The following is a 57671-nucleotide window of genomic DNA, read 5'->3' on the forward strand; positions in this document are numbered from 1 at the left end:
AAAATCGTTGAAGGTTACAGAAGTATCAATTCTCGTAACAACTAATAATCCAGTGCACTTTTAAAAAAATCTGTTTAGCAGATTTTTTTATTTACTTTCGCATTTGTTTTTATAAATTATTCACTTTTATATAATATAAAAATATGAAGAGCAATTTAAACCAAAATTCAGTAATTTATATCTCTATGATTGGTGTTGTACTATCATTAATAGCAATGTTATTGATAGTTTTAATCATTTTATTCACACGTAATAATAACTTAAAAAATTACAAAAGAGAAATTAGTGAATTGTATGATAAAATGACCAAACAGTATAATTACACAAAAGTACGAACAATAAGATTTAAGGATTTATCGAATATCAATAGAGTATATCGTGATAAATATGAGAAACTTAAGGAACTATGAAATAAGAAAATCTACATTTTATACCATGAATTTGAAGAAAAGAATAGTCTTATACTTAAACACATTGAAAAACGTGACATAAAGAAAGCTAAGGCACTTAATTCAGAAATGTATAGCATTCACAAAAAATTTGAAAAGGCTTTCCTTAAAGTTCAATTAGAAACAGAACTCGATAATGTAAGATTCGAAGTAAATGAATTCTTGCTAACCAATGCCCAATCTTTTATTAAGGTTTTAAGAAAAATAATTAATAGTAATAAGAAAAAACTCGTTCGCTCGTATGATACACTGTCCAAGGAATTAGAAAACTTTAGAATTATTTTTAGCAATATTGAGAAAAATAAAGATAGAACAACACTGGATGAGATTAGTGATGCCTTAAGTCAGTATGACCCTAAATTAAGAATGTTTGGTCTTAAAGTTTCCCATGCATTAGTATTGGAAAAGTTGATTTTCAGCACTATTGTCAATATGTTAAAAAAATTATTACCGAATAATCAAAAAAGCGAAGATGTTTCTAATTTAGCGGCTTTATTAGTTAAAATACAGCGCAACTATTTAAATGAACCATTTCAAGACACAAACGATGAAGTTAAAAAATTACTGAATAAATACTATTATTTAAAAAATAAAAATAATATAGAAAATCAAATTGACGATTATATTGGTAATAATACCGTTAAAATACAGTCAATAATTGATAATGTAGAGCAAAAAATTAGTAATTTTGGTGTAATTAAAAGCGAACACAGACAGAAAAAAATTGCTGAACTTTCAGCACGATTTATTAACATAAAAAAAGATTTTGAATGTATTTTATCTCAAAAAAACGACAATAAAAATAACACAGTTTTTCTCGATTTTGACTCACTAGTCGATATCTCGATTAACTGAATAAATGAATTTAATAAATTGTCGAGATACGAGCAAAATGAATCGCTTAAACATGAGTATTTCAAATCTTATTGAACAACTCTTGAAGAGTGATATTATAGTCTTTTAACTAAACGCGAATTTTTAGAAAATACGACTGAAAATGATTTAATTTTTAGTGACTTAATTCGTTTTCATGAAGAAATCTTAAAAAATAAAACCACCTCAGCAAATGAGATGAACCTGTTTATTGAAAAATTACGAAATTTATATAAGGTTATTCAAAAAGCAAAAACATATAAATACATGACAACTGCACTAATGGATAAAATCAATAAATATTCAATAAACAACGAAAAAATAGCATTGAGATTACAAAATATTTCACACAAACTCGCAAATAAAGAATTTTCAAAAGCTTACGCAGATACAATACAGTTAATTAGGAAGGAAAAAATTAATGTACTCTAAAATTTTAATTAGATATGGTGAATTAACGCTTAAAGGAAAAAATAGACAAAATTTCATTGATGTTTTGGCGCGTAATGTTAAAAACATTACCGGTGAACGTCCTGATGCTAAATTCGACAGAATGTATTTAAGTTTTTCAGAAAAAAATCTTGAAAAATTACAATATGTTTTCGGAATTAGTTCATACTCACCAGTAATGGAGGTCGAAAATGACTTGAATAAAATTTTCGATTCTGCTAAATCATTAATAAAAATGGACACTAAAACATTTAAGGTTGCTGCCCGTAGATCAAATAAAAACTTTGAATTATCATCGCATGAAATCAATATGCAACTAGGTGCATTTATTTTAAAATCTTTCCCTAATATTAGTGTGGATGTTCATAACCCTGATCAAACTATTTATGTCGAAGTTAGAAATAAGTCTACTTACGTGTTCGAAAACTCATTTCAAGGTTTAGGAGGCTTACCAGTTGGCATTTCTGGTAGAGTTCTTCATTTAATGAGCGGCGGTATTGACTCACCTGTTGCTGCATTTGAATTAATGAAAAGGGGATTGGAAGTTTCATTTCTTTCATTTATTTCACCACCCCAAACTGACCAAAGAACTATCGATAAAATGAAGCAATTGATTGAAAAATTAAATAATTTTCAACCAAAAAGTATGTTTTATTTAATTGATTATTCGCAAATATTAAACTATATTTCATTAGTTTCAAATCCTGCTTTTAAAATAACTTTATTAAGACGAAGTTTTTACCGTTTAGCATCGACTCTGGCCGATAATTTACATTATATTGCACTATCAAATGGTGAAAATTTAGGACAAGTAGCATCGCAAACACTAGAATCTTTATCAGTAATTAATGCGTCAAGCTCAAAATTAGTATTACGTCCTTTACTGACAAAAGATAAAGTTGAAACAATAAACATTGCTAAAAAAATTGGAACTTATGATATCAGTATTGTTTCGGCAAATGAAACATGTGAAATGTTTGCACCCAAAGAACCTGTTACCAAACCTCGTTTGGAAGATGTTTTAAGTTTAGAAAATGAACTATTTGATTTAGAAAAATACGAAAGTAATATAATTAAAAACAACATAGAAGTATTAAAAATAGAAAAAAAAGGAGAATAATATGTCAAAAATAACAGATATTTACGCAAGAGAAATTCTTGATTCAAGAGGTAATCCTACAATCGCTGTTAAAGTAACAACCGAACTAGGTTACGAAGGTGTGGCTATGGTGCCTTCAGGAGCTTCAACCGGTACAAGAGAAGCATGTGAATTAAGAGATAAAGAATTTCCAGAATTTAAAGACAATTGATTTGGTGGTAAAGGTGTAATGAAAGCCGTTACAAACGTAAACCAAATCATCGCTCCGGAATTATTTGGACTTGAAGTTAGTCAACAAAGATTAATTGACATGACAATGGTTAAGCTAGATGGTACTAAAAATAAAACAAACTTAGGTGCCAACGCAATACTTGGTGTTTCACTAGCTGTTGCTAGAGCAGCTGCTGCAGAAGCACAATTACCACTTTACAGATACATCGGTGGAACAAACGCTAGAACATTACCAGTTCCAATGCTTAATGTTATGAACGGTGGTGCTCACTCATCTAACACCGTAGATATGCAAGAATTTATGATTATGCCTGTTGGTGCTAAAACCTTTAGAGAAGCTCTACAAATGGCTAACAAAGTTTTTCACAATTTAGGTAAATTATTAAAAAAAGAACACGGAACAACAGTTGGTGATGAAGGTGGATACGCACCTAACTTAAAATCACACGAAGAAGTTCTTGACTACATGATTGAAGCAATTAAAATTTCAGGTCTAGTTCCAGCCACAAGTGGTGAAAAAGCTGTTGCGATTGCAATGGACCCAGCTTCAAGTGAATTTTATGATGAAAGTTCAAAAAAATATGTATTCAAAAAATTAAAACAAGCAATCGAAGAAAAACGTCCAGGTTTTGATCATTTACAAGACGTAAAATTAGAATACACAACTGAAGAAATGGTTGATTACTACGAACAACTAGTAAATAAATATCCTATCATTTCAATCGAAGATGGTTTAGCTGAAAGCGATTGAGAAGGTTTCAAATTAATGAAACAACGTCTAGGTGACAGATTACAAATTGTAGGAGATGACCTAACTGTAACAAATCAAGAAATTTTACGTGAAGCAATTAAAAAAGATGTTATGAATTCAATTTTGATTAAATTAAATCAAATTGGTTCATTATCTGAAACACTTGACACAATGGAATTAGCTCACAAAGCAGGATTTACATGTGTTGTATCACACCGTTCAGGTGAAACTGAAGACACAACTATTGCTGATCTAGCGGTAGCTCTAAATACAGGTCAAATTAAAACAGGTTCGCTATCTAGAACAGATCGTATTGCTAAATACAACCGTCTACTTGAAATCGAAGATGAATTGGGTGAAACTTCTAAATTCGATGGTGATAAAACATACTTCAACTTAAAAAGACACGTTTAATTAAAAATAATAATTGGTATCAATTTTCCTTGATACCAATTTTTTTTATCTTCGCAATCAATTTATTGAAAAATTACAAAAAAAACACCAACAAACCATAAAGGATTGTTGATGTTTAATCACAAATCAAGTTAGGAAACTAAATTATGTTGATTTTGATTATTTGATGGATTAACTTTTTGATTAGCATCAGTGTTACTATCTTGATCGCTATTTTTATCAATTTTCTCTTTTTGCTCTCTAAAATATTCAGTAAATAAAGAAATTATTAGATAACCAATTAATATTAAAATCGAGATAATAATTAGCAGGTCAGCTACATTAAAAGTACCTAAATCACGTTTGGTTACTTTTTCAAAGTAAGGTAGATATAAAATGTCTTTTACATTTCCATCTCATAAAAACCTATCGGTCATATTACCCGCCGTGCCGGCCATAAGTAAAGCAATAATAGTTACTCATAAAAATGAGTCTAAAAAGAAAATAGATATAGTGAAAGTTAATAAAACTAGAACACTTATTATTTGAACAATGATAATAACAGCATCAGTTTTAAAGGGAATAATAGTCACACCATGATGGGGCACCAGACGAATTCCGAGGAAAGCACCTTGATAAACATAGGTTATATTTCCATCTTCATATGCTTGATATTGAGCTTCACCAGGGTAAAAATGAAATTTAGTGAATTGGTCTATGAAGTAAGCTGCAAAAGCAATCAATAAAAAGACTGCATATTTTATAAGTATTTTCTTTTTATTTTCTTTTCATCTTTTTACTGTGTAATTTTTGACACTAGTAAATAAGTCTTTAATGACCTGTTTGCGTTCTTTTCATGTTTTTTTAGGTTTTACTTTTGTACCGTCAACTTCTTTACTCATTTTTACCTCTGATATTCATTACTCTTGTACATAATGAACATAGACCATCAACTACATGATTTGGAATAAAGTGATTTCAACAACGCTCACATTTTACAGAGTCAAATGTTTCAATTTTCAATTCTTCGCCAAACTCAACAATACCAACCATTAATAATTGTTTTAAATCAAGTGACTCAATGAATTTTGATTTTGGTTTTAAGGTTAACTTAACTTCATTACTTCTTTTAATTAAACCTGATTTAACAGCACTTTCAATGGCTAAATTAACTTCATCTCTAAGCTCAAAAAACTCATTTCATTGTTCAATAATTTCAACATCAACTTCTTTTTCTCTTTGTAATTTTTCAAGATGTACAGAAATTTGTTTATTTTCTTTATTGAAATTATCATATGCATCTTCAGTTGTTGTCGGTAAAATAGGGGCCAAAATAGTGATTAGAAATTCAACAATCTCATAAAAATTAGTTAGGGTCATTTTACGGTTAATTGAATCAACTTCTTCAATATATAAGATGTCTTTTGTAAAGTTTAAATAAAAGCTAGATAACTCAATTACATAATTATTAATTAATTTTATTCCATTGATAAATTTGAACTCGTCAAAAGATTTTAAAACATTGGCTCTAATTTGCTCTAATTGCTCTTTGATGAATAAATGCACGCCTTTTCTCGGTAAATTAGGGTCATATTGGAATCCATCCAAATTCCCTAGCATAAATTTAATTGTGTTTCTTATTTTTCTGTATAAATCAGAATTTTGTGTCAAGATTGAATCAGAAATTGTAATGTCATTAGTGTATTCGCTATTAGCTACTCAGAAACGTAAAATATCTGCACCGTGTTTAGCAATAACTTTTAATGGGTCGACAGTGTTACCTTTTGACTTAGACATTTTTTCGCCTTTACCGTCTAAAACAAAACCATGTGACATTAAGTTTTTATATGGTGGAACAGAGCGAAAAGCAACAGAGTTTATTAACGATGAATTGAATCAACCACGATATTGGTCACTACCTTCAAGGTATAAATCATATGGTGGTTCAACATTTTCGTCGATTTCAACAGCCAGCGAAGTAGATCCAGAATCAAATCAAACATCCATGATATCCATTTCTTTAGTATATCCTTTGCCTCTAAATTCTTCTGGTAGCAATTTATCCGCTTCTTTTTCTCATCAAATATCAGCACCGTTATTTTCTATTAAATCAATAATATGATCAAAAATTTGTGCATTAAATACTGGTTTTTGGTCTTGATCATAGAAAATAATCAACGGAACACCTCATGTTCTTTGACGTGAAATAGTTCAATCATGGTTATTTTGAATCATGTTTGTTAAACGTTTTTTAGCTCATTCAGGGTAAGTATTAACTTTATTTAATTGAGCCAAAATTTCATCTCTAATTTTGTCAATAGAAACAAATCATTGTGGAGTACCTCTGAATAAGATTGGTTTATGAGTTCTTCAATCGTGTGGATACGAGTGATTGATTGTTGTTGCGTGGATCAATAATTTTTGTTCTTCTAAATATTCAGTTATTGATTTATCAGCTTTTGAATAAAATTGATTTTCGTATTTGCCGCCTTCAGAATTAATTTTTCCATCATCAGCAATATGCATAATCATATTTAATGAGTTTTTTTGCCCAATTAAAAAGTCATCCTCACCGAATAAAGGAGCAATATGAACTAAACCTGTACCAGATTCAAGAATAACATGGTGTCCAATAACTACTGGAGCTTCATTAGAATTAATTGGACTGGTATAAATAGTGCCGACTAAATCTTTTGATTTTAAAACTTCAATTGTTTTGTATTGTTTTCAGTCAAAAATCTGAGTTACTTTATCAACCAATTCTGTCGCAATAACATATCTTTGCCCTTCAAATTCAACAAGTGAATAATCAAAATTTTCCCCAATAGCAACACCGGCGTTTGCAATTAAAGTTCATGGTGTTGTTGTTCAAATAATTAATTTATCTCCTGGTTTTAATTTATCATTGACCGGTTTAGTGATTTCAAATGCAACAAAGATAGAAGGACTATCAATATCTTTATACTCAACCTCGGCTTCAGCAAGTGCAGATTGTGACGATGGAGATCAAAATACAGGTTTTAAACCTTTATAAACAAGTCCATCCAGAACCATTTTTTTAAATAAACGAAGTTGTTGCGCTACAAATTTTGGATCAAGTGTAACATAATACTTATTGAAATCAGTAAGAAGTTGCATTTGTTTAAATTGTTCCATTTGAATATTAACTTGACTCAAAGCATACTCTTTGGCTTTTTTACGTAAATCAAGTGGCGATAATTCATTTTTACTTAAATGAGCATCCTGCAACATTTTGTGTTCAATTGGTAAACCGTGAGTATCTCATCCAGGAACATATGGAGAATAAAAACCATTCATCGATTTGTAACGGACAATAATATCTTTTAAAATTTTATTCAGTGCATGACCTATATGTAAATTACCATTTGCATACGGAGGCCCATCATGCAGTATAAATTTTTCGTTACCTTTATTTTGTTCTAATACTTTTTGATATAGCTCATTTTGTAATCATTTTTCACGATACTCAGGTTCTTTTTTAACTAAATTAGCCCTCATTTCGAAATTTGTTTTCGGCATATTAAGTGTATCTTTGTAATTTTTTTCTGACATATGACTCCTTATTGTTAATTAATATCTAAAATTATATTAAAAATTAATATTAATATAAACATTAAAATAAAAACAACAAGTTTTAACTTGCTGTTTGATTATTTATTATTAGCATTTGTCTCAAGAATATTCAATGTTTCGCTCGGAATTGTTTCACAATAGCCAAACATATTGACAACGCCGGCAAATGAATTTTCTGGTATTGCCAATTGAGCTAACTGTTCTTTTTTAACAGTTAATTCAATCTTTTCAATCTCATTTTGCTCAATTTTTTGGACAAATTCAGGATCAGCTACAAACACTGAACTCAAACCAACTAAATCACTATATTTGAAAGCTTCAAGACATTTATCAGGAGTATTTATCCCGCCACTAGATATAACAGGAATACGACCATTAACATGTTCGTATATCACTTTATTAACTAATTCACCTTTGTGTTTTGATTCTGAACGAACTTTATTCAAATATATGTCGTGTCCTCAACTAGCAATTGCTAGGTAAGAAATTTTTCCTTTTTCAATTATAGAATCAATTAATTGGTTAAATTCATCTATTGTATAACCTAACTCGCCACCATATGTTTCTTCAGGAGTTGCTCTGAAACCGAAAATAAAATCTTTAGGTGCGTATTTGTCAATAACATCACGTATTGAACTCACTATTTCTAGCGCCAATCTTGAACGGTTTTCAAAATTTTCAGCCGAATAAATATCTTTACGTTTATTGACAATTTTACTGAAAAATGTTTGAATCAGTAGTCTTTGTGCCATTGAGATTTCAATACCATTGAAACCAGCTTTAATGGCACGTTTTGCGGCATCAGAATAAGCTTTAACCACGTTTTTAATTTGGTCAATACTCATTTCGTATACATCATGTTTAAAAGGTCAATTATTGTGTTCTTCTGAAGGTCCGTAGGTGTAGCCGAATTTTTTTAACGCAATTTTCGCAAATTTACCAGCGTGAGCTAATTGTAAAATAACTCTATTTTCTTTAGTTTTCATAGCGTTAGCTAATTGTGTTAATGATTCAATATCATCATCAGTTTTTGCACTATATCCGAATTCAAATAATTGTCCAAAATCATCAAAATACGCACCGCCAGTAACTTGAAGAGGTGCTGAATAAGCACGACGTTTAGCATAGGCAATTTCTTCTGGTGTCATTTTACCGTCAATAGTTGTTAAATTCAATGTCATTGGCGAAAGAACAAATCTATTTTTTAACTCAAAACCATTAATTGTCAGTGGTTTAAAAAGTTCAGTATATTTACTCATTATTCAACCTCATCTAAAATAATATCAACAATCTCATTAACGTTTAATTCATTGAAGAAATATGATTGAAAATCTGCTTTTTCAAACGCCTTCACCAATTCTTCACGAATCATTTTAACACCCAATAAATTATTCTCTAAAATTGAAAGATCTTTTTTAGTGAAAAAGTCACCTGAAATTTTAATTTTCTCAATTTTGCTTTTCTCAACATCTATTGAAAAATTCACAGTACCAATCGACAATCTTGCGTCCCGGTTATAAGAATAACGTGGGCTTAATCCAAATGTTCAATCTCAATTTTTGTATCTTGTATTTACTAAATTATCAATCTCAGATCAATCTTTTTCACTCAATTCATATCTTTTTACTTTAGATAAATCATCTGTATTAAATAATCTTTTTATAAAAATGTCTTTAAACTCAAAAATATCTAAGTTTTTAAATTCATCATCTAAATACTCGCTTAGTGCAGCGACTCTTTGTCTCACAGATTTGATGCCTTTTGACTCGATTTTTTTTCGGTTTGGATTCAAAATGTCAATCATTGCATCATAATCAACGTTATAAAGCAATGTGTTGCCGCCATAAATTACATCATTAACCAGCATCATTGCTGCTCCAGAAACTTTTCGCCCGTCAATAGTTAAATCATTTTTGCCAGTTTGGGTAACATTTTTTGCTCCCATATCTTTTAAAATTTTAATTGTTGGGTCGTAAAATTTTTGAAAGTTGCCAATGATTGACTCATTGTCTTTAAATGGTATAAGATAGCAAACATTGCATGAATTTGAATCAATATAAATAGCTCCGCCGCCTGTATTTCTACGGACTATGTCAATCTTTTTATCGTGTAGATATTTAAAATTAACTTCGACTTCAGGATTTTGAAAATATCCGATTTGTACGTGTGGATCAACGATACCAGGAAAAACAATTGTATCATCCAATTTTAGGTTATTCATTGCTCAAACTTGAATAGCTAATCAATAAGCACCATCTTTAATATATTTACCATTTCTAATTGGTTCTACTAGAATCATTTTGTTCCTTTACTAAGTAATCTATAACTTCTCTTATATCAGTGTTAACAACAATTGTTCGATCTTTTATTTCTTTAGGGATACGGTAACTACGATTATTCATTGCAATATATAAAGAATTTTTGTATTGTTGAGTCATATCTCAAAATGGATGTTTAATTAACATTGGTGTTGAATAACCAACACCAATTTCTCAAAATAATATTTTTTTGTTTTTGTGTTTATCAATGAAATCTAGATAACGTTTCTTTTCGGCAAAAAATTGTTCGTCTTCTACCATGCCTTTTTCTTTTAATCTTTTATTGACTTCTAAAAAATCACCACACATCGGACAGCGGGGAATAATATCTAAAGGAACCTTCATATTTTTTTGTTTAATAATCATCTCCTTTACCGCATCATCCATTGAGTATCTTTTATTGTGACACATTGATTTGCATTGCAATAAATTGTATTTACCTTGGATGTAGAATATTTTTTGATCGTCAAAATTCGCCGCTTCTAAAGCGTTGTCTGAATTAGTGGTGATAATAAAAAAGTTTTTGTTATCTAAAAATTTTTTTAAATTTATAAAACTGTGGCTAGCAGGCTGATTAAAGTAATTTAATTCCATAAATCTGCTGTGAAATGCTCAGTAATTTTGTATATCATCAAAATGATAAACACTCGCCTGCAACATGTCTAAAAATTTGAATTCTTCAATAAAATCACTGAAGTTTTGCTCAAATCTTGTACCAGTATAACCAATTCCGTCAGCACTTGTCATACCTGAACCAATACCTAAAACAATTGCATCTGCTTCGTTTATCAATTTTAGTAATTCACTATTATTTTTAATATCGTTATTTCACATAATTAAAAGTCTTCTAAAGCTTCAAAAACATCTTTTTCAATATCTGAAAGTTTCATGATTCAATTTAATTTATCATCTGCTGAGCTAATTAATTTTGGATCAGTTTTGGCAGCTTCGTTTCATTCAACAACCTTAGCATCTAGCGGCATTTTCAATGTTAAGACTGCTTTAGATGCTTCAAGTGATGCAAATTCATCATTTGCTTTTAATTCTGCTTTATCAGTGTTTTTGAATTGTAAAAATCCAATTGTACCGATATCATCTTGCATTTCAGGAGTCATTCTTAAGTAATATAAATTTGATTCTACTTTTTCAATAATTAGATATTTTGCTATTTTTTTCATCTTTTCTCCGTTTCTTTATAAAAATCTGCAACATATTTTAATGCTAATTTTCTATCTTGTTGTTTCGACATAGTTGGTAAAAGTAACAAGTGATTTGCATTAATTTTTTTGCAAAATTCATCTAGGCCTTTAACATCAGCAACTGAGTTAATTACAAATATATTTCTATAAAATCTTTGAAAATCAGTATCATTGACGTATTTTTCTTCGTTTAAATCAGCAAACTCAGGATAGTATTCGAATTCGTTTCAATTGTTAGAGCCTTTTCTAAAAGCGGCAAGAGTTTTTCTGTTTTGCTCGGCTTCAATTTCGTTAGAACCACTAACAACATTGACACAAACTCCGATATTAGTAGGCTTTGTTCCTCATTTTTTTTCGTAAGTTTTTATATATGCATCAATAACAATTTGAGAATATATTATTGATGGATTTAAGAATCAGCCGTAAATAATGTCAAATTTATTTTCAGCAGCAAAAATTGCACTTTGTTCTGAGGTAATTAACAATACAGGTGTAGTCGCTTTGTCATTTTTCGGATTTACTTTAATAGTTTCATTGTTTTTGTTATTGAGAAAATGGACTACTTTTTCAATCTTTTTATTGTAACTTTCACTATTTTGTGAGTTAAACAATGTTTGAACCTCGTTAGTGCCCGGATTGCTACCAAAACCAAAAATAAATCGGTTGGGGTTTAGGATATTCAATGTGCTAATTTGCTCAGCAATTGAATATGGCTGATAATTTTTTAACATTATTCCCCCACAACCGATTTTGATTTTGCTAGTGTGATTGGCCAAATGATTTAGAAGTATAAGTGGATAAGAAATAATCAATGCATTAACATTGTGTTGCTCACTAACTCAAAAAGAATCATAATTTAATTCTTCAGCGTATTTGCACAAATCAATAATTTCTTGATATGTTTTTTTATAGTTTTTTTCTTTGGTTAATAACCCATGTTCTAATACACCTAACTTCATAATATGAATTATAAACCTCACGGGAAAATATGAAAAAAAACACTATTTAATTATTTAAAAATAGTGTTTTTAGGAATATTTATTTCAATAAAAATGCAAAGTATTCTTTTGCTCGCTTAAAGTCATCATCATTGCTTTCTTGTTGCGAATTTATAAAGAAAGGACGTAGGAATGAATGAACAATTATTTGACACTCATGTTTAGATAATGATGTTCATTGAAAGTCTATCATTTCAATTTGACGCTTGTTATCATTTGTTATAAGTAGTAAAGCATAATATGATGTGTCTTCAATAATTATATTGACGCTATAGACTCCTGGACGCATAGGAACTAAATCTTGATCAAATTCAATATTTAGGACATCGCTTTGCTTATAAACTCGAGCATTAAAACCGTATTTGTAAAGGTTTAATAAATTCACTAAATCAATATCGCCAGCAATTAATGCCTCTTTTATAAATGAAGTAGAAACTTTTTGTTCATTATTCAATTTCATAATATCAATTGAATGAATTTTATTTTTAAATCTCGCTTTTAGAGTTTTAACATCGCCGCTACCATTAATTCCGTATTTAAAATCCGCTCCGATAACAATATCAAAATCGTCTTGTTTATCAATGATTAAATCTATAAAATCATCTGGACTTAATCCACGAATAAGCTTATAGTCTAATTTCAATGCGTGTTTAAACCCAAGATGAGCAAATGAATTCAATCTAAACATGTGGTCAGTAAATTTCTTGCCGGCATTTTTAGGCATTTGTTCAACATCGCTAAAATAAACAATAACTATATCACGAGGATTGCTTATGTCTGAATTAATTTCTTTTGCTTTTTCATACAATAAATTATGACCTGCATGAAATGACTCAAAAGAACCAATCATAAAGATTGGTTTATTGAGTTTAGGTAAATTTTTTAAGTTATATATATATAAAGACATAGATATATTATAAATTAATTAATTAGTTCTAATTCTTTTAATTTTAAATATGCACCATCAACTTTTACACTTTTAGCAATATCATTTGCTAATTTTTTCAATGATTCATCAGCTTCTTCCATAACAACACCTCAAGCAGCATTTGAAACCATTTCAACATCGTTTGAACTGTCTCCAAAAGCAATAACATTGTGTGTATTACTCAACTTTAAATGATTTGCTAATCAGTCAATAGTGTGTGATTTAGTAACACCTTTTGGGCAAATAAACAAACCACGATGTCATGTTGAATTAATTTCAACATCTAGATTATTTTCTTCAATAATTGCTCTAATCTCTTTAACGACAATGTCGGTTTCTTCTTGATTATTTGTTTGAATTGTGATTATATGTAAGTGTTCTTTGTCGATAGCTTCAAAGTCCATAGGACGCATTTTAGCGTGGTGTGGTCTCAAAAATCAAGTATCTAAGTTCATGCCAGGTGTGTGATAACATCAATCTAAATCAGTAATAGTTAGTCCCCTTGACTGAGGAATTGTTTTTAAAGCCTCGTAAATTATACGTAGATCATGCAATGATATTGTTCTTTCGTAAATTATTGTTTCTTTTTTAAGATCGTAAACAAACATACCATTAGCACCAATAAAATAGTCTAAGTCGGGTGTTTTATTCATTAATTCTCCGATGGTAATGAACTCTCTGGCGGTGGCCAAAACGCTGTAAATACCACTATTTTTTAATGCCTTAAACATTTTTGTCACATTATCGCTAAATTCTAGTTGTTCATATGGCAATAAAGTTCCATCAATATCAAATGCAGCCAATTTAATGTTAGCTTTTAGTTTGGTTTTAGTCATCTTAACTCCTTACAAACGATTACCGAAAAGTTTTTTTACTTTTAAATAATTGTTTTTGATTTCAACAATGCCTAGAGCCAATTTTGATTGCGATTTATTGTAAAGCACATATTCACCATCATTAGCAATATAAGTAATTATTTTTCCTTTACTTAAATTGTCTAATTGCTCTGAATTTACTTCCAATGAATCAATACTCAAAAAAGGAAGGATATTAATTATAGCAATATAATTTTGATTTGCTAAAATATTTTTCTCAAGACCACTAATTTCAACTCTTTCTAGTTCCGCCATAAATGAATAAGTATTGAAAGCTAAACCTAGATCATTTGCTAATGATCTAATATAGGTTCCATTGCTTACTCTTAATTTAACTTTTAACTGTTGTTTTGCAAAATCAAAGTCAATAAATTCAACATCGCTTACTTCAATTTTTTGTGGCTTTAATTCTACATCAATATTTTTGCGGGCTAAATCATAACTACGCACGCCATTGACTTTTTTAGCACTGAAAACCGGTGGAATTTGTGATGTTTGTTCTTTGAGTCATTGCAGAGCTTTTTCAATGTTTTTTTCAGTAAAAAGATTGCTTGATCTATTCGTTATTTCCCCCTCAGCATCATAGGTAGAAGTGGAGTTGCCAAATTGTATAGTAGTGATGTATGTTTTATGTTTATCTGCGACATAAGGCAGTAACTTTGTGTCTTCGTCAGTAGCAATTAACAACAAACCTGACGCTAGCGGGTCTAAAGTACCACTATGACCACATTTTTTTATTTTTAGTTCGTGTTGAAAATTTTTAATATGTTTAAACGATGATATACCTTTGGGTTTATTTAATAAAAAAAACATTTTTAGTCTCCTTAAAATAATAAATATCGCCGAAGCGATATTGAAAATAATTAAGCAATAAAGTCATTGATGCCCGGGAATGTTTGTTCATCGACACCTGGCAATACTCAATATTTATTTTTGAAACGTTTTTTAATTCCTGCTTGGCGTTTAATTTCAAGTATGTTTCAAATGTACATTGTAACGAACATTGAAGATGCTAAGCTAGAAAATGCTCCAAAAATTAATGTAATTGTGAATGAATAATCTATTGGATAAATGAATAAAGCAACAACACCAGCAATAAGTACAACTGCTAAGAACGAGTAAATACTACGTTTCATATTGCTGCGAACTGCTTTATTAGCCACTTCGTCTACACCTTCTTTTTCAACAAAATCAGTATGGAAACTCAATGACATTAATTCTTTAATTTTGCTAATAAGTACAATTTTATCGTTTATTGAAACAATTAGGATTGCAGCAAAAGCAACGATAGTTAATGTATTTAGTTCAATTCTTGTCAATGCAACAAAGGCAATACCTAAAATAATATCGAAAATCAATGCAACTAATACACCAAGTGCATAAGTTCATTTAAATCTAATTAAGACATAAATAAATATGATTCCTAAAGCTGCTAGAGTAGCGTAAAGAGTTTTTAGCACGAAATCAATTGCTGATTGTGAGTTAAAACCATACGAAAGAATATCGACACCAGCAATAGCTTGAACACCGTTTCTAATAGCACTAATTTGTTCTGGAGTAATTGATTGTGTTGTTTTAATCACAACACTATATGCACTATTTTGTGAGTCTAATGCACTTAGATTTATTACTTCATTGACATCATTAATACCTAAGCCCACAGCATTATTAATCAAGTAATTTTTAATCTGTGTTGCTTGCTCAATATTGATAGTTGTGTTTAAATCTTGTCTACCTTGAATTGTAATATTAGTTCCGCCTTGAAATTCCAGTGCGCGATTAAATCCACCAGCAACATTATGGTTAATGTAAGCAAATACACCAAAAACAATTGCGGCAATGAAAACAAAAATCAGGACAGCAATTAAATATCATTTTGAATAAGAAATAAAATCTAATTTAGCGAGTCTGCTTTGATTATTTAAGACTAATTTTTTAGTTCTAATACCTAGTAATTGTGGTTTTTTGGTAAATAATTGAGTATTCACGATCATACTTGCTACAAATCTAGTTAGCAATATAGTAGAGGTGGCAACACCAATAATTGAGAATACCAAACTTATGCTAAATGTTCTAATACCTTGTGCTCCAAAATAAAATAACATAAACGAAATTAGAATAATTACGATATTAGAATCGAAGAGAGTAGGAAGAGTTGAACGCATTGTTGTGGCTAGTGCCTTGTGCATTTTTTCTCCTCGGTATATCTCTTGTTTTAAACGAGAATAAGTAACAACAACTGAATTGAAGAAAATTAATAACCCAATCATAATTGATGCAAGAGATATCGGTGAGTATTCACCCCGAAGAGCTGTAAACATCAACATTGTGATAAATATGTATAGCGACATTGAGATTGTACTTAAAGCACCTAATAGGCCGTAATTAACTATCAACACAACTGCTATTAGAACAAAAATTACTCCAATGGCTATTAATGATAACATGTATGCATTATTGGTTTCGGCCGGACTAATGAAATTACTTGAAACAACTTTTAGGTTGTATTTAGCAATACCAAAATTAATATTTTCGGCAAGTTTTTTTGATGATGAATCAGAAAGTCTTTCACCTCTAGCACTCGAAGGTATACTGAAACTATCGCCTCTAAGTGGTGAACTAACACCGACTTTATTGATTAAATAATTATCAGCGTTTATCGAATATGTTTTTAAAACTCCTGGTTTCTCATTTTGACCGGGGTTTTCATTAACATAAACAAAATTATATGGATTCTTATTTGCTTTTATTCATTCACTAGAAAATTCACTACGTGCAATATTTATTAAATCGTCAATATTTAATCATGTTAACAATAAATTTTGACCTGGTTGTTTTTCCGAAAGGTAACGAGTAGCTTTAGTTCATTCAATTTCAGAGCTTTTATTGCTTAGTGTAACATCAACAACAAAATTATTATTGTTGCCGAACGAATTAAAGTTTTGACGTGCTCCTTTAATTGGTGGAACGAATGATTTTAGTATTTCTTCATTATTAACGACATCATCTCAAACAATTTTGTTACTATCATTTGGCTCAACAAACACTCCATTTCTGAAAAGTGGTTGGCCTGAAACATCAGTAAAAATTAATGTAGATTTAGTTGTTAGAAGATTTTCAAAAGTTTGACGTTCCTTTACACTCAAATCACCGGTTTTCGATATTTTAAGTTTGTCATCACTCTCTACATCGACTCTAACATCGTTAAAGCTATTACTATCGCCAATTCTATTTTCGATTGAACGTGCAACCTCGCTAGCAGGGGTTTTTGAATCACCTTCATTTTCAATTGAAACTAAGAACTCTTGACCACCACCATACTTAATAGATTTTTTAACATTTTTCGAAGTATATAGAGTTGTTCCGAGTGCAACTGTTGTAACTGAAGCAGTCACAATGAAAAAAGAAAGAAATCACCTTTTTCAATTGTTAAGGGTGAAAATTTTTTTTCAATTAGTAGCAGAAAATATATTTTTAAAAAATTGCACTATTTTTTTCATAATTATTTAAATTATATATTAAGTATTAATTTTAAATAATTAATAATTCAATTTCAATAAACTAAGATATTTAACACTATTTTTCAATAAAATTACTGAAAAAAGACTGAATAAATAAAGAAAAGACGTTTTTTCTTTGAAAAACGTCTTAATAATATCTATAATTTTTAACTAAATATTCGACACCTTCTTTGGTAATTTTTCTCCCACGTGGACTTTTCTCTATTAAGTGATAGTAAAGCAATAACGGCTCAATATCATATATGATGTTGTCACGTTGAAAATTCAATATTCCAATAAGAGAGTCCAAAGATGCACTTTTCTCATCGAAAGTATCGTTCAATAATTTTAAGTATTCTAGGTGTTCTCTACCTAAACCAAATTCATATAATTCAAGATATTTAAAAGTCTCATTCACGGTTCTAACACTAACTTGATTTTCATTGTTTTTAATTGAAAAATCAATAACTCTTTTCAATAAATGTATTGCGACACGTGGAGTTGCCTTTGAGTGTTTTGATATCAATTCAAGAACATTTTTTTCGGCACGAACTCCTGTGGAGTGATAAACATTTTGAATGATCTTCAATATATCATTGACACTATAAGGATTTAACCTTCCTTGAAAACCAAAGCGATCTTTTAAAGGTTGAGAGAGTAAATTTATTTTAGTTGTTGCTCCTACTAGCGTAAAAGGTTTTAAATTCATTCTCATAACTTTAGAATCACCTTCAGGCCCAATTATAATATCTATTTTGAAATCTTCCATTGCTGAATAAATTAACTCTTCAACATTTTTATTGATACTATGAATTTCATCAATAAATATTATATCCCCTTCGTTCGCCTGGGCAAAAACACTTAAAATATCCGCTTTCTTTTCAAGCAAGGAACCTTGAAGATAATGAATCTTAACTTGCATTTCCTCAGCTAAAATACCTGCCAATGTAGTTTTTCCCGTCCCTGGCGGGCCGTAAAAAAGTATATGATCTAATATTTCTTTGCGAAATTTTGAACCGCTAATCATCGTTTTTAATGTAGTTATTAATTTTTCCTGACCAACGAAATTCGCAAATTTTTTAGGTCGCAAGATTTGGTTTTTCATTTTTTAATTCTTTTCCGGTCATAACAAACATAGCCTGTTGAATAATTTCTTCGACATCGCTAGATTGCGGAATTTCATTAAGTGCTGAATCAATTTCATTTGTCTTAAATCCTAATGTTTTTAATGTATCCCGAGCTTGTTCAAATATGTTTGATTTGTACAAATCTTGAGATGCTTTTTTAGGATTAATCATTTTTGCTCATTTTTCACTTAATTCTGCAATTGCTAGTCTGGCAACTTTAGGATTTAAATACGGTGTTTTTAATAAACCGTCAAAATCAGCTATTGAAAGCATGCTTGCAATTTTTTCTCAACCTTGATTTAGCATATTAAATGCAACTTTAGGCCCTACTCCGCTTAAAGAAATTAAATCAATAAATAATAATCTCTCTTTGAAATCCTTAAATGCGTATGTCGCTTGATAATAATCATTTTTAACATCAAAAAGATACAATTTTAATTTAGTTTTAGCGTTAACTCTTTGATGGTCTGGCATTATCAAGCTGTATCCAACACCGCCAGATTCAAAAATTAGGTTTGAATTATTTTTATAAATAACTTCACCTATTCTATATAGAATCATTTTTTCTCCTTATTTAAATTTGTAGTATTTTGAAATATTTTTTAGCGAAACTATAAATAAGTCTAGCTGTAACAAAAAAGACATAATTTTTTTATCCATATTCTCCCTTTCTTTTTTCTTACACTTTAATGCTAATGGATTAAAATTGCTTTTTTTAATAACTTTTTACTTTGTTGAATTTTGTGAATAAGTTTGATTTTTATCTCAAAAACTACCTGTATTGTTCATTTATTACCTAATTATTGATTTTTTAGCAATATTTTTATTGTGGAAAAGATCCGGTATTTAAAAAAAGTAAAATAAAAAACTGCCAATTAAGCAGCTTTGGTGTATTTAAACAAATGGTGCGCAAGGAGGGACTCGAACCCTCACGCCGCAAAGCACTAGAGCCTAAATCTAGCGTGTCTGCCAATTTCACCACTCGCGCATAATGGTGCCGGCTATAGGACTCGAACCTACGACCTACTGATTACAAGTCAGTTGCTCTACCAACTGAGCTAAGCCGGCATATATAATTGCTTGATAATTATATAATAAAAATTTAATTTTTTAAAAAAATAATTTAATTTTTTATTAATAATTTTTTGTTAGTTTTTCTAATTACAAATTTGACTATTTTTGATTAATTTAAAATGTCTACCATTGGATTGTTAGGAAAAAATAAAAACTAGCCAGGCTAGTTCGATGTAGTTAAACAAATGGTGGAGAATAAGGGGCTCGAACCCATGACCTACGCCTTGTAAGGGCGCCGCTCTCCCAACTGAGCTAATTCTCCAAAATGGCAGTCTGTACGGGGATCGAACCCGTGAATGCATGGATGAAAACCATGTGTGTTAACCGCTTCACCAACAGACCATAATGGCGCCGATTGCGGGGATCGAACCTGCGACCAACTGGTTAACAGCCAGCTGCTCTACCGCTGAGCTAAATCGGCATTGCGAAATATGCTCCATTATTATATAATGATTTATAAAATAAAGAAATATTTTTTATTTTATTTTTTCATATTTCGCTTTTTTTAAATAGGTATAACCTACTCGGTGATTTACAAATGGAGGAAACGAGGGGAATCGAACCCCCATTACTAGCATGGCAAGCTAGAATTTTGCCATTAAATTACGTTTCCATTTGCAATAAAATAATATTACATTTTTTAAAAAATCAAAATATTTTTTTATTTTTTTATCTTCTATATTTAATATTTGTTTTTAAAAAAGAAAATAAAAAAAATCCTAACGGATTTTGGTGCTTTTAAACAAATGGCGCGCCCGGCAGGAGTCGAACCCACAACCCCTTGGGCCGTAACCAAGTACTCTGTCCAGTTGAGCTACGGGCGCATATGGAGGCACCAACCGGATTCGAACCGGCGATCAAAGTTTTGCAGACTAATGCCTTACCGCTTGGCTATGGTGCCGCAAGCGAAAACATTATACAACATTATTTGATTAGTGCTAATTAATTATACATATTTTATGATTTTTGATAAATAATTATTTTCAATAAAAATCTAATAATTTATCTTTATTTTTATTATTTAATAAAACATCAATAATACTTTTTAAAAAAGGTATGTCTAAGTCGGCTAACAATACCTGCATATTATTTAATATAACGGCTGTATTATAACCTTCGACAGTTTTCTTATTTAATTTTAATGATTCAGAAACACCGTGTTCACCGACAATTAGGCCAAAACTGTAATTTCTGCTCGTGGTGTTTAAACAAGTTAAGACAATATCGCCAACGGCAGCTAATTCATAACCGGTAGTGTCTTTAGTTTGGGGGAACATTTTTTTAGCAACGGAATGAATTTCCATTAAACCTTGCGAAATTAATGCTGGAGCTAGATTTTTAGGAGCATGCATATAAGAAGCAATACCTATACCAATTGCTAAGACATTTTTTAGGGCTGAAAATACTTCACTTCCCTGTTCATCGGTATTAATTTTCAATTTAAAGGTGTCGTTATTGAATAATTTTTCGATTTCACGTAAAAAATCAATGTTAGTACCAACGACATTAATCATTGTTAAATGATTCTGAAAAACCTCAGTAGCAAATGATGGTCCTATTAAAGATGCAACATTGTTTAAATTATTGCCAAATTCATCCCTAATTAAATTGGAAATAAATTTTTTAGAATTAAAATCAATCCCCTTTGAAACATTAATAACATCCACTTTGCGATCACCCAATATTTGCTTAATTTTTAAAACAACCGTTGCAATAGCTGGAGTAGGAATAGCTAAAATAATCAAGTCACTATCTTTTAAAGCATAGTTTAAATCATCGGTTGCTATTATATTTTGTGGATTATTGAACTTAAGATTGCCAAAATATTTTGTATTGAAACCACGGTTAATGTCTTCTATTTCCGAATTATCAATACCTCACATTATAAATTTGTGATTATTTTTGCTCAAAACAGTGGCTAAACCAGAAGCCCATGCGCCTGTCCCAATAAAAGTAATTTTTCTCATTCGCCCCCCTTATTTGATAATTTTAAACTATTTAATTAATTTTTTTATTATATGTTCAGTCGAATTTAAATATTTTGTAGATTTTATAAGCCTTTATTGCTGCCGTTTTGTCGTCTTTTTTAATTAATTTAATGGTTTTGATAAAAGCGATCAAAGCGAACAAGAGTGTAAATGAATAAATGTAAACAGCAACTAATGCTATGGTTATCGTTGCTAAGATTGAAATATTAACGGTTTTCGAATAACCAAAAGAATTAATAAAAAAATATATCGCTGCAACACCAATAAATAGGAGCAATGAAACTAGAAATCAAAACTCAACCATTTTCTTTTTGGCTTTAATTTCTCCATCAACAATTTCAGGAGTTTCTTTTGTTTTTTTAACCTCATCGGCAAAGTCAAATTCTAATAACGTCATTATTTCTCCAATTCTCTGTAAAGTTTGACGATTTCTTCAACACTCAACTCTTGAATACGTGTCAATTCTTTTAATCCCAAAATTTTGTATACAGCATTAATTTTGTCAATTGAATATTTAGTTTTTAGTGATCAAGATAACTTTTTGCGACGTGAATAAAAACATAATTTAAAAAAATTCATTAAATCATTAAAATCGCTGTCAATATTTTGTTTAAATTTGATTGAAATTATTGAAGAATCAACCTTTGGCACAGGTGTGAATAATTGTTTATCAACAAATAATTCTTTTTTTACGTCGGCAATATATTGCAATGTTACAGACAATTTTGAATATTGAGGAGTATTAATTTTTGCAACGATTCTTTCTGCAACTTCGTCTTGCACCATTAATACCGCTCTATTAAATAAATGTCTATTTTCAATAATCTTAAAAATTATTTCACTCGTGATGTAATAAGGTATATTCCCAACAACCTCGAAGTTGTTGAATTTTTCGAGATTAGCTTGTAAAAAGTCGCCTTTTACAATTTGGTCATCTTTAACAATATTTTTTGTAGTTAAAAAACTAATCATGTCTTCGTCGATTTCGAATGTGACAAGTTCATTTGCTTGTTTAACTAAATGTTGGGTTAAAGCTCCCATACCGGGACCTATCTCAATAATTTTTTTATCTTGTGGATCAATAATTTCAATGATTTTGTCAATGATTTTATTGTCATTTAAGAAATTTTGACCATATTTCTTTTTTGCATTGATTTGCTTATTTTTTTGCATTTATATTAAATAACTCCTTGGCGTTTCGATAAACTTGCTTTACAAATTTTTCTGGTGGCATTTTTTTGATACCAGCGATAAATGTAGCTATATAAACTACGTTTTCTGATACATTTTGTTCTCCTCTTTTGTGAGCAGGAGAAAGATATGGCGCATCAGTTTCAGTCAATATTCTTTCAACTGGCAATCAATCAATAACTTCAATTAAATTAGTTGAAGATTTGTATGTTGCAGTGCCTGAAAAACTAAAATAAGTGTTTAGTTGAGCGAATTTTTTTGCTCAAAATAAATCTCCGCTATAAGTGTGAATCATAAATTTCACATCTTTATATTGTGAAAGAACATCGTACAATATTTCGTATGAATCACGCATGTGAATGACTACTGGTAGTGAATACTTTTGGGCAATCTGAATTTGAGAGTGAAGCGATTCGATTTGAACTTGAGGCGAAACACTTTCTCAGTGAAAATCTAGACCGATTTCACCTATTGCTTTAATGCTTGAATCAATTTGTTTTTCAACCAACTCGCCATCAATTTTGCCCTTTGCATTATTGGGATGTACGCCAATAACTGGATAAGTAAAGGGGTATTTTTGACAAATATTTTTCACTTCTTCATTTTCAGCAATCGAACAACCAGTAACCATCATAATTGAAACGCCATTTTGGTGCGCATTATCAATAATTTGGTCTGTATTGGGGTAATATTCCTTTAAAGGATGCGTGTGAGCATCCACGAATTTCATAGCCATATTTCCTACTTTCCAAGACAAAAGTTTTTAAACATATCATCTAATAATTGTTCATTATCTGCTCTACCTGTTATATCAACCAAATTTCTTCAAGCCTCTGTTATATCAATAATTACTAAATCAGAATAAACACCATTATTGAGTGCATTTATTGCATTTTGTATTGAAATATTAGCTTTTTTTATTAATGATAACTGACGGGCATTACTTACAAATTCTTCATTATCAAGCTCAATGTTTTTAAATTTTTCTACTAGTGCTTTTTGTAACTCTTCTATACTGCCATTTTGTGCACTAATACTTAGTGAGTTGGCCGGGGCTGGTAGAACATCATTTTTATTTCATAAGGTTATGATATTTTTATTGAATTGAGTAGCAATTTCAATAACACGATTATCAAATTCATCATTTTGTTGAGTTGTATCCAAAACATGAATGACAATATCAGCTTTTTTTATTTGGTCAAAACTTTTTTCGATACCAATTTTTTCTGCTTTTGTTGTTGTTTCTCTAATTCCGGCAGTATCAATAAGTTTAAACAGAAAACCTTCATATTGTCAGGTTGCTTCAACTAAGTCACGGGTCGTACCTGCTTCATCAGTAACAATGGCTTTTTCTTCATCTAACAAGCGGTTTAATATCGAACTTTTACCGACATTGGGCTTACCGATTATAGCAACTTTGATACCATCAAAAAGCAATCGTGAATTTTCACTTTGTTTGACTAATTTACTCATTTTTGAGTCAATTTGGATTAATTCGCTCAATAAACCTTTATCTAAAATTTTCTCAACATCATCATACTCAGGATAATCAATATTGACTTCAATACGACCAATCAAATTCATTAATCAATCACGCAAATTATCAATCATTTTAGAAGTCTTACCGTCAAATTTCTTTACAGCAATTTCCGTTTGAATTAAAGATTGTGCGTGTATTAAATCATTAATAGCTTCCGCTTTAACTAGGTCCATTTTACCGTTTAAAAATGCACGACGGCTAAATTCGCCTGGCGTAGCCAGTCTAGCACCATTTTGTAAAATTAACTCAAGAATACGATTCGAAATTACAACACCACCATGGCAATTAATTTCAACAGTATCTTCGCCTGTAAAAGTATTTTTACCAATAAATCACATAACCAAAACTTCATCAATTACTTTGTTATCATTAAAGTTATCGACAATGTATCCATAAGTAATACGGTGATTTGAACCGACTTTGCCATTAAATATTTTTTTAACAATATTGACGCTGTCTTGACCGCTCACTCTAATAATTGATATTGCTTGGTTAATTTTGCCACCAGATGAGATAGCTGCTATAGTATCATTAATCATATTATTTATTTTACCTTAATATTCTTTCCTACAAATTAATATAAAAAAGCAGTTTCCTGCTTTTGGCGTATTTAAACAAATGGAGGGGATGACGGGAATCGAACCCGCATAATCAGCTTGGAAGGCTGGAGTTCTACCATTGAACTACATCCCCATTTATTAATTGCTTTATAATGATAATACATTCTGATATTTTTCAAAGAAAAAAAATATTTTTTGTTATTTTATTTAATTACATCGATATTATAATTAGGTTTATGAAAATTATCAATCTTGTTAATGGTGCCATGCAGATTGTTCTTAGTGCGGCACCGCAAAATTATTCAGTCAATGAATTTAATAAAATTAAGGACGAAATAATTCGAATTTTTAATCAAAAAATAGGCATCAATTCCCAAATCGAAGATAAATTAAACTCAATAAAATATAGTTCAAATAAAAACGATGATATCATGGCGTTGACTTTACAAGTTAAATATGAACTTGAAGATAGATTTCAAGATATCTATTTTGAGCAAAATGATATTCGCATCAGTGAAGAACAAAGAAAAAATGTCAATGTCTTAATTCAACAAATTACGATAATGCCTACTAGTAATTTAGGTCAAAAAATTCAATACATTTTAAATTATTTAGGCGATGAGTGGATAGGCAATAAGCAAAATTACACTTATGAAGAATTAAACAAATCATTAGCACGTACAAAATATGTTATAGCAAGAGAAAATCGTCACAAATTTGATGCATATATCGAAAGAATTTATAAAGTTTTTAGCGGATTTTATGTCGATGAATTTTCCAGTGGTGATATTGATTGATATTTAAATTCAACAGATGAATTGAATAACAATCAAATAAAAAACATCTATTTATCTAAAGTAATTTTGCCAAAATTTGAACTACTACATGAAAATAAACAATTAAAAATCGATGAACAAACAAAAGCAACAATATTGAGTAAAATTGATCTTGATAATATTAACTCGTTGCAAGTGGCTATTAATGAATTTGCCAAAATTTATCACAACGAATTTATTGACTATGACAACACACGAAATTATACCTTCAATGAAGTTTGAAAAACGAATATACCGTTTGTGTATTTAAACAACAATTCAAATGACTCATTTTTAAGCAATGATCTACTGAACAAAATTAAAAATATGTATATCAATGAATATAATAGTTTCTCTAATTCGCCAATAGATATTTCAAAAATTGAACATTGGAACGAACCTTTCGATCAAAACAACATTAAAAAAACAGAATCAGAAAAAAGAATAATGTTCAATATTACAAAGCCATTAATTGAACATTTTAAAAATGATGTTCTAACGAAAATTCGCAATAAATATTCTTTAACTAATGAAGAAATGACAGAATTTTATTCTATGTATTCATTGCCCGAAGGCGACAAAATCGACAGGGAAAATTTAATATTAGTTTATGACATTAACAAAGCCAGTCAAATTAAAACTCACACAACTTTTCCGATCGTGTCGATTCTAAATTTTAAAAAAATTACACAAAATATATTCAATACAATTGGCAACAAATATATTAATAAACAAAATTATGATCACGATAGTTTGAATTGATATCAATACACAATTGATGATTTGTTAGATAATGAATCTATAGATAATGAAGATAAAAATAAAAATTCAAACACAGATAATTATATAAATTCACAGAATACTAATACACAAAATAATCAAGAAAGTGATAATCAAAATAGCCAAAACAACAACGGTGATAGTGATAAAAAAAATATAGACAATGATAGCAGTACCATAAAAAATGATGAGTCTAGTGATTCAACCGGTCCCATTGCACCAGATGATAACAACAATTCATCACAGGATAATACTGAGGATTCAACAGGAGAAAACACACAAGATAATCATAATCCCGATTTTAGCGAAGCTGGAAATTCTACTGATAATTCAACACAAGCAGATAACAAAGATGATGCCAATTCAAATTCAGGCAATGATGATAATTCAACGTATTCAGATATCAATGATGATACCAATTCAAATTCAACTAATATTGATAACTCTACTGATGTTTCAATTCAAAACGGTATAAACAACCATGAGTCTAATAATAGCGATGAAAATCAAAAAAATGTGAACAATATTAATTCAAAAAATAAGATCGCTTCTAATTCTAAAATTTATATTGTTATAGGTGTTATTTCCTTTCTAATAATTTCATTTACTACAGGTTTGCTTACTTTCTTTAAATATAAAAAGAAAAAATAATTAAAAAATATCAAGATTTTTCTTGATATTTTTTAATTAATAAGTTATTTAATTATTTAAATTCTACTGTAGCACCAGCTTCAACAAGTTTAGCTTTTAATTCTTCAGCTTCGTTCATTGAAACATTTTCTTTAACTACTGCTGGAAGTGCTGAAACTAATTTGTTAGCATCCATTAATGCTAATCCTAAAAGTTCTTTAACTACTTTAACGATTGGTAATTTTTTACCGTTGTCTGAAGTAATAACAACATTAACTGATGATTTTTCTTCAGCAGCATCACCTGCAGCAGGTGCAGCAGCAACAGCAACAGCTGAAGGGTCAATTCCGAACTCTTCTTTCATTGCTTCTACTAATTCCATAACTTCTTTAATTGTCATTTCTTTTAAAGCAGAAATGAATGTTTCTTTTTCTAATTTAGCCATTATAATTTTCCTTTCAAAATAATTGTATTTAGTTTATTATTCGCTTTCTTTTTCAGTATATAGTTTTAAAGAAAGAGATAGTTGTTGTAAAGGTGAGATAAGTGAACGAGCAAGTATGCCAAGTGCTTCTTCGTAATTTGGCAATGTAGCAACTTCAGCAACTCCTTTAGCGTCGATAACTTTACCTTCAAAAATACCAGCTTTAAGTACTAATAATTTATTTGTTTTAGCAAATTTACTTAAAACTTTAGCGGCCGATAATTCGTCTTCATTACTGAAAGCGTAAATGTTAGGACCAATTAAGTGGTCTGCTAATTCAACATATCCAGCAGTTTCAAGAGCGTATTTAACAATACGGTTTTTGTAAACTTTTAATTCAACACCAGCGTTTTTAGCTTCAACACGCAATTGTGTTAATTCTTGAACTGTTAATCCACGGTATTCAGCAACAATTAATGATTTAGCATCTGTAATTTTTTGAGAAATTTCTTTTGCTAATTCTTTTTTCATCAATTTAAATTTTGATTCTTTTGCATTCATGGAGTTTTCTCCTTTCTTTTATTATTATGCAATACTATTATTAAGAGACAAGATTGAATATACATTCGGTAACAAATTAAGATAAAACAGTTACTGTCTTTATGTATTGCTTAGCAATTATATACATTTTTTTATTTATTAATAATAAAATATTAAAATATTAAATGACCCAGCAAAAATAAATTTTGGTAATTGATAAAAATTATAAAATTAATACAAAACGAGGTAAAAATGAAAAAAACATTCACAGTACCACATGGTTTTTCAATTAATCATGTTGCTGAATTTATTCTAAACAATTTAACAAAATCAAAAATAATTATGCTTAACGGTGATCTGGGAGCTGGCAAAACCGCTTTGGTAAAAGAATTGGCGAAATTAATTGGAATTGAAGACAAAATAACATCGCCAACATTCAATTACATGAAAGATTATCCGGGTTTAATCCATATTGATGCATATCATTTAAACGATGATTTGAGCGAATTTGAAGACTATTACCAAGATAATTTAATCGCAATTGAATGGTCAGACAATATAACTCATTCATATAAAAACTATCTGGATGTAAGAATTAGTTTAGACAAGGAAAATAATCATATTTTTGTCATAAGTGAGGTGAAATAATGAAAATGTTTATTGACACAACTGGCGATAGTTTTGTTCTTGGGCTCTTTGACGACAATAATTATTGTATTGATTCTATACTAATCGAAAATGTTCCTAAAAAAGTTGATCTATTGACTAGTAGTACTGAAAAAATACTGAAAAATAACAATATTGATATTAATCAAATTAGCGATTTTTACCTTAACCTTGGTCCAGGATATTTTACAGGAGTAAGAATTTCATTAGTTTATGTTAGAACAATTGCTTTAATTACTGGTGGCAACATACACACAACAAGCTCAATGCAATTATTGCAAAAACAATTGCCTACAAAACCTGAATTTATAATTAATGCCTCTGGTTCAAAAGTCTATTTATATAAAAATATAAATAAAACATTTGACCCTAAAAATATTGAAATTTTAGACAACGATGAATTGAATTTTGATGTTATTAATTACACTGATATTATCAATAATTTCAATAAATATATTGAATTATTTACCGAAAATGATAATTTAATTGATATTGAACCTTACTACATCAAAAAACCACAAATTGGAGGCAAATAATGCGTATTCTAGGTATTGAAACAAGTCATGATGATACTTCTATAGCGCTTTTAGAAAATGGCAAAGTTTTAGAAATGAAAACGATTAGCCAAATAGATATTTTTAAAGAATTTGGCGGTACTATTCCAGAGATAAGTTCGAGAATGCATGTTAAAAACATAAACATAATTCAATCATTTTTTCAAAAAAAATATGATTTGCAGTCTATCGACTACATCGCCTATACACAAAAACCAGGCTTAATTGGCACATTGCAAATTGGGTATTTATTCGCAAGTGCATTGGCTTTATCATTAAGCAAAAAATTAATTCCAATCAATCATTTAGAAGGACATTTTTACTCAAACGCTATTGAACAAAACATAGAATATCCTGCACTATGTTTATTAGTTTCGGGCGGACACACACAATTAATGTATGTTAAAAATCCTTTTGATATACAAGTGATTGGCGAAACATTAGATGACGCTGTTGGAGAAGCTTTTGATAAAGTTAGTTCAAAATTAGGTTTGGGTTTTCCAGGAGGACCTATAATTGATAAAATTTACCAGTCATATCGTGGAGAATATATTAAATTTACAAAACCGCATACAGCAAATAAATATGATTTTAGTTTTAGTGGACTAAAATCTCAAATTTTAAACTACTATAATACACATACAATGCGTGGCGAAACAATTGACAAGGAAAAACTTGCCGCTAGTTTCGAGCATACAGCAATTGAATATCTAATTTCGAAAACCAAAATTGCTTTAGATAATTTTGAAGTAAACTCGTTAGTTTTAGCCGGTGGTGTGAGTGCGAACACAAAATTAAGAAGTGAATTTCTAAAATTAAGCGAAAAGGCAATTGTACCAAATTTAAAATATGCTACTGATAATGGAGCAATGATTGCAATGTGTGCGTATGAACAAATTAAATTTAAAAAGAATAATTCATAACAGTATCAATATTAAATTCTTTATTAATTTTAATATTAATTTATAATTAAAATATTATTAATAACTAAACTAAATTTAAGGAGAGAATAATGGCATTTAAGAAATCACAAATAACCAACAATATTGTTCGTAAAATCGGTAAAATAGGTGGCTTAACAAGTAGTGGCTATACAAAAGAATTAAATCTTGTTTCTTGAAATAACGGAGAACCAAAATACGATATTCGTGATTGAAGCGAAGACTACGCACGTTCAAGCAAGGGTATTACACTATCAGTAGAAGAATTAAAAACTCTAAAAGCTATTCTAGACGAAGAAGTTAAAAATCTTTAATTTTATATTGCTATAATCAAAAATTTAACCTTTACCAAGGTTCTTTTTGTTTTAATTGAGTAACATTTATGATAATAAAAGCACAGAAAAAAGATATCAAAGAAATTAAAGATTTTTTAAATATTGATTCTGACAAAAATTTCTTTTTTATTGGCGATATTGACGCCTATGGAATTGAGTCAAAAGTACACAAAACACTGATAAAAGTTGAACAAAATAAGATTATTGCTGTTTTGTTAATCTTCAATCAAACATTGTTATTTTTTGACCCATATTCAAAATTACAATGAGAAGAAATCAATGAAATTATTGTTGAAAATAATTTGAAAAACATCAATATTTCAGACACAATGTTTGACAAAATAGCTTTTAATTTAACAAACAAAAACAAATATACAATTCACAAACAAATGATAGCGAAACTAGAACACAAAACAAACATAGACACATCCGGAGTAATTAAGGCCGAGTTTGTTGATGTCCCTCAAATTGTAGAATCTCGAATGAAAATTAAAGAATTCGGCGATTTCACTAACAATCATCAACAAGAATTGGAATTATACATAGAGTCGTTTAAGGCAGGTATTTCAAACCCTTTTATTATCAAAGATAATAATATGGTTGTGAGTTGTGCTTTAATTTCTATCAATGCAGACAATAAAAGTTTTATCGGTGGAGTCTATACACTAAACGAATATCGGAATCAAGGTTTAGGATCAAAAGTGGTTGCAAAACTATCAAATTGAATAATTGATCAAGGTAAAATTCCTATGCTTTTTTATCATAATCCAAGTGCTGGCAAAATATATCGTTCATTAGGCTTTAAAGAAATTGGCAGTTTATACACAGTTGTAATAAATAATTAAGGAGTACAATGTTTAATTTTTTAGAAAATAGAATTCAAAAATCAATTCAGAAAATGAATAAAAAAACAATAGTTAACGAAGAGGATATTTTAGAAGTAACTAGAGACATTAAAATGGCTTTACTAGAGGCCGACGTTAACTTAAAAGTTGTTAAAGAATTTATCAAGAACGTTAAAGAAAAAGCATTGGAATCGAGATTAGTCGGTTCATTGAATGCTTCACAACAAATGATTAAAATTGTTCATGCCGAATTGCAAGAAATTTTAGGTGGTGACGTCAAAGAAATTAAAATCGACAAAAAACCTTTCATTATCATGATGACGGGTTTGCAAGGTTCTGGTAAAACAACAGCAGCTGCTAAAATTGCTTATTTTTTAAGAAAGAAAAATTATATTAATAAACCTTTGTTAGTTGCTGCTGATATTTATAGACCTGCTGCCGTGCAACAATTAGTAACTTTAGCAAAAAGTATTCAAGTTGATTATTTTGAAAAAGGAACTCAAATTAGTGCACAAGATATTGTTTCACAAGCTATTGAGCACGCTGATAAAAATAAAAATGACTTAATAATCATCGATACCGCCGGTCGTCTTTCAATCGATGAGGAATTAATGAATGAGCTTGTTGATTTAAAGGCTATTGCAAAACCTAGCGAAATTTTCTTTGTTGCTGATGCCTTGAGTGGTCAAGACATTATTAATGTTGCTACCACATTCGACGAAAAATTAAAATTGAGCGGATGCATTATTACCAAATTAGACTCTGATGCCCGTGGTGGTGCGGCCTTGAGTTTAACAAAAGTGTTGAACTTACCAATAAGATTTATTGGTACAGGTGAAAAAATTTCAAATTTAGACTTATTCTATCCAGATAGAATGGCAGATCGTATTTTAGGAATGGGTGATGTCTTAAGTTTAATTGAAAAAGCAGAAGAAGTTTATGATCCAAAAGATGCCAATAATATGGTGGCGAAATTACTAAAAGGCAATTTCACACTTGATGATTTAATGAATAACCTAGCACAGATGAAAAAACTAGGTAAAATGAAATCAATTTTAAAAATGATACCTGGTTTGGCAAACAAAATCAGTGAAGAAAAAATTGAAGAAGCAGAGGTTAAAATGCGCTCGTATGAAATCCTTATTTCTTCAATGACTAAAAAAGAACGTCAAAATCCAAAGTTACTGAAACAAGCTTCACGCAAAGCCAGAATTATTTCAGGTAGCGGTAGAAGTGCCTTTGAATATAACCGTTTAATTAATGATTTCGAATCTATGTCAAAAAATATGGGCGAAATGGCTAAAAAAATTAAAAGCGGAAATCTATCAGATTTATCAAAACTAGGCTTTGGTGGAGGCTTTGGTGGCTTTTAAAATACCTGAATTCTTTCGCTGACAAGGTGATAATAAATCATTTTACTTCGAAGGAATATCGTTAATCATATTCAACGTACTCTTTGCCTTAACTGTTTTATCAATGATATTGCTATGGTTATTTAAAAAGCCAATATCACGTTGATTTAACAATAAAAATAAACATTTGATTATTTTATCAAAAGTTCAATTATTCAGATTAATCGGATCAATAACACTCGTTTTTATGTTTCTGCGTTCTGTATTGCTCATAATTTCCCATTTCCCAACACAATGAGAAGCACTGCCGTTCCATCTATGTAGATTCATGTTATTGTTGAGTGCTTTATGCCTTGTATTTAACAAAGTAGATTATGTTAAATATTTCGGACACGTGGCAATAATTGGTGCTTTAATCGCATTGTCTAAACCTGATCTTAATTTTGAAAACGGAATAGTTCCGTTTCGCACTGGTTTAGACTCATATTATTTTTATGATTACATCCTTATACACTCGTTTTTAATACTATTAACCTCAGCTTTATATATAGTTTCCAATCCAAGATTTAAGGCTAAAGATATTTTATATGCTGTAATTTTCTTCTTTTCTACAACAATCATAATTTTTTCAATAAATTGATTGACCAGTGTTTATGCAAATGATTCGTGAAAAACAAATTATTTCTATTTAGGAAAAGACGAAATAAACTCACAAAAAGATATATTTGGACCATTATCAAAATGGCCTTACAATTTATTTAGCTGATCAATTTTAGGTACAATTGTTGCTACAATTTCAATATCATTTTGATTTTGACAAGATAGCTTTTATTTGGATAAAATCAATAAAAAATGAGTATTTGTTAAACAAAAATCAATACGTTGAATTGAATTTAAAAACTCATTCAAAAGATAGTTAACACATCCTTACTGGATGTTTTTATATTAAAAATAAAAAAATTGAAAAGAGGGAAAATGAATGAAAAATTCAAAATTTATATAGATTTCGAAGCAATTACTTATAACTATCTTGTAAGAGTTATAAGAAACATACCTAGATATCAAGAACTTCCATATATTTTCACTTTAGGGCTATACAAAGACAACCGTTTTATAACTATTACCAATAAAATTGACTTATCTTTAATAACAGATGACAAAAGCCTTAATTTCGCAATAAATATTAATTTAAAAGAATTAATAATTGAGGCAGTACAAAAATTAACAAAAATAAAAGATTTGGAAATTAACGATGATACTGTTGAATTTATTGCGTGAGGTGTCAGCTTGGAAAACAAAATATTAACTCAATTATTTGGCATGAGAGCAACAAATTTACAGGGTAATTACGAATTTTCGCTCGATCACTTTATACCAACTGGTGTTTTTTGCGACAGTGAATTTGACTATATTAATTTCCCTGGATATTCACAGTATTTTTACGAAAATAAAAAATTAAAAATAAAACCTGATTTTGCTAAAGGTGCTTTGGCTTCAATTATTGGTGCTCTTGTTTTAGCCTCATCATCACAAAGCAATATTGTGAATACTAGATTAAAATTTCCCCTACCTGAAAAATTAATTAGCATAGCCTTAAACTCAATTTATGAGTACAATAAACAAGATGTTTTAAAAATGTTTTTCATTTTGCAAAACAGCGAAAAAAGCAATAACATTCACACAAAAATAATCAAATACAATAAAGAGAAAAATAAAATCAATTCAGAAATTAATACTCTCGAAAAAATTATCAAATTATTAAGTAAAACAATAGAAGGTCCTGATATCTTTGATGTAGGAAACATTCGAGATGATTTCAAAACAATTAAATATTTAATCAACACGAATAATATAAAAATCAATGAAAACTCTCAGTTATTTATTGAAAAAATCAATAAGTTAGAATCAATACTTGATTTTGATTTTAGGGGTGTAGAAACAATAATAAATGAGTTAAAAACCATTGCGAATAAGCTAGAAAAAAAATTCAACCACCTAAAGCATTATGTAATACCTGGGTTGGCTGATAATGAATATAAATAGGACGTTTAGTCCTTATTTTTTATCGAATATTAAAATAGGAAATAAAGCTAGCAAGCTAATTAATAAAATAATGAAAATAGAGATGGCAACAGCAGCAAAAATACGTTTTAAACGCGCTTTACCCACTTGTTGTGAGTATTGATCAGTAATTTTTTTTGCTTTTTGCAACACGTTGTGGCGGCTAAAATCATCCATTTTAGAAATTTCTTCATTGTTGATGTTATTTTTGACATTTAACTCAAGTGTTGTAGACATTAAATTTGTGTCTTCCTGTGTATCTATTTTTTTATCATTCATACATTTATTGTATTACAAGCATTTTATAATCAAAATAAATTAAACGTACAAATCAACAAAATATTTTAAAAATATAATTAATATATTAAAATAAAAATAATTATTTAATTTAAAATTAATTTTCTATTAATAATTCATTAAAAATTATGGAGGTGATATGAACAATGTCAATATATTCGCTTTAGGTGGATTAGATGAAAATGGTAAAAATTGTTATATTTTTGAGTACAACAATAAAATATACGTAATCAATGCGGGTACAAAAGTTCCAATCAATTCAAAAAATGGGGTCGACACCTTAATCCCTAATTTTTCATATTTAGAAAAAAACAAAGATAGAATTGCCGGTGTATTTATAAGCGATGTTAAAAACGAAACATTTTCCGCCTTGCCTTGACTTTTAATGCATATTCCTGATTTGAATATCTACACTTCTTCATTCAATAAGATCATGATCACTGAGCGACTTTCAAAATACAAAATAATGAACAAAAACTTCAAAATTCACACTATTTCGAAAATGACAAAATTTAATGACATTTTTGTTCAACCTATCGAGCTGGCAGGTTCAATGCCTGGCCACATCGGTTTTGATTTTATTACTCCAAGTGGTGACTATTTATTCATGTTTAACTTTGTTGAAGGCGATCTTGGAATTTACGGAAAATTGAATTTTGATACATTGCAAAACGCTTTCAAAAAAAGACAGTTAGTTGCTTTAGTTGTTGATTCAGGTAGAGCAAATTACTCTGGTAAAGCTGTTGAGAAAATAAATTTACCTGATTCGCTTCGTGATGTGTTTATGGCTGCAAATCCTAACGAAAGAATAATTATTGGAGCATACGATGAGGAAATGGTAGCTATTCACCAAATTCTTGACATGGCTTATGAGACAAAAAGACCAATCGTTACTTACGGAAAAACATATTGACAGTTATTCAACTTAATGAAAAAAGAGCATCCAGAATTGCCTTTACCTGAATTAATTGATTATAAATCAGTCAATAAAGTTGATAATGCAGTTGTATTAGTTACTGGTGCTATTGAACGTCTATACTCAAGATTCTTAAGAATAACTGATAATAATGATGTTTTCTTGAGTCTTAAACACACTGATAATGTTATTATGATTGCTCCTCCTGTTGCCGGATTGGAAAGTATTGCCGCAGTCGCTTTAGATGATATTGCACGTATTACACCTAAAATTTCTGATGTTACAGGAAAAGAATTTTACAGACATCGTCCTGCTCGTCAAGATTTAGTAGATTTAGCTAAAAAATTAAAACCAAAATATGTAATACCTGTTCAAGGTTTATATCGTTATTTATCTGAAGCTGCAAAGTCAATTAGCACTGAGGCAAAAATAAAACCACAAAATTGTTTATTATTGCAAAATGGAAAAGTTGCTCATTTTATCGACGGTAAACTTTCAAGCACTAAAGGTAAAATAAAAGGCGTAGGTGATGTTATTATCGATGGATTTGGAATTGGCGATATCAGTACTGAAGTTATAGCTGAACGTGAGATTTTAGGTCGTGACGGGGCTATAATTATCACTTCAACATTCAATCCAACAACCAAAAAATTAACTGGTAAATTACAAATAAATATGATTGGTTCAATATCAAAAGACGATAAAAAAGACGCAGAACAATTGATAATTTTAACACTAGCAAACCTAATTGATACTGAAGAATTCGATGGCTTAAAAGATTTCCAAAATCGTTCAAGACACGTCATAAGAAAAAAAATATTTAAAACATTCAATAAAGAGCCAATGATTATTGTTTCACTTAACCAAAACTAATTATTAGTATATAATTACTATAGACATTTATTTAACTTAATCTTATAAAAGTTATAGGAGATTTATGAAGACACTAAAGATATCAACAGTAATTTCATGACTTATTACTGTTGGACTTGTTATAGGTATCATCGTGGTTATTAACTACTATCAAAATTTATACGCAGGTGTAAATGAAAGTGGTGAAGCACAAAAAGAAGCATATAAAATGTTGAGTGCAGGTTCAAACTATTTTGGTTACACATTACTATCCCTAATAGTTGTGTTTACAATAATTAGTTCAGTACTATCAAACATTTGATACAAAAACAAAGACAGAAAACTTTCTCACGATATTAACCGTGATGTGACTGAAGTTTCAAAATTATTTGACTTCTCAAAATCAAAATTTTAATCAAAAAAATACTCAATTAATTTGAGTATTTTTTAATTTAAATTTCAACAGAAATTAATTTTTGAGAGAGTTTCTAAATTTTTTGGGTAAACAATTGTCTTTTTTAATGATATCAACATAATAATGAATCAACTTGGGGTTAAAAAAATATTTTTTCTCATTTTTCTTTTCAATTGCTTGCTCTAAACCAGCATAAATTAATTTTTTTAAGCTATCAGGATAGTTAAAATCAATTGCGTTTTGTTTGAATTCTTCTCTATCAACCACAAGCAATTCTCTACGAGGATAACACTTAATATCTAAGTCAAAATCAATAAATTTGATTGTGTTGTCTTCGTAAATTGGTTTTGAAGCGAGATTCACATAAATATAGTTGCTATTTTTTTCTAGCATAACAAGAGCGTTATAATTCTCTTTTTTGGGTAAGAACCAAATTACAGGAACATTGTAAACTCATGAATTTTTGTATTTTTCACCGACTTTAGTTCGATAAAGAAATAGGACAAAATGATCTTCTGTATTTCGAATCACTTTAGCACCATTTCATTGTCGATATAAAGTACCATCATATTTGTATGCCTGCACATTAACGATTGCCCCTAAAAGTGGAAAAACTATCTCCCTTTTTTTTATTATAGGCATAATACTCCTCAATTATTAGTGCAGCAATTCTGCTCATTATTGAACGTTAGCAAAAAGCTATCTTCAATATTCAAATTATAAATTAATTTGCTTATATGTGGCCAAAATTATGCTTGATATTAGCAAAAAATATAAAAACGTATCCAAAAATAAGCAAAAAAGTTAATACTTTTATTGAAAAAAGTATTTATTTCAATAAAAAAATATAATTATCCATAGATTTTGCTTTTTTACATTAAAATTTAAATACTATGGGATTTTTTAAATTTTTAAAAGAAAAAATTTTCGGTCGTAAAAAAGATAAAGTTGCCGAAAAAGAACAACAAATTGAACAACAAGAACAACAGCAATTACTTGAATCCAAAAAACTAGAAAAATATTCAACTGGTTTAGCTAGTGCTTCGAGTCTCGGACGTAAAATATTTAATTTACAAAATAAATACAAAAAAATTAATGAAGAGTTTTTTGACGAATTAGAAGAAATATTGATTATGTCAGACATTAGTGCTCAACTTGTTTATGCAATTATAACTCACCTAAAAAATGAGGTTAGGGTTCGTAATTTAACAGATTCAAAAGAAATTGGTGAATTAACTGCCGATCAAATGTTTGTTATTTACACAAACAAAAGTATTATTGACACAACACTAAATTACGAGGATGATAGATTAAATATTTTTGTCTTTGTTGGGGTTAACGGCTCAGGTAAAACAACATCAGTGGCTAAAATTGCTCATAAATACATAAAAATGGGTAAAAAAGTATTGATAGCTGCTGCTGATACATTTAGAGCAGGGGCTGTTAGTCAACTAGAGGTATGAGCTGGTAGAGTTGGTGCCGATATAGTGAAACCGGCCAAAGAAGGAGCTGATCCAGCATCTGTTGTTTTTGATGCATTAAAAAAAGCCAAAGAAGAAAATTATGATTTATTATTGATCGACACAGCCGGTAGATTACAAAATAAAATCAATTTAATGCGTGAACTTGAAAAGATATACACAATTATTGCAAAATTCCAAGAGAACGCTCCTCATGAATGTTTGCTAGTTTTAGATGCTACAACAGGACAAAACGGCGTGAGTCAAGCACGTCACTTCAAAGAAGTGACAAACCCAACTGGCATTATTTTGACAAAAATGGATGGTACTAGCAAGGGTGGTATTGTTCTTTCAATTAAAGATGAGTTTGATTTAAATGTTAAATTTATAGGTTTAGGTGAAGGTTTAGATGATTTAGAAGAATTCGACCTAGATAAATTCATTTACACGATGACTAAAGAATTAGTGGAGGCAAGTGAAATTGAAAATAAATAACATTGAAGAAAGAGAACATTATATTGGTTTATACGAAAAGTACCAAAACCTGTTAACTCAAACACAAAAACAAGCATTTAGATTGTATTTTTACGAAAATTTAAGTTATCAAGAGATTGCAGATATTACAGCAACTACACGCACAGCTGCTTATGATAGTGTCAAAAAAGCACTTAAAAAATTAACAAAAATTGGCGAAAGTGTTGCTTAAATTAAATTAATTATTGAAAATAATGGGTGTTTTTATAGAAATTTTGAATTTTTAAACATAAAAACGCATATTTAATAAAAAAATACTTATTAAAATCTCTTTTATATATATAATTAAAAAAGATTTTATACTATGATATAGTAATTAGACGTAAGTCTATTTCAAACACATATAAGTGTGCAATAAATTTATAGGAGAAAAAATGGCAAGAGAAGGATTTATTTTTCAATGTACTGTATGTAAAATGGAAAATTACATCAGCAAAAAAAACAAAAAAAATCACCCTGAAAAAGTGGAATTAAATAAATTTTGTGGCAAATGTGGTAAACATTCATTACACAAAGAGAAAAAATAATAATTAATTCAGTGTTAACTGAATTTTTTTATTAATTTTGCATAAAAAAACAGTCTTTTATGACTGTTAAATTATCTAAATCATGGTTGATATAAGATGAAACATAGAGCAACATTCCCTAAAATTAAGGAGAACATTGGGGCTTTTTTTGTGTATAAATACAGAGAGACTACAATACCTAATGGTATGTAGATATACGAAACAATTTGTCTTCATCCTTTAAATAAAAATTTATAAACACCACTATTGTAATTTAAAGCTGCGTAATTTTTAACTGATTTGTTGAAAACTACTTGTGGTGCTATCAGACCAATAAATAATTGAATTGCTAAGGCAACAATGATTGCCGTAACAACAGGGTTCATAACTTTCAGTAATTGTTTAAAGTATGTTGATTTATCAAATTTATCTGAATATTTAAGTGCAAGTTTCATCATTAAAATGGCAGGAACTGTAAAAGCTAGAAATGTTAAAAACATCGCAACTATTCCAACTCAAATATTGTCTGTTACTAAGTAACCAGTTATTGCTGCAAATTTAGGACTTAAAATCCCTGGTGTTGAGTTTGAAATAGCAAATATATTACTCATTTGTTCTGACGTTATATTGACATTGAATCAACTGCTAAGTGAGTTTCACAATCATGTAAAAATTGGCATAAATATTTGACCGCCACCAAAAACTGATAGTGAAATCAAAGCGATCAAAGGAATTGAAACTAATAATGGAATAAACATTATTTAGCACCATCCTTTCCTTTTTTCTTGTTAGTAATATTTTTGCGTTTTTTTATAAAAAATACAGTAGTGAATATTGCAATTATCAATACCATTATTGCCACTGGCACATTTCATGGTGTTGGGATAAATAGTGAAAATGCAAATGTTGAAATGAATAAAATCAATCATAAACTTATACGTGATTCTTTTATTCCTTTGCGAAAGTAATTTCATGCAAAACCGATTAAACTACCAACTATCGCAACTAAAACACCGGTTTGAATAATCATTAAATAACGCTTATCTAATTTATTAACTAAAAATATTAAACAAACGGCTAAAACAACATGAGGAATTGAGGCTAAAACAACCACAATAGTTCCTTTTCAAAAGCCAAGCGCTTTAATAGCAACATAAGACAAAGCCTGAATTGCCATAGGTCCTGGCAACATGTTTGTTATTACAACATTTTTATCAAACTCTTCATTATCCAATCATTCATATTTGTCAACTACATATCTTTTAATTACCGGCATGAGTGCATTACCACCACCAAAGCCGATAAAAGTAACCATGAGAATTAATACGAACACATTCCAAAATGTCGGTTTTTTCTTTTTATTTTTTATCATTTTTACCTCTAAAATAATCTTATTTGATCAGTGTCATCTAAAGTTCCAAAAACACCTAACTCTTTCATTTTTTCTGTTAATGTTTTATTCACTTTTGCTCGATTTGTAAAATCTTGAACTGATGTATATGGTTTTTCATTACGAGCCGTAATAATTGAATCAGCGACAGCTTTACCAAGACCATCTAATGCACTAAACGGTGGGATTAAGCAATTATTTTCTTCATCTATCAATCATTCTTGTGATAGTGATTTTTCAATGTCAATATTGGAAATATATAATCCTCTGGCATATAATTCTCTCGTTATTTCAAGAATAGGCATAATAATTTTTTCTTTATTTTCTAATTCATTTTTATTTTTTGCTTCCAAAGCAGTTAATTTATTGTGGGCCTTTTTACCGTGTTTAACATCTATCATTCCCTCAATATCTAACGCATTAGCATGCGTTGCGTAATATGCCGCATAAAACGCTAGTGGTTTATTGATTTTAAACCACGCTATTCATCATGCCATCAACACATACGCAACAGCGTGTGCTTTAGGGAACATGTACTTAATCTTTTTCATACTTTCTATTTGTCACGTTGGCACTTTGTACTCAATCAATTTATTTTCTTCTTCTTCGGTTAAACCTTTACCTTTACGTACTTTTTCCATAATATTGAAAGCATACCGGTTAGGAACACCTTCTTTCCTTAAAGTTGCTAATATATCATCACGACATGAAAAAATATCTGGTAAAGTAAAGCCCTGCGACATAATTAAATCTTGGTTATTGCCCAATCACACGCTTTCACCGTGACTTAGACCCGAAATAGAAACAAGATCAGCAAACGACTTCGGCTGAGCCTGTGCCAACATTTGCCGTACGAATTTGGTACCAAATTCTGGCAGTCCAATTGCTCCAGTTTCTTCATAACCTATATCACTAGGCTCAATGCCTAATGGTTTGGTTGATGTGAAAACTTCAATTAATTTTTCATCTTTTTTCGGCAGTGATGAAATCTTAATTCCTGTGTATTTTTCTAACATTTTAATAATAGTAGGATTATCGTGTCCAAGTAGATCTAATTTTAAAACGTTATCGTGGATTGCCTTATATTCAAAGTGCGTTGTCAATCAAGTTGAATCTGTATCATCGGCTGGATAATTGACTGGAGTAAAATCAAAAACATCATACTCAGTCGGAATAATTATTATACCACCTGGATGCTGCCCAGTTGTTCTTTTAACACCTTCGATTTTTTGTGCTAAAAAGGAAGCAAACGAATCAGAATATTTTTTTTCAGTTTCTTCAAGAAAACTCTTTACATAGCCATAACCGGTTTTAAAAGCAATTGTTGAAATAGTACCAGCTCTTAATGTGTGCGTTTCACCAAATAATCTTTTTGTTTCATTGTGAACTTCACCTTGAAATTCACCCGAAAAGTTTAAGTCAATATCTGGAACCTTATCAGCTTCGAAACCTAAAAATGTTTCGAAAGCAATCGAATGCCCGTCTTTGTTCATATTCACATTGCATTTAGGACATAATCTATCCGGTAAATCATAGCAAGAAGTAATTGAGTCAATATTGGCTAATTCAAAATGTTTACACTGGTCACAAACATAATGCGGATCTAGTGGGTTAACTTCCGAAATATCACTTAAAGTCGCCACTAGCGAAGAACCAACCGACCCACGACTACCAACAACGTAGCCTTCATCAAGCGATTTTTTTACCAATCTGTGTGAAATTCAGTATATAACGTCAAAACCATATTTGATGATTGGTGTCAATTCAGCTTCAATTCTCTCTTTAATTAAAGATGGTAAATTTTCGCCGTATTTTTTATGAGCATTCTCATAAACAAGATTACGCAATTTCGTTTTAGAATCATCAAAATTCGGCGTGTATAGTTTGTCTTTAATTACTTGTACATCTTCAATCATATTTGCAATTTTTTGAGTATTTTTGACGACTACTTCATTGATTAAGTCTTGATCATCTAAAAACGAAAACTGCTCTATCATTTCATCAGTTGTTAAAAAATGTTGATTAGGAATAGTCAATGTTTTATCTCTTGCTCTTGAATAATTGTATAGATAGTGTCTTGAGCCGCCAATTCCTTTGGCATAAACTAGAATTTCAAATGCTTTTTTATCCATTAAATCTAGATATCTAACATCTCCAGTTGCTACAGGAATTTTGCCAAATTCTTTAGCCGTGATAATAATTTCTTTTAAAGAAAAATGAAGTTGTTCTTTTGTAATGAAATCCATATCAATTCAGTGTTGAAAACACTGTGGTGGCGGTATTTCAATATAATCGTAACGCAATATTTCATTCAAAAATTCTTCATTATTTGAGTAAAAATAATCATCAAGCAACTTAGATCTTAAAGTTCCCGAGCCAATCAATAAATCATTATCTTTTTTAATATCTTCAAAGTAGGTTTTTGGTCCGTAACTATAATTTGTTGTTAAACAATCACTTACCATTTTGAATTGCTTTTTCAATCCTTGTTGATTCTTAACTAAAGTACTGATTGTATAAGGAAAACGATCCCTAAATTTTTGTTCAGGTTCATAATTGTATAAATCTTCAAAAGTGAAAACACCATTAACACCCATTCTGTGCATCATTTCGACTCAAACATCTGCCAAAACTTTAGCATCATAGTCTGCACGGTGGGCTACGTTAGGGTTATAATCAACACCTAAATTATTCGCTAAATCACCTAATGAGTGTTTTTTACGTTCAGGAAATATCAATCTAGAAACTATCAATGTGTCAATAACAGTAACATTAGGGAATGGCATATTATGGATTCTAAATTGTTCTTTAATAAAATTAAAGTCAAATTTTGCGTTGTGAGCAAGTGCAATTTTGCCGTCTAAATCATTGTAAATTCTTTGCAACGCTTCGCGATAGTCAATAGCTTTCGTGTCAATATCACGCTGTGTAATCCCTGTCAACGATGTAGTAAAAGGCTTGATTTTTTCTTTAGGTTTAATTAAAAATTGCGTTGGTTTAGGGTCAGTTTTTTCAATAGCTATTGAGTATGAACCATACTCAATTAACTCATGAAAACGAGGGCTTAAACCAGTTGTTTCAATATCAAACGAAATAAAAACTTGGTCATTGATTTTACCCTTAGGCACTGAACCTAAAAATATTTTAGGTCTTTTAAAATATGTTGAATAAGAGGCTCCGTATATCGCCTTAACATTGGATTTTTTAGCTGCTTGATAAAAACGTGGATATCCTTGCACCGCATCTAAATCAGAAATAGCGACTGCTGGCATTTCAAATTTTTGAGCTCTTTTGATAATTTCGTCGGGCTCAATTATTCCATCCATCGTATTTAATTTTGAAGAAACATGTAACTCAACACGTTTTTCATTTTTATCAGATTCATCTTTACTAATTGAATAAGAAGGTTGAGTTAGTTCATAATTATCAATATAAATGAATCACTCAGGCTTACCATATGCTTGAATAGCAGTTGTACCCCTAATTGCTATTCATTTGCCTTTAACAAAATCATTACTTATTATTGACTCATCTAACGGTTCATTTCTAAATCATTTGGCACTAATGGCGTCGTTATAATCACATATTGACAGAGAATAGATAAATTTTCCGTTTTTGGTTTCTAATAATTCGTATTCAAAAATTTCCCCGACTATTTCAACATCACTTTTTTCAGGAAAAATGTTTATTTCATTAATTTTAGTTTGCTGGTATTTTTTTTGCGATCAACGTTTGGTAAATTTAGATTTAGAACTGCCCGAAGAGTGTGAATTATTTGTTTTTTTATTGATTTCAATTTGTTTAATCATACGATTGAATTCTTCAATCTCTTCTTTTTTATATTCAACATTAGCCCTAAATTCGTATTCATGGGCGCTAACCGGAACATACTTTATATCGATTTCTAGTAATTTATATCCGTAAAGTTTCAATTGTTCAACAAAATGCATTAATTTTGGTTTTAGATGATTAAATTCATTTTCATCATTAACAATAAATTCAAACTTATTGTTATCTTTATTTAACATTAATTTGTGAAATTTAGATTTTTTCAAATCTGAGTATTTTGGCGATTTATTCAATAAATATTCAATAAAATTAACAATATTTTCTTGTTTATATTGCAAAATATCAAATTGATAATGTGGCATTATACGATAATGTGCATTATTTAATATTGATTTATGAAATTCGAAAAATTCATCAGTTACTATTTCATCATTAAAATTAAACCAAATTTCCAAAACATCACTTGTTTGGTCGTGTACATATCTTTCCACTTCGGTTTTTTGTAAACTTTGTGAAATTTGTAAATTCAATGAATTACACAATTTAATAAATCGTTTGTTATTTGTTGAACTCATAAACGCCTCCGTTGTAAACAATAAATTAACTAAAATACTGTTCTTTTAAAGTAAAAAGCCACATTAGTGGCTAGTTGTCGTAATTTGAAAAATAGTAAAAAATAAATTCATCAACCATTTCTTTACGACGTTTATAAAATGTTGTTTTAGAGCATAACGCTTCTCATCATTTTTTATCTTCGTTAGGAATTAAAAATAATTGTATTATTAACTCCTTATTTAACTTTGAAACACAAGTTAATACTCTTTGCATATTTTCACTAAAATAATTGAATAGTGAATCTTTTTTCTCATCCGATAAACGTGAAGGCCTCTTGATTGCATTGAGAGCGGCAAACTTTTTAGCTTTTGCATGTCCAAGTTCTAACTGAGCAATTTGCGAAACGACATTATAACGTTGCAAATTTGTTAAACCTTCGCTCATATCCAGACCTTGAATAAGTTTTTGAAACATAATTACCTCTCTGTTTCTAAGAAAAAAGTTAGTTAAGTTAAGTTTAACTAATATGCTCTAGCAAAGATAACGAAACGCTTAGTTTCTTTACGACAAATGATGCAAGGCATCGTTTTAAATGGTCTTTCCATTGTCTTAGGAATACAACGTGATGTTGCACCAGTTTCGTTTTTAATTAAGTCCTCAGCCTCGCTTTGACAACAGAATGGGGCAAGAACGAATTTTTGATTATTGATCTCAGTTTTAAATGCTTCGTAATCATCAACACGAGCTGTGTTTTCGTCCAATCTTCTTTTAGCATTGTTATATAAATTATTGTGAATATCTTTCAATAAAGTTTTAACAGTTTTCTTAACTTCATTTATAGGTAAAACTATTTTTTCTAGGGTGTCTCTACGCACGATTGTAACCAAATCATTTTCCAAATCACGTGGACCTACTTCGATTCTTAATGGTGTACCTTGAATCTCAGAATTAGATGCTTTAAATCCAGGATTTTTTTCAGAATTATCTAGTTTTACTCTATAAATTCTACCTAGCTCTTTTAATAATTTCTTAGCAACTTCCCCAACTCTAGGGCTTTTGTTTGCAAAAATTTCAATTATATCGATTTGGGTAGGGGCAATTCTTGGTGGAATAACAATTCCACGATTATCACCATGGGTCATAATAATTGCTCCCAACAAGCGAGTTGAAACACCCCATGATGTTTGATATGCATAATCTTTATTGTTGTTATCGTCTTTAAAAATAATTTCAAATGGTTTAGAAAAATTTTGTGCCAAATAATGACTTGTTCCTGATTGTAATGCTCTACCGTCTTTCATCATTGCTTCAACTGTGTATGTTGAACATGCACCGGCAAATTTTTCTTTCGGTGTTTTTTTACCGACAATGACTGGGATAGCTAAATAATTTTTTAAGAACTTAGCATATAGCGAAATCATTGTTCTTGTAAGTTGTCTAGCTTCCATTGGGTTATTATGACAAGTGTGTCCTTCTTGTCATAAAAATTCTCTACTTCTTAAAAAAGGATTGGTTGTTTTTTCTCATCGAACAACATTGGCTCATTGGTTATAAACAATAGGAAGATCTTTGTATGATTCTATTGAATTTTTAAACAAGTCAGCAAATAAAACTTCAGATGTTGGACGAACAAAAACTTTTTCTTCAAGTTTTGATTCACCCACATGAGTAATAGTTGCTAGCTCGGGATTAAAACCTTCAATATGATCTTTTTCTCTTTGGAAAAGACGCTCAGGAATCAATAAAGGTAAATAAACATTTTTAACGCCCAAACGACTAAATTCTTCATTTAAATATCTTTGGATTAATTCTCAAATTCCGTAAGAATTTGGTTTGAAAACTAATGTGCCTTTTAATGGTCCGTAAGCTATTAAATTACCTTGCTTAACAACATCTGTATATCATTTAGCAAAGTCAGTTTCTTGTGGTGTAATTTTATCTAATTCTTTCATAATTTTCATTATACAATATTTTGCAAACACCGTATAAACATATAAAAAAAAGTGCTTTTTTAGCCTTTTTGCCCTGAAGCACTCTATTTTAATATTTTTTTTATTATTGATAATTTTGATTGAGTATACGGATGTTCACTCAATTTTGTCGAAAAATTTTTCCTTCTGTAAAAACTTACTGGATTTGAAAAATTTAAAAAACCTGCATAGCCGTGTGTTCTACCATTACCCGAGCTTCCGACTCCGCCGAATGGTAAATTTTCCGATACTAATTGAATCATTAAATCATTAATCACTAACGAACCTGTTTTGATGTTTTTAGATATAAAATCCATTTTCTTACTATCTTTTGTAAATAAATAAGTTGATAATGGTTGTGATCTAAGCGATATTTTGTTAACAACTTCATTAAAATAATCGTATTCAATGACCGGCAATAAAGGGCCGAAAATTTCTTGTTGCATTGCTTTGCTATCTCATTTTGAAACAAAAGCTTTAGGATAAATTTTTTGCATATCTTCAAAATGCTCAATATTTACATTATCAGGCAACAAATTTAGTATTCTATGATAATGAAGCGGAGAAATTATTTTTGGAAATTCACGCAAATCGCTCAAATGTGTTTCAACATATTTATTGCAATAATCAACAAATTTATCTGCTTTTCCTTTTTCAATTACAACATAGTCTGGTGCCACACAAGTTTGTCCTGAATTAATTAATTTTGCAGACATAATTTTCGTGGCACAATATTCTAAATCAATATCGTCGGCAATAATTACTGGACATTTACCACCTAATTCCAAAGTAATAGGTGTGTGGAATTTTGCAGCTTGTTGACTAACTAATGTTCCCGCTCTTTCGGAACCTGTAAAGAAAATAAAATCAAAGCGATTTTTTAGCATTTCAATAATACCTTCGATACTTGAATCCATTACATAAACAAAATTTTTATCAAAATGATTATTCAACAATTCATTCAATAATTTTGTTGTATTTTCACTCAATTCCGAAGTCTTAATAATAACTCTATTACCTGCGGCAATCGCAGAAATCAAAGGCATCATAGTTAAGTAAAAAGGATAGTTTCATGGACTAATAATTAAACACAAACCTCTGGCTTGTTGAATTATTTTTGAATGACCAGAAAAAAGCAAAAACGGTGTTTTAACTCTTTTTGGTTTCATTCATTTTTTTAAATTCTTAATAGTCTTTCTTATTTCTCTGATAACTAAACCAATTTCACTAAAATATGATTCATTGGTATGTTTATTCAAATCTAAATAAAGTGACTTACTTATTTGTTCTTCATTCTCTCGTACAATTTTCAATAATTTCTTAAGCAATTCAATTCGTTGTTTGTATGTAACGAAAGGTTCTTCAATACATTTTTGTACTAAAAAGGAATATTTTTTTGACTTAATATCTGTCATTTTTATGATCTCTCTTCAGGTCTAGAAAATACATAACGACCTGTTTCAGTGACTAAAACGTCGTCTTCGTTTCTTGCTCCTCCTAAACCTTCAATATAAATTCCAGGTTCAACAGTAATAACCATTCCAGGTTCAAGAGTATAGTCTTTTGCTTTTGAACTTACATATGGTAATTCATGTACATCAATCCCCAAACCATGTCCAGTACCGTGTACAAAGTATTGACCGTATCCGGCTTTTTCAATATAATCACGACAAATTTTATCTATTTCGCTTGCCTTAATCCCTGGTCTAACAGCATCTCTACCTGCTTTAGCTGCCGCTAAAACAATATCTAATATTTCTTGTGCTTTTGGATTGTTTGCTTGAACTTCTGCCCCGTCATTAGACAAAATAAATGTTCTTGTTATATCTGCTGAATAACCTTTGTATAAAGCACCAAAATCTATTTTTAATAAATCGCCAGCAACTAATTTTCTATCGGTTGGGTGGTGGTGTGGTTCGGCTGATGATGGTCCTGATGCAACTATTTCATCAAAGCTTTCTTTTTCCGCTCCGTTTAATTTCATTAAGTAATTTAATTTAGCTGCCACCTCTTTTTCAGTAAAACCAGGTTTAATTCATTGTTTCAATTGTTCTAATGATTTCAATGAAATATCGATTGATGCTTGCATAATTTTAATTTCTTCTTCAGATTTTAAAATTCTCAATTCTTGTCCTGAAATAAAAACTTCTTCTTTTGGTTTAATTAATTTTTGTAGATATTGTCAGGTTTCAATTTTTAAATAGTCTTTTTCAAAAGCCACTCTATTGTATTTTTTTTCTTCAAAAAATTCTTTCATTGAAGTTCCTGCTAATAAGTGTACAGTCACATTTTTTGCGTTGTTTCTTGCATACTCTATATATCTACCATCAACAAACAAATGAGCTTCGTCTTTTTCAATAATGACATAGCCGTCAGTTGTTTGAATTCCAGTTAGTCACAGTCTTGTTTGTTGAGCTTCTGAAACTAATGCGTCAACTTTGTGTTCTGCAAACATTTTTTCTAAATATTTTCTATTCATTTTTTACTCCTACCTAATACCCGAATTTCTTCAAGAATTTATCATTGTTAATTCATTTATCGGCAACTTTTACTTTTAAATGTAGTTGTACATGAGAATTAAATAAATTACTCATTCTTTTACGAGCATCTATACCGATTTGCTTAATCATTTGAGCATTTTTACCAATAACCATTCCTTTTTGTGAAGCTTTTTTTACAAAAATATTTGCTTTAATTATGATTTGGTCATTTTCATAATCTTCATTAAATTCATTAACCTCGACAGCAATAGAATGCGGCAACTCATCTCTTAATAACTTCATAGCTGATACACGAATTATTTCTTTAGCCATAAAGCGCATTGACTTATCAGTTATAAAGTCCTCGTCGTAATATGGTTCCCCTTCATAGGTATATTTTTTTAGTTCTTCAATCAACATTTTTATTGACTTATCATTGTCTGTTGAAACACTTAAAATATTTTCAAAGCCATGATCACGCAATTCTTTAATTTTGCTTGCTACTTCATCAGGTGATTTGGCTAAGTCCATTTTCGAAATTATTGCAATCTTATTAGTCTTATCTTTAATTTTTTCTAAAATATTCAAATCACCTGCACCGATCAACTCGTTTACAGGAGTTAAGAATAAAATACAATCAATGTCTTTCAATGAATCATAGGCATTTTTATTCAATGCTTCACCTAACTTATTTAAGGGTTTGTGAATCCCGGGGGTGTCAACAAAAACAATTTGACACCCTTCTTCGTTATAAATACCACTAATTTGATCTCTTGTTGTTTGTGGTATGTTCGATACGACAGCTAGTTCATAGTTCAAAATTTGGTTCAACAGCGATGATTTACCGACATTAGGTCTACCGATAATCGAAACAATACATACTTTCATTTTATTTAATTTGCTCACTTCTAATTGGCAGTGGAACAAGTTCAATTAGTTTGTATTTTTGCACTGTTTGCCCGTCACCACTATATAAATATACTGAAGCATTATCGTCCATGAATTCAGTCATAACTTGTCTACAACCAGCACAAGGCGAAATAACAGCAGCACCTGATGAAATTACATGAATTTCTTTAAATGTTCCAACTTTTGCACCGTTTGCTACTGAGCCAAATAAAGCTGATCTTTCAGCACATAGACCAGATGGAAAGGCTGCGTTTTCAACATTTACACCTGGTCATTCTCTTCCTTCTTCATCAATAGCTATAGCTGCGACCTTAAAATTAGATCAAGGGCTATAAGAAAATTTTAAATATGATTTTAGTTTATTTACATCCATAATTATTCCTCTCTCGTAATACCTAAGGGATTAAAAATATCATCAACCATTTTGTCCATTTCGATTTTTTCTTCTGGAATTTCGTGATCATAACCCATTAGATGAATTAGACCATGAGCAAATAGATAACAATATTCACGACGCAGTGAATGATTGTATTCCTGAGCTTGTTGTTCAACTTTCTCGTGGCTAATTACCAGCTCACCGATTGGTAAAATTGGTAAATCAGCGTAAATGTCATCATTACCAAAATCAAAAGACAAAATGTCAGTGGCATAATCTTTGCCACGATATTCTTTGTTTAATTCCTTAATTTTTTCATTATTTACAATTGAAACATCTAATATTATTGTCTTTTTTATACCGAAATAATCCTGTAAATTTTGCAGTATTTGTTTATATTCATTTTCAAAATTGAATGAATTGCCATTCTCTATATTAATATTAATTTCAATCATGATTTAATTATAATATTAAAAATTTATTTCTTATCTTAATATTAATTAAATGCAATAAGGGCGTCAATAAGTCTTACTTTATCGTAAATTAAAACTCCGTCAATAGTCGTGTTGGGAATTAATCTTACTTTGGGCGGAATAGTATAAAAAGTAACAAAAACATTGCTATTAATTGTATTTATACCCGACACTTTTAATGTGTATATTTTTCCAGAGTAAGATATTGTAAGTTGTTTATTTTTTTCAATAAAGAATAATGATTTCTCGGGTGCTAGCAAAATCATTTTTTTGTTAGGATCAATAATAAATTGAATTTTGATTGTTTTTTCTATATTCGAAATCAACAAAAAATACAATAAAAAGATTGAAAATAATAATATTAATGCAATACTGATTCAAAAATACTTATTAAGTTCTGTTAATCTTTTCAATGTCAATAACCTCCTCTTGTTTTAAGTATTTATGTGAATGACTCACTTCTATAAACATTGCATTTTTTTGATATTCAGTAATTTTTTGTTTAATTTGCTCAAAAATCTCTTTATCGATATTTTCAAATGCTTCGTCCAATAAAATTAAATTGTATTTTTGAGTAAATAATTTAAGCAATATTATGAATTGTCTTTGCCCTGATGAAAAGTTAGTTGCGTTATTTTTCGAGCATAAATTTAATGTCAGATTCAATTTTTCCATCAATTCATCTAGCTGATATTTTTCAATGTTTTTATTGAATTCTTCAATCTTTTCATAATTTTTGAGTGTTAAAAAATCATAGATACTTATATCCGGAATATACACGTTGTTATTGATTAAAATTGTGTTATTTATCATATGTTCGTCATTAATGAATTTCAAATTATGGTTATTTACTAAAATATCGCCGGTTCAATCAGTAAAACGATAGTGTAATAAATTTAATAAAGTACTTTTGCCACTTCCGTTACCACCAACAATGACGCAACTTTTTTCAATATTAAGCTCATCTATATTCAATAAATCAACGCCGGTTTCATAGCCATATTTAATATTTTTTAACGCTATCGAATTTATTTTGTCAATTCGCAAGCCATCGTTGTTAGTTTTTTTATTCTTCAAGTTCAGCAGAAAATTAATCATAGAAATATGTTTTTCAACAATCGAATACATCATAACTAGAGATGTTAGACCACTAACCGGATGTATAAAAAACGACATAGCACTCAGTATCATTGCCAACGAACCAAGAGACAATTTATTTTTAAAAATTAAAAATGTTGAAATAGTAGTGATTATTATAGAAACATTACTCAATAATAATTCTGAAAATAAGAATGAGTAATTTTCGTTGATTTTCAATTTGTATTCGCTTTGCTTAAAATTTATTAATGAATTTGTGCGATTGATTTCAAGAAATCTTTTTTCAATGTCGTTTTCGAAAGAATTAACTCCGTATACAGAGTCAAATTCAGATTGATTATATTGATGTGCTTTTTGTAAATGAGATAAATATTTTTTCTCTATAAATAAATGGAAAATGAAATTAATAATTGAAACGAATAAACTAATTATAAAAATTACACTGAATATTTCAATACTTATTCAGATCAATAAAACACTGCTAGCAACAATAGCAAATAAGTTCGAAAAGAATGAATAAACAAAATTTGCTTTATAGTTTGCTATTAAAGATATATAGCTTATGCGTTTAAAAATTTCATTTTTTGTCAATTTGCTCATCTCATTTATTGACAAGTTATTGAGTTTGGTGAAAATTGCTATTTTAAGATCAATTTCCATTTTATTGGTGATTTTTTTAACAATAAGATGTTTAATAAAATTGGTAATCACACGAAGCATATTCAATCAAATAAAAAGTGAAAATAATAAAAATAATGTTTTTTCTAATCGGTTAGGCAAAATTGAATCAAAGACTATTTTGATAAAAAATGATGATACAAATGTAAATACAGTATTTATAATTGCACACAAAATTAAAACAAAATTATGTAAATTAAAATTAAATAATGCTTTGAATTTATTATCAATTTTTAAAACTGGCTCAGTGCGATTTGAATCGTGTTCTTTTTCAATAAAACAAATAACTCCTGTATAAATTTCTTTTAAATGCTCAAAATTAATCTTTACCGATGAGCCTACTCTTGAATCTTGCACTACAATGTGAGTTTTTTTAATTTTCTCAACTAATAAGTAGTGCGAGTAGCCGTTTTCATTAACAACAATAATTATTGGAAGGTCTTCTTTTTTTATTGAAATAAGTTGTTCAAAATCACATTTAAAGGCAGTTAAATTTATTCCTTGTTGATTTGCTAAATAATTCAGTGAAACTAAATTAATTCCTTCATCACTATAATTTGTGTTTAATTTCAAATATGATATATCAACATCTTGATGATTCATTTTTTTAAATAAGTATTGCAAGATATGTAAGCCGCAATCTTTGGTGTCGTATTGTTTTGTTATTCTCATGTCAATAAAACAAAAAACGCTTTAATAATTCAAAAAAACGGAATTTATTATAAAAAGAAATCGTTTTTTAATAATAAATGACAAAAAAGTGTTATTTCGCATTATTTTTTTATCACTATAATAGTAATATAAATAAAAGGAGAAGATTATGAATAAAAAAATAGTACCAATAGCAAGCGACCATGCTGCTGTTGAATTAAAAAATAAATTAGTTGAATATGTAAGAAGTTTAGGATATGAAGTTGTTGATCTAGGCCCTGCTGATGATTCACAAAGAGTTTCTTATTCTTTACAAGGACACTTATTAGCAAACTATGTCAAAAAAAATGATAATGAGTTTGGTATTGGCTTATGTGGTACTGGTTTAGGTATTTCATACGCATTGAACCGCCACCATGAAATTAGAGCAGCTCGTGTAACATCAGTAGAAGATGCTAGACTAGCAAAACAACACAATAATGCTAATGTTTTAGTCTTTGGTGGAAGACAAGTATCATTTGAAGAAGCTAAAAAAATGGTGGATGAATATATAAAAACCCAATATGAAGGTGGAAGACACCAACAACGTATTGAAGATATCGAACACTTCGAAGATTAATTCCCGACATATTCATAAAAAGCAGTTGTACTGCTTTTTTTAATTAATTTTCTATAAAATACTGATAAATTTAGTAATTTTGCTGTAAAAACAGGCTAGAAATATTAAAAAAGTTTTTTTATTCTAGTTTTCAAATCAAAAAGTAAATGATATAGCGAAAGGAGAAAAATGATACAAACAATAAACCAATACTACAATACACTTTCGCCACAACAAAGGTATAACGCAGTGAAATCTCTTGCAATGCTAGACAAAGCTTACAAGAAAAATGAAGTTAAAAATAAATTGTTATTGAGTATTCAGAATAATAACAAAGCCAATTTTCCCGAATCAAAATTTCAAAGAACATTGGAACTTTTAAAGCCTGAAAGTGCTTTTATTATAAGAAATGAATTTAACGAAAATAATAATAGAGATTGATACGATTTGCATTTTTCAAAAACCACTTATTATAAAAATAGAAAAAAAGCAATAGAGGAGTTTTTGTATTTTTATCTTAACTGCTAATCCACAACCGCAAATCGTAGAAAAAAGAGATTTAAAAATTGATCCTTACGAATTTACTGTAAAGAAAGTCTCTTCCAATCCTAACGTAGACAAAAATAAAAAATTTAAACATAATATATATGATTTTGAAACGGCGCGAAGATATTTAAAAGTCAAAAATGTGTTAAGAGGTAGAGTCGAGATTAGAAGATTTTTCAACAAAGATCGCTTCTATATTGCATTTACCATTGCTGTTCCTGTTATGAGTTATAAATCAAAAAACCAAAATGTAGGTCTAGATGATTTTGAATTTAGCGTCAATAACAAACTTATCGATAAGTCAAAGATTAACATAAGGGAGATTGAATATTTCCCAGCCAAACAAGGTAATATTGATGACTTTTTTGCTTTTAAAAAGTCAAATATTGATTTTAAACCAAATGCAGCAACACTTTACCACGTTGTTATTTCTTCGGATTCCCTTGGCTTAAAATTTAGCGAACTAAATAATATTGTTTTTCAAACAAACGGCAACAATAAAGAAATTTGAGATATCAAAAAAAGTACAAATCAAGTTAAAGAATACCGGATTGAAAGCAAAGAAAATAAAGCTAATTTTAAAGTCGCTGAAAGATATTTATTTGAGTTTGGTGAACTAAATAATGACACAATCGATAATAAAACTTACTATATTGACACGAATATAAATTTCAATAAAATAACACATCAAAATAACGAAGAAATAGGTGTCTCTAAGTCAGTAATAAAAGCTGAAAAATACTGAAATAATAGCAATTTTTCAATATTTGATGAGTACAAAAGAATTTGAAATCAATATCAATCATTGAGTAAAAATGAGCTACACTCATTCAGCGGAGAACAATGACAAAACTTAAACAATCTTAATTTGCATTCCGAAACAATTTCAACATTTTACAATAGCAACAGCGAACAAAAAAGATATGTTTTCGACTGACCTACTGAATACAGCTACAAGACAAATTCTATTCAAGATGGTTACAACTTCGACAAGAAAGGGCTTTTTATTCCTTACAATTTTAAAGGTGACTTAACAACAACATATAAATATATTTTTGACAATGGTGGTTTTGATAATAATGATAATTTAATTAAAATCTACATCAACAACACACAAAATGTCAAAAATAGAATTTTAGACCCAATTGATGGAATGATCAGTATGGATGTTGAACAAGATGTCCTTGAAGTAAGTGAATTAAAATATTCCTTCAGCGCAAATGATATCGAAACAATTATCAAAAACAACCCAATGAATATTGACTTTTTCAATAAATTTAGAATAAATAATGAACAAGAAAAAAATAATAATACCAATAGCTAGCTTGAGTGTAATAGCCAGTATAACCATACCAATAGTAACGGTATCATTAACGAAAAAGAATAAGAATAAAATTGAAGAAAAAGCTGAATATAAAATAAATCAGGATGAAATTTACCCTGTAATCAACAAAAATCAATTTTATGAATATGTAAGATATATTGATAACAAGGCAATATTCGACAAGTCAATAGTTAATGCAGTATTCAATTATGTCGTTGCAAACATGCAAACAAATGTTGATAAATTGGAATTTGACTATCATTTTATAGACGATGGTGAACTAGAATTGAAATTTATCGCTTATAATGCAAATCAGATTTTTACAAAATCATATAAATTAAGCACAAAATTAAATTTAGAGGAACAGTAATGTTTCTCTTTTTTTTAGAAAATACACAATGTTTTAAATAATTTTCTAAGTTATAATATTGTTATGAAAATAGAAAATATTAAATTGATATTTATTGATTTAGACGGTACAAGTTTAGATTATAAACGCAAACTTTTAAGTAAAAAAAATCTGGAAATTATTGAAAAATGTCGTCAAAATGGAATTAGAGTAATAGTTTCAACAGGCAGAGGGCTAAACCAAAAAACAAAAGACATATTAAATCAAATAAATGACCCTTCGAACATTATTGCTTGAAACGGAGCCAAAGTTCTTATGGACGGTAAAGAAGTTTTTTCATCTTCAATTCCAACACAAATAATAAAACAAATATCAATTTTAATTAAAAAATATAAAGTAACAACAATCGTGAATTCTGACTTTA

At 29.5% G+C, this 57671-nt stretch carries 57 protein-coding genes and 9 tRNA genes (2 of these 66 running past the window's edge); 23 read left to right on the top strand and 43 right to left on the bottom strand.

What is annotated here, in order from left to right; all coding sequences use genetic code 4:
• From rpmF to eno, 4 genes are all read left to right on the top strand, one after another.
• Window positions 1–45 carry the 3' portion of a 50S ribosomal protein L32 gene (gene rpmF / locus N1F73_RS00545; protein ID WP_259290231.1) on the top strand. The gene continues 156 nt to the left of window position 1, outside the view, so only the last 45 of its 201 coding nucleotides appear in the window; the start codon falls outside the window, past its left edge; its stop codon occupies window positions 43–45.
• A gap of 98 nt (window positions 46–143) precedes the next feature.
• Entirely contained in the window at window positions 144–1754 is a 1611-nt protein-coding gene (locus N1F73_RS00550) for a hypothetical protein (protein ID WP_260359416.1), read from the top strand.
• Window positions 1744–2892, top strand: a complete 1149-nt coding sequence (thiI, locus tag N1F73_RS00555; RefSeq protein ID WP_260359417.1) for a tRNA uracil 4-sulfurtransferase ThiI — start codon at window positions 1744–1746, stop codon at window positions 2890–2892. Before N1F73_RS00550 ends, thiI begins: the two co-directional genes overlap by 11 nt.
• A gap of 1 nt (window position 2893) precedes the next feature.
• The gene (gene eno / locus N1F73_RS00560; RefSeq protein WP_259290234.1) at window positions 2894–4267 is read left to right on the top strand and encodes a phosphopyruvate hydratase; all 1374 of its coding nucleotides are present in this window, start codon (window positions 2894–2896) and stop codon (window positions 4265–4267) included.
• Window positions 4268–4398: 131 nt separating this feature from the next.
• Here eno and N1F73_RS00565 read toward each other — a convergent pair whose 3' ends face one another.
• The 27 genes from N1F73_RS00565 to N1F73_RS00695 all read right to left on the bottom strand — a co-directional run bounded on the left by N1F73_RS00565 (window position 4399) and on the right by N1F73_RS00695 (window position 25271).
• A complete protein-coding gene (locus N1F73_RS00565; RefSeq protein WP_260359418.1) occupies window positions 4399–5148 on the bottom strand; it encodes a signal peptidase II in 750 nt (249 codons plus the stop codon).
• Window positions 5141–7819, bottom strand: coding sequence for an isoleucine--tRNA ligase (ileS, locus tag N1F73_RS00570; RefSeq protein WP_260359419.1), 2679 nt, complete (start codon window positions 7817–7819; stop codon window positions 5141–5143). Before ileS ends, N1F73_RS00565 begins: the two co-directional genes overlap by 8 nt.
• Before the next feature lie 98 nt (window positions 7820–7917).
• Window positions 7918–9099, bottom strand: coding sequence for an NADH-dependent flavin oxidoreductase (locus tag N1F73_RS00575; RefSeq protein WP_260359420.1), 1182 nt, complete (start codon window positions 9097–9099; stop codon window positions 7918–7920).
• On the bottom strand, window positions 9099–10139 hold the full coding sequence (locus N1F73_RS00580) for a lipoate--protein ligase (protein ID WP_260359421.1): 1041 nt from the start codon (window positions 10137–10139) through the stop codon (window positions 9099–9101). Before N1F73_RS00580 ends, N1F73_RS00575 begins: the two co-directional genes overlap by 1 nt.
• Complete coding sequence (locus tag N1F73_RS00585; protein WP_259290239.1) at window positions 10117–10992, bottom strand: deacetylase SIR2; 876 nt, start codon at window positions 10990–10992, stop codon at window positions 10117–10119. The genes N1F73_RS00580 and N1F73_RS00585 overlap by 23 nt, the downstream gene beginning before the upstream one ends.
• Before the next feature lie 2 nt (window positions 10993–10994).
• Complete coding sequence (locus tag N1F73_RS00590) at window positions 10995–11336, bottom strand: glycine cleavage system protein H (RefSeq protein ID WP_259290240.1); 342 nt, start codon at window positions 11334–11336, stop codon at window positions 10995–10997.
• The gene (locus tag N1F73_RS00595) at window positions 11324–12316 is read right to left on the bottom strand and encodes an MsnO8 family LLM class oxidoreductase (RefSeq protein ID WP_260359423.1); all 993 of its coding nucleotides are present in this window, start codon (window positions 12314–12316) and stop codon (window positions 11324–11326) included. The genes N1F73_RS00590 and N1F73_RS00595 overlap by 13 nt, the downstream gene beginning before the upstream one ends.
• A 79-nt stretch (window positions 12317–12395) precedes the next feature.
• On the bottom strand, window positions 12396–13262 hold the full coding sequence (locus N1F73_RS00600) for an FAD synthase (protein ID WP_260359424.1): 867 nt from the start codon (window positions 13260–13262) through the stop codon (window positions 12396–12398).
• Window positions 13263–13276: 14 nt separating this feature from the next.
• On the bottom strand, window positions 13277–14119 hold the full coding sequence (locus N1F73_RS00605) for a YcsE-related riboflavin metabolism phosphatase (protein WP_260359425.1): 843 nt from the start codon (window positions 14117–14119) through the stop codon (window positions 13277–13279).
• Window positions 14120–14128: 9 nt separating this feature from the next.
• On the bottom strand, window positions 14129–14971 hold the full coding sequence (gene truB / locus N1F73_RS00610) for a tRNA pseudouridine(55) synthase TruB (protein WP_260359426.1): 843 nt from the start codon (window positions 14969–14971) through the stop codon (window positions 14129–14131).
• A 50-nt stretch (window positions 14972–15021) separates the two neighbouring features.
• Window positions 15022–17658 (bottom strand): protein translocase subunit SecDF, encoded by a 2637-nt coding sequence (gene secDF / locus N1F73_RS00615; RefSeq protein ID WP_396888667.1) that lies wholly within the window; start codon window positions 17656–17658, stop codon window positions 15022–15024.
• Window positions 17659–17806: 148 nt separating this feature from the next.
• Window positions 17807–18763 (bottom strand): Holliday junction branch migration DNA helicase RuvB, encoded by a 957-nt coding sequence (gene ruvB, locus N1F73_RS00620; protein ID WP_260359428.1) that lies wholly within the window; start codon window positions 18761–18763, stop codon window positions 17807–17809.
• A complete protein-coding gene (ruvA, locus tag N1F73_RS00625; protein ID WP_259290247.1) occupies window positions 18738–19346 on the bottom strand; it encodes a Holliday junction branch migration protein RuvA in 609 nt (202 codons plus the stop codon). The genes ruvB and ruvA overlap by 26 nt, the downstream gene beginning before the upstream one ends.
• A gap of 342 nt (window positions 19347–19688) precedes the next feature.
• A tRNA-Leu gene (locus tag N1F73_RS00630) sits at window positions 19689–19773 on the bottom strand.
• Window positions 19774–19777: 4 nt separating this feature from the next.
• Window positions 19778–19853: transfer RNA gene (locus N1F73_RS00635), tRNA-Thr, on the bottom strand.
• Between the two features lie 192 nt (window positions 19854–20045).
• Window positions 20046–20121: transfer RNA gene (locus tag N1F73_RS00640), tRNA-Val, on the bottom strand.
• 4 nt (window positions 20122–20125) lie between these two features.
• A tRNA-Glu gene (locus tag N1F73_RS00645) sits at window positions 20126–20201 on the bottom strand.
• Between the two features lie 4 nt (window positions 20202–20205).
• A tRNA-Asn gene (locus N1F73_RS00650) sits at window positions 20206–20280 on the bottom strand.
• Window positions 20281–20398: 118 nt separating this feature from the next.
• Window positions 20399–20472 (bottom strand) — tRNA-Gly (locus N1F73_RS00655).
• A gap of 134 nt (window positions 20473–20606) precedes the next feature.
• Window positions 20607–20683 (bottom strand) — tRNA-Arg (locus tag N1F73_RS00660).
• Between the two features lie 3 nt (window positions 20684–20686).
• Window positions 20687–20760, bottom strand: a tRNA-Cys gene (locus tag N1F73_RS00665).
• Window positions 20761–20836: 76 nt separating this feature from the next.
• Window positions 20837–21826, bottom strand: a complete 990-nt coding sequence (locus N1F73_RS00670; protein ID WP_260359431.1) for an NAD(P)H-dependent glycerol-3-phosphate dehydrogenase — start codon at window positions 21824–21826, stop codon at window positions 20837–20839.
• Window positions 21827–21857: 31 nt separating this feature from the next.
• Complete coding sequence (locus N1F73_RS00675) at window positions 21858–22244, bottom strand: hypothetical protein (protein ID WP_260359433.1); 387 nt, start codon at window positions 22242–22244, stop codon at window positions 21858–21860.
• Complete coding sequence (gene rsmA, locus N1F73_RS00680) at window positions 22244–23020, bottom strand: 16S rRNA (adenine(1518)-N(6)/adenine(1519)-N(6))-dimethyltransferase RsmA (protein WP_260359434.1); 777 nt, start codon at window positions 23018–23020, stop codon at window positions 22244–22246. Before rsmA ends, N1F73_RS00675 begins: the two co-directional genes overlap by 1 nt.
• Entirely contained in the window at window positions 23007–23774 is a 768-nt protein-coding gene (locus tag N1F73_RS00685; protein WP_260359435.1) for a TatD family hydrolase, read from the bottom strand. Before N1F73_RS00685 ends, rsmA begins: the two co-directional genes overlap by 14 nt.
• A gap of 5 nt (window positions 23775–23779) precedes the next feature.
• Window positions 23780–25117, bottom strand: a complete 1338-nt coding sequence (mnmE, locus tag N1F73_RS00690) for a tRNA uridine-5-carboxymethylaminomethyl(34) synthesis GTPase MnmE (RefSeq protein WP_260359436.1) — start codon at window positions 25115–25117, stop codon at window positions 23780–23782.
• Window positions 25118–25197: 80 nt separating this feature from the next.
• Window positions 25198–25271 (bottom strand) — tRNA-Gly (locus tag N1F73_RS00695).
• A 103-nt stretch (window positions 25272–25374) separates the two neighbouring features.
• On the opposite strand from N1F73_RS00695, the gene N1F73_RS00700 reads away from it, so the two are divergent.
• Complete coding sequence (locus tag N1F73_RS00700) at window positions 25375–27384, top strand: MSCRAMM family adhesin SdrC (RefSeq protein ID WP_260359437.1); 2010 nt, start codon at window positions 25375–25377, stop codon at window positions 27382–27384.
• Window positions 27385–27436: 52 nt separating this feature from the next.
• Here N1F73_RS00700 and rplL read toward each other — a convergent pair whose 3' ends face one another.
• Entirely contained in the window at window positions 27437–27808 is a 372-nt protein-coding gene (gene rplL, locus N1F73_RS00705) for a 50S ribosomal protein L7/L12 (RefSeq protein ID WP_259290254.1), read from the bottom strand.
• A 36-nt stretch (window positions 27809–27844) separates the two neighbouring features.
• Window positions 27845–28348 (bottom strand): 50S ribosomal protein L10, encoded by a 504-nt coding sequence (rplJ, locus tag N1F73_RS00710; protein ID WP_260359438.1) that lies wholly within the window; start codon window positions 28346–28348, stop codon window positions 27845–27847.
• A gap of 231 nt (window positions 28349–28579) precedes the next feature.
• Here rplJ and tsaE point away from each other — a divergent pair, with 231 nt between their 5' ends.
• From tsaE to N1F73_RS00750, 8 genes are all read left to right on the top strand, one after another.
• Window positions 28580–28975: a tRNA (adenosine(37)-N6)-threonylcarbamoyltransferase complex ATPase subunit type 1 TsaE gene (gene tsaE / locus N1F73_RS00715; protein WP_259290256.1), complete on the top strand. Its 396-nt coding sequence runs from the start codon at window positions 28580–28582 to the stop codon at window positions 28973–28975.
• Complete coding sequence (locus tag N1F73_RS00720; RefSeq protein ID WP_260359440.1) at window positions 28975–29529, top strand: tRNA threonylcarbamoyladenosine biosynthesis protein TsaB; 555 nt, start codon at window positions 28975–28977, stop codon at window positions 29527–29529. Before tsaE ends, N1F73_RS00720 begins: the two co-directional genes overlap by 1 nt.
• Window positions 29529–30470, top strand: coding sequence for a tRNA (adenosine(37)-N6)-threonylcarbamoyltransferase complex transferase subunit TsaD (tsaD, locus tag N1F73_RS00725; RefSeq protein ID WP_259290258.1), 942 nt, complete (start codon window positions 29529–29531; stop codon window positions 30468–30470). The genes N1F73_RS00720 and tsaD overlap by 1 nt, the downstream gene beginning before the upstream one ends.
• Before the next feature lie 89 nt (window positions 30471–30559).
• Entirely contained in the window at window positions 30560–30802 is a 243-nt protein-coding gene (locus N1F73_RS00730; protein WP_259290259.1) for a YdbC family protein, read from the top strand.
• A gap of 68 nt (window positions 30803–30870) precedes the next feature.
• Window positions 30871–31668 carry a GNAT family N-acetyltransferase gene (locus N1F73_RS00735; protein ID WP_260359452.1) on the top strand — a complete coding sequence of 266 codons (798 nt, stop codon included), beginning with the start codon at window positions 30871–30873 and terminating at the stop codon, window positions 31666–31668.
• Window positions 31669–31676: 8 nt separating this feature from the next.
• Window positions 31677–33041: a signal recognition particle protein gene (ffh, locus tag N1F73_RS00740; RefSeq protein WP_260359456.1), complete on the top strand. Its 1365-nt coding sequence runs from the start codon at window positions 31677–31679 to the stop codon at window positions 33039–33041.
• Entirely contained in the window at window positions 33031–33936 is a 906-nt protein-coding gene (locus N1F73_RS00745) for a YwaF family protein (RefSeq protein WP_260359458.1), read from the top strand. Before ffh ends, N1F73_RS00745 begins: the two co-directional genes overlap by 11 nt.
• A gap of 59 nt (window positions 33937–33995) precedes the next feature.
• Window positions 33996–35063 (top strand): hypothetical protein, encoded by a 1068-nt coding sequence (locus tag N1F73_RS00750; protein WP_260359460.1) that lies wholly within the window; start codon window positions 33996–33998, stop codon window positions 35061–35063.
• 12 nt (window positions 35064–35075) lie between these two features.
• Here N1F73_RS00750 and N1F73_RS00755 read toward each other — a convergent pair whose 3' ends face one another.
• The gene (locus N1F73_RS00755) at window positions 35076–35360 is read right to left on the bottom strand and encodes a hypothetical protein (RefSeq protein WP_259290264.1); all 285 of its coding nucleotides are present in this window, start codon (window positions 35358–35360) and stop codon (window positions 35076–35078) included.
• 157 nt (window positions 35361–35517) lie between these two features.
• On the opposite strand from N1F73_RS00755, the gene N1F73_RS00760 reads away from it, so the two are divergent.
• Complete coding sequence (locus N1F73_RS00760) at window positions 35518–37167, top strand: ribonuclease J (RefSeq protein ID WP_260359462.1); 1650 nt, start codon at window positions 35518–35520, stop codon at window positions 37165–37167.
• A gap of 64 nt (window positions 37168–37231) precedes the next feature.
• Window positions 37232–37561, top strand: a complete 330-nt coding sequence (locus N1F73_RS00765) for a hypothetical protein (RefSeq protein WP_259290266.1) — start codon at window positions 37232–37234, stop codon at window positions 37559–37561.
• Window positions 37562–37615: 54 nt separating this feature from the next.
• Here N1F73_RS00765 and N1F73_RS00770 read toward each other — a convergent pair whose 3' ends face one another.
• Window positions 37616–38203 carry a DUF402 domain-containing protein gene (locus N1F73_RS00770; RefSeq protein WP_259290267.1) on the bottom strand — a complete coding sequence of 196 codons (588 nt, stop codon included), beginning with the start codon at window positions 38201–38203 and terminating at the stop codon, window positions 37616–37618.
• A 251-nt stretch (window positions 38204–38454) separates the two neighbouring features.
• On the opposite strand from N1F73_RS00770, the gene ftsY reads away from it, so the two are divergent.
• The 3 genes from ftsY (at window position 38455) to rpmG (ending at window position 40082) form a co-directional block, all read left to right on the top strand.
• Window positions 38455–39516: a signal recognition particle-docking protein FtsY gene (ftsY, locus tag N1F73_RS00775; RefSeq protein ID WP_260359468.1), complete on the top strand. Its 1062-nt coding sequence runs from the start codon at window positions 38455–38457 to the stop codon at window positions 39514–39516.
• Window positions 39497–39727, top strand: coding sequence for a sigma factor-like helix-turn-helix DNA-binding protein (locus tag N1F73_RS00780; protein WP_259290269.1), 231 nt, complete (start codon window positions 39497–39499; stop codon window positions 39725–39727). The genes ftsY and N1F73_RS00780 overlap by 20 nt, the downstream gene beginning before the upstream one ends.
• A 202-nt stretch (window positions 39728–39929) precedes the next feature.
• Window positions 39930–40082: a 50S ribosomal protein L33 gene (rpmG, locus tag N1F73_RS00785; protein WP_259290270.1), complete on the top strand. Its 153-nt coding sequence runs from the start codon at window positions 39930–39932 to the stop codon at window positions 40080–40082.
• A 71-nt stretch (window positions 40083–40153) separates the two neighbouring features.
• Here the strand turns inward: rpmG and N1F73_RS00790 are convergent, their stop codons facing one another.
• From N1F73_RS00790 to N1F73_RS00845, 12 genes are all read right to left on the bottom strand, one after another.
• Window positions 40154–40819 (bottom strand): chromate transporter, encoded by a 666-nt coding sequence (locus tag N1F73_RS00790; protein ID WP_259290271.1) that lies wholly within the window; start codon window positions 40817–40819, stop codon window positions 40154–40156.
• Window positions 40819–41433 (bottom strand): chromate transporter, encoded by a 615-nt coding sequence (locus tag N1F73_RS00795; RefSeq protein WP_259290272.1) that lies wholly within the window; start codon window positions 41431–41433, stop codon window positions 40819–40821. The genes N1F73_RS00790 and N1F73_RS00795 overlap by 1 nt, the downstream gene beginning before the upstream one ends.
• An 8-nt stretch (window positions 41434–41441) precedes the next feature.
• Entirely contained in the window at window positions 41442–45815 is a 4374-nt protein-coding gene (locus N1F73_RS00800; protein WP_260359470.1) for a PolC-type DNA polymerase III, read from the bottom strand.
• 70 nt (window positions 45816–45885) lie between these two features.
• Window positions 45886–46269: an MG284/MPN403 family protein gene (locus tag N1F73_RS00805; protein WP_259290274.1), complete on the bottom strand. Its 384-nt coding sequence runs from the start codon at window positions 46267–46269 to the stop codon at window positions 45886–45888.
• Between the two features lie 47 nt (window positions 46270–46316).
• The gene (proS, locus tag N1F73_RS00810) at window positions 46317–47750 is read right to left on the bottom strand and encodes a proline--tRNA ligase (RefSeq protein ID WP_396888671.1); all 1434 of its coding nucleotides are present in this window, start codon (window positions 47748–47750) and stop codon (window positions 46317–46319) included.
• A gap of 80 nt (window positions 47751–47830) precedes the next feature.
• Complete coding sequence (locus N1F73_RS00815) at window positions 47831–49180, bottom strand: aldehyde dehydrogenase family protein (RefSeq protein WP_260359473.1); 1350 nt, start codon at window positions 49178–49180, stop codon at window positions 47831–47833.
• A gap of 2 nt (window positions 49181–49182) precedes the next feature.
• Window positions 49183–50244, bottom strand: coding sequence for an aminopeptidase P family protein (locus tag N1F73_RS00820; RefSeq protein ID WP_259290277.1), 1062 nt, complete (start codon window positions 50242–50244; stop codon window positions 49183–49185).
• A 13-nt stretch (window positions 50245–50257) separates the two neighbouring features.
• The gene (gene era / locus N1F73_RS00825; protein WP_260359480.1) at window positions 50258–51133 is read right to left on the bottom strand and encodes a GTPase Era; all 876 of its coding nucleotides are present in this window, start codon (window positions 51131–51133) and stop codon (window positions 50258–50260) included.
• A 1-nt stretch (window position 51134) separates the two neighbouring features.
• Entirely contained in the window at window positions 51135–51527 is a 393-nt protein-coding gene (gene cdd, locus N1F73_RS00830) for a cytidine deaminase (RefSeq protein ID WP_259290279.1), read from the bottom strand.
• A gap of 2 nt (window positions 51528–51529) precedes the next feature.
• Window positions 51530–51985, bottom strand: coding sequence for an rRNA maturation RNase YbeY (gene ybeY / locus N1F73_RS00835; protein ID WP_259290280.1), 456 nt, complete (start codon window positions 51983–51985; stop codon window positions 51530–51532).
• 41 nt (window positions 51986–52026) lie between these two features.
• The gene (locus tag N1F73_RS00840) at window positions 52027–52416 is read right to left on the bottom strand and encodes an MAG1140 family protein (protein ID WP_260359483.1); all 390 of its coding nucleotides are present in this window, start codon (window positions 52414–52416) and stop codon (window positions 52027–52029) included.
• A complete protein-coding gene (locus tag N1F73_RS00845; protein ID WP_260359484.1) occupies window positions 52394–54451 on the bottom strand; it encodes an Mbov_0121 family peptidase domain-containing ABC transporter in 2058 nt (685 codons plus the stop codon). The genes N1F73_RS00840 and N1F73_RS00845 overlap by 23 nt, the downstream gene beginning before the upstream one ends.
• A 148-nt stretch (window positions 54452–54599) precedes the next feature.
• On the opposite strand from N1F73_RS00845, the gene N1F73_RS00850 reads away from it, so the two are divergent.
• The 5 genes from N1F73_RS00850 to N1F73_RS00870 all read left to right on the top strand — a co-directional run.
• Window positions 54600–55049: an RpiB/LacA/LacB family sugar-phosphate isomerase gene (locus tag N1F73_RS00850; RefSeq protein ID WP_259290282.1), complete on the top strand. Its 450-nt coding sequence runs from the start codon at window positions 54600–54602 to the stop codon at window positions 55047–55049.
• A 168-nt stretch (window positions 55050–55217) separates the two neighbouring features.
• A complete protein-coding gene (locus N1F73_RS00855) occupies window positions 55218–55556 on the top strand; it encodes an MG284/MPN403 family protein (RefSeq protein ID WP_259290283.1) in 339 nt (112 codons plus the stop codon).
• A 160-nt stretch (window positions 55557–55716) separates the two neighbouring features.
• Window positions 55717–56898: an MHO_1580 family protein gene (locus N1F73_RS00860; RefSeq protein WP_260359486.1), complete on the top strand. Its 1182-nt coding sequence runs from the start codon at window positions 55717–55719 to the stop codon at window positions 56896–56898.
• Window positions 56864–57268, top strand: a complete 405-nt coding sequence (locus tag N1F73_RS00865) for an MHO_1590 family protein (protein WP_260359487.1) — start codon at window positions 56864–56866, stop codon at window positions 57266–57268. Before N1F73_RS00860 ends, N1F73_RS00865 begins: the two co-directional genes overlap by 35 nt.
• A 63-nt stretch (window positions 57269–57331) precedes the next feature.
• Window positions 57332–57671 carry the 5' end (the start) of an HAD-IIB family hydrolase gene (locus N1F73_RS00870; RefSeq protein WP_260359488.1) on the top strand. It continues 479 nt past the right edge of the window, so the window shows 340 of its 819 coding nt (coding positions 1–340); its start codon is at window positions 57332–57334; its stop codon lies off the right edge, out of view.

The organism is Mycoplasma sp. HS2188 (assembly GCF_025209835.1).
Lineage (GTDB): Bacteria > Bacillota_I > Bacilli_A > Mycoplasmatales > Metamycoplasmataceae > Mycoplasmopsis.